General features: G+C 60.5%; 47 protein-coding genes (2 of these 47 running past the window's edge). 40 read left to right on the forward strand and 7 right to left on the reverse strand.

Annotation, left to right across the window (positions count from 1 at the left end):
- A protein-coding gene (gene mnmC, locus WCE05_RS03590) for a bifunctional tRNA (5-methylaminomethyl-2-thiouridine)(34)-methyltransferase MnmD/FAD-dependent 5-carboxymethylaminomethyl-2-thiouridine(34) oxidoreductase MnmC (RefSeq protein ID WP_253167946.1) crosses the window boundary here: on the reverse strand, nucleotides 1-1,340 show its 5' portion. Its footprint begins 646 nt before the window's first position; only the first 1,340 of its 1,986 coding nucleotides appear in the window; its start codon is at nucleotides 1,338-1,340; its stop codon lies off the left edge, out of view.
- A gap of 214 nt (nucleotides 1,341-1,554) precedes the next feature.
- Between mnmC and pap the strand changes: the two genes are divergently transcribed.
- Together pap and WCE05_RS03600 are read left to right on the forward strand one after the other, a co-directional pair.
- A complete protein-coding gene (gene pap, locus WCE05_RS03595; RefSeq protein WP_225788238.1) occupies nucleotides 1,555-3,042 on the forward strand; it encodes a polyphosphate:AMP phosphotransferase in 1,488 nt (495 codons plus the stop codon).
- Between the two features lie 156 nt (nucleotides 3,043-3,198).
- Entirely contained in the window at nucleotides 3,199-4,161 is a 963-nt protein-coding gene (locus WCE05_RS03600) for a DMT family transporter (RefSeq protein ID WP_225788237.1), read from the forward strand.
- A gap of 120 nt (nucleotides 4,162-4,281) precedes the next feature.
- On the opposite strand, the gene WCE05_RS03605 is transcribed toward WCE05_RS03600, so the two are convergent.
- Nucleotides 4,282-5,676: a class II fumarate hydratase gene (locus WCE05_RS03605; protein ID WP_225788236.1), complete on the reverse strand. Its 1,395-nt coding sequence runs from the start codon at nucleotides 5,674-5,676 to the stop codon at nucleotides 4,282-4,284.
- Between the two features lie 157 nt (nucleotides 5,677-5,833).
- On the opposite strand from WCE05_RS03605, the gene WCE05_RS03610 reads away from it, so the two are divergent.
- The 7 genes from WCE05_RS03610 to WCE05_RS03640 all read left to right on the forward strand — a co-directional run bounded on the left by WCE05_RS03610 (nucleotide 5,834) and on the right by WCE05_RS03640 (nucleotide 13,767).
- A complete protein-coding gene (locus tag WCE05_RS03610) occupies nucleotides 5,834-6,355 on the forward strand; it encodes a DUF2059 domain-containing protein (protein WP_225788235.1) in 522 nt (173 codons plus the stop codon).
- Nucleotides 6,356-6,366: 11 nt separating this feature from the next.
- Nucleotides 6,367-6,663, forward strand: a complete 297-nt coding sequence (locus WCE05_RS03615) for a BolA family protein (RefSeq protein WP_368815448.1) — start codon at nucleotides 6,367-6,369, stop codon at nucleotides 6,661-6,663.
- A gap of 210 nt (nucleotides 6,664-6,873) precedes the next feature.
- Nucleotides 6,874-7,806: a rhodanese-related sulfurtransferase gene (locus tag WCE05_RS03620; protein WP_225788233.1), complete on the forward strand. Its 933-nt coding sequence runs from the start codon at nucleotides 6,874-6,876 to the stop codon at nucleotides 7,804-7,806.
- 3 nt (nucleotides 7,807-7,809) lie between these two features.
- On the forward strand, nucleotides 7,810-8,442 hold the full coding sequence (locus tag WCE05_RS03625; RefSeq protein ID WP_225788232.1) for a DsbA family protein: 633 nt from the start codon (nucleotides 7,810-7,812) through the stop codon (nucleotides 8,440-8,442).
- Nucleotides 8,435-10,267, forward strand: a complete 1,833-nt coding sequence (locus WCE05_RS03630) for an ABC transporter ATP-binding protein (RefSeq protein ID WP_253081789.1) — start codon at nucleotides 8,435-8,437, stop codon at nucleotides 10,265-10,267. Before WCE05_RS03625 ends, WCE05_RS03630 begins: the two co-directional genes overlap by 8 nt.
- 212 nt (nucleotides 10,268-10,479) lie before the next feature.
- Nucleotides 10,480-12,936 carry an EAL domain-containing protein gene (locus WCE05_RS03635; protein ID WP_225788230.1) on the forward strand — a complete coding sequence of 819 codons (2,457 nt, stop codon included), beginning with the start codon at nucleotides 10,480-10,482 and terminating at the stop codon, nucleotides 12,934-12,936.
- A gap of 42 nt (nucleotides 12,937-12,978) precedes the next feature.
- Nucleotides 12,979-13,767 (forward strand): TenA family transcriptional regulator, encoded by a 789-nt coding sequence (locus tag WCE05_RS03640; RefSeq protein ID WP_225788229.1) that lies wholly within the window; start codon nucleotides 12,979-12,981, stop codon nucleotides 13,765-13,767.
- Between the two features lie 36 nt (nucleotides 13,768-13,803).
- On the opposite strand, the gene WCE05_RS03645 is transcribed toward WCE05_RS03640, so the two are convergent.
- From WCE05_RS03645 to WCE05_RS03660, 4 genes are all read right to left on the reverse strand, one after another.
- Entirely contained in the window at nucleotides 13,804-14,544 is a 741-nt protein-coding gene (locus WCE05_RS03645) for a YciK family oxidoreductase (RefSeq protein WP_225788228.1), read from the reverse strand.
- Nucleotides 14,545-14,652: 108 nt separating this feature from the next.
- Nucleotides 14,653-15,324 carry an N-acetylmuramic acid 6-phosphate phosphatase MupP gene (gene mupP, locus WCE05_RS03650; RefSeq protein WP_225788227.1) on the reverse strand — a complete coding sequence of 224 codons (672 nt, stop codon included), beginning with the start codon at nucleotides 15,322-15,324 and terminating at the stop codon, nucleotides 14,653-14,655.
- 2 nt (nucleotides 15,325-15,326) lie between these two features.
- Nucleotides 15,327-16,025: a bifunctional 2-polyprenyl-6-hydroxyphenol methylase/3-demethylubiquinol 3-O-methyltransferase UbiG gene (gene ubiG, locus WCE05_RS03655; protein WP_225788226.1), complete on the reverse strand. Its 699-nt coding sequence runs from the start codon at nucleotides 16,023-16,025 to the stop codon at nucleotides 15,327-15,329.
- Between the two features lie 62 nt (nucleotides 16,026-16,087).
- Entirely contained in the window at nucleotides 16,088-17,410 is a 1,323-nt protein-coding gene (locus WCE05_RS03660) for a TRZ/ATZ family hydrolase (protein ID WP_253168329.1), read from the reverse strand.
- Nucleotides 17,411-17,516: 106 nt separating this feature from the next.
- On the opposite strand from WCE05_RS03660, the gene mtnA reads away from it, so the two are divergent.
- The 29 genes from mtnA (at nucleotide 17,517) to WCE05_RS03805 (ending at nucleotide 53,772) form a co-directional block, all read left to right on the forward strand.
- Nucleotides 17,517-18,593 carry an S-methyl-5-thioribose-1-phosphate isomerase gene (gene mtnA, locus WCE05_RS03665; protein WP_253081301.1) on the forward strand — a complete coding sequence of 359 codons (1,077 nt, stop codon included), beginning with the start codon at nucleotides 17,517-17,519 and terminating at the stop codon, nucleotides 18,591-18,593.
- A 238-nt stretch (nucleotides 18,594-18,831) separates the two neighbouring features.
- Nucleotides 18,832-21,600, forward strand: a complete 2,769-nt coding sequence (gyrA, locus tag WCE05_RS03670; RefSeq protein WP_253091272.1) for a DNA gyrase subunit A — start codon at nucleotides 18,832-18,834, stop codon at nucleotides 21,598-21,600.
- Between the two features lie 207 nt (nucleotides 21,601-21,807).
- Nucleotides 21,808-22,893, forward strand: a complete 1,086-nt coding sequence (serC, locus tag WCE05_RS03675) for a 3-phosphoserine/phosphohydroxythreonine transaminase (RefSeq protein WP_225788222.1) — start codon at nucleotides 21,808-21,810, stop codon at nucleotides 22,891-22,893.
- Nucleotides 22,893-23,987 carry a prephenate dehydratase gene (pheA, locus tag WCE05_RS03680; RefSeq protein ID WP_253081300.1) on the forward strand — a complete coding sequence of 365 codons (1,095 nt, stop codon included), beginning with the start codon at nucleotides 22,893-22,895 and terminating at the stop codon, nucleotides 23,985-23,987. Before serC ends, pheA begins: the two co-directional genes overlap by 1 nt.
- Nucleotides 23,988-24,144: 157 nt before the next feature.
- Complete coding sequence (locus tag WCE05_RS03685) at nucleotides 24,145-26,352, forward strand: bifunctional prephenate dehydrogenase/3-phosphoshikimate 1-carboxyvinyltransferase (RefSeq protein ID WP_253091305.1); 2,208 nt, start codon at nucleotides 24,145-24,147, stop codon at nucleotides 26,350-26,352.
- Complete coding sequence (cmk, locus tag WCE05_RS03690; RefSeq protein WP_368815449.1) at nucleotides 26,349-27,035, forward strand: (d)CMP kinase; 687 nt, start codon at nucleotides 26,349-26,351, stop codon at nucleotides 27,033-27,035. Before WCE05_RS03685 ends, cmk begins: the two co-directional genes overlap by 4 nt.
- Nucleotides 27,036-27,159: 124 nt before the next feature.
- Nucleotides 27,160-28,836: a 30S ribosomal protein S1 gene (gene rpsA, locus WCE05_RS03695; RefSeq protein WP_225788218.1), complete on the forward strand. Its 1,677-nt coding sequence runs from the start codon at nucleotides 27,160-27,162 to the stop codon at nucleotides 28,834-28,836.
- A 324-nt stretch (nucleotides 28,837-29,160) separates the two neighbouring features.
- Entirely contained in the window at nucleotides 29,161-29,457 is a 297-nt protein-coding gene (gene ihfB, locus WCE05_RS03700) for an integration host factor subunit beta (protein WP_225788217.1), read from the forward strand.
- A 19-nt stretch (nucleotides 29,458-29,476) separates the two neighbouring features.
- Nucleotides 29,477-29,740, forward strand: coding sequence for a lipopolysaccharide assembly protein LapA domain-containing protein (locus tag WCE05_RS03705; RefSeq protein WP_225788216.1), 264 nt, complete (start codon nucleotides 29,477-29,479; stop codon nucleotides 29,738-29,740).
- Between the two features lie 103 nt (nucleotides 29,741-29,843).
- Nucleotides 29,844-31,283 (forward strand): MBL fold metallo-hydrolase, encoded by a 1,440-nt coding sequence (locus tag WCE05_RS03710; protein WP_368815450.1) that lies wholly within the window; start codon nucleotides 29,844-29,846, stop codon nucleotides 31,281-31,283.
- 213 nt (nucleotides 31,284-31,496) lie between these two features.
- Nucleotides 31,497-32,543: an LPS O-antigen chain length determinant protein WzzB gene (locus WCE05_RS03715; protein WP_368815451.1), complete on the forward strand. Its 1,047-nt coding sequence runs from the start codon at nucleotides 31,497-31,499 to the stop codon at nucleotides 32,541-32,543.
- Between the two features lie 153 nt (nucleotides 32,544-32,696).
- Nucleotides 32,697-32,891 (forward strand): hypothetical protein, encoded by a 195-nt coding sequence (locus WCE05_RS03720; protein WP_368815452.1) that lies wholly within the window; start codon nucleotides 32,697-32,699, stop codon nucleotides 32,889-32,891.
- A 576-nt stretch (nucleotides 32,892-33,467) separates the two neighbouring features.
- The gene (gene wecB, locus WCE05_RS03725; RefSeq protein ID WP_368815453.1) at nucleotides 33,468-34,586 is read left to right on the forward strand and encodes a non-hydrolyzing UDP-N-acetylglucosamine 2-epimerase; all 1,119 of its coding nucleotides are present in this window, start codon (nucleotides 33,468-33,470) and stop codon (nucleotides 34,584-34,586) included.
- Nucleotides 34,587-34,651: 65 nt separating this feature from the next.
- Nucleotides 34,652-35,920 (forward strand): UDP-N-acetyl-D-mannosamine dehydrogenase, encoded by a 1,269-nt coding sequence (gene wecC, locus WCE05_RS03730; RefSeq protein ID WP_368815454.1) that lies wholly within the window; start codon nucleotides 34,652-34,654, stop codon nucleotides 35,918-35,920.
- Nucleotides 35,917-37,032 carry a dTDP-glucose 4,6-dehydratase gene (gene rfbB, locus WCE05_RS03735; protein WP_368815455.1) on the forward strand — a complete coding sequence of 372 codons (1,116 nt, stop codon included), beginning with the start codon at nucleotides 35,917-35,919 and terminating at the stop codon, nucleotides 37,030-37,032. Before wecC ends, rfbB begins: the two co-directional genes overlap by 4 nt.
- Entirely contained in the window at nucleotides 37,029-37,922 is an 894-nt protein-coding gene (gene rfbD / locus WCE05_RS03740; RefSeq protein ID WP_368815456.1) for a dTDP-4-dehydrorhamnose reductase, read from the forward strand. Before rfbB ends, rfbD begins: the two co-directional genes overlap by 4 nt.
- Before the next feature lies 1 nt (nucleotide 37,923).
- The gene (gene rfbA / locus WCE05_RS03745) at nucleotides 37,924-38,805 is read left to right on the forward strand and encodes a glucose-1-phosphate thymidylyltransferase RfbA (RefSeq protein WP_368815457.1); all 882 of its coding nucleotides are present in this window, start codon (nucleotides 37,924-37,926) and stop codon (nucleotides 38,803-38,805) included.
- A complete protein-coding gene (gene rfbC / locus WCE05_RS03750; protein ID WP_368815458.1) occupies nucleotides 38,802-39,377 on the forward strand; it encodes a dTDP-4-dehydrorhamnose 3,5-epimerase in 576 nt (191 codons plus the stop codon). Before rfbA ends, rfbC begins: the two co-directional genes overlap by 4 nt.
- Nucleotides 39,378-39,412: 35 nt before the next feature.
- Nucleotides 39,413-40,675 (forward strand): oligosaccharide flippase family protein, encoded by a 1,263-nt coding sequence (locus tag WCE05_RS03755; RefSeq protein WP_368815459.1) that lies wholly within the window; start codon nucleotides 39,413-39,415, stop codon nucleotides 40,673-40,675.
- On the forward strand, nucleotides 40,668-41,987 hold the full coding sequence (locus WCE05_RS03760) for an O-antigen polymerase (protein ID WP_368815460.1): 1,320 nt from the start codon (nucleotides 40,668-40,670) through the stop codon (nucleotides 41,985-41,987). Before WCE05_RS03755 ends, WCE05_RS03760 begins: the two co-directional genes overlap by 8 nt.
- A gap of 10 nt (nucleotides 41,988-41,997) precedes the next feature.
- Complete coding sequence (locus WCE05_RS03765) at nucleotides 41,998-42,852, forward strand: glycosyltransferase family 2 protein (protein WP_368815461.1); 855 nt, start codon at nucleotides 41,998-42,000, stop codon at nucleotides 42,850-42,852.
- A 71-nt stretch (nucleotides 42,853-42,923) separates the two neighbouring features.
- Nucleotides 42,924-45,062, forward strand: coding sequence for a bi-domain-containing oxidoreductase (locus WCE05_RS03770; protein WP_368815462.1), 2,139 nt, complete (start codon nucleotides 42,924-42,926; stop codon nucleotides 45,060-45,062).
- On the forward strand, nucleotides 45,059-46,888 hold the full coding sequence (locus WCE05_RS03775; protein WP_368815463.1) for a heparinase II/III-family protein: 1,830 nt from the start codon (nucleotides 45,059-45,061) through the stop codon (nucleotides 46,886-46,888). The genes WCE05_RS03770 and WCE05_RS03775 overlap by 4 nt, the downstream gene beginning before the upstream one ends.
- Before the next feature lie 2 nt (nucleotides 46,889-46,890).
- Complete coding sequence (locus WCE05_RS03780) at nucleotides 46,891-48,105, forward strand: glycosyltransferase family 4 protein (RefSeq protein WP_368815464.1); 1,215 nt, start codon at nucleotides 46,891-46,893, stop codon at nucleotides 48,103-48,105.
- A complete protein-coding gene (locus WCE05_RS03785; RefSeq protein WP_368815465.1) occupies nucleotides 48,105-48,701 on the forward strand; it encodes a sugar transferase in 597 nt (198 codons plus the stop codon). The genes WCE05_RS03780 and WCE05_RS03785 overlap by 1 nt, the downstream gene beginning before the upstream one ends.
- Nucleotides 48,698-49,327, forward strand: coding sequence for an acetyltransferase (locus WCE05_RS03790; RefSeq protein WP_368815466.1), 630 nt, complete (start codon nucleotides 48,698-48,700; stop codon nucleotides 49,325-49,327). The genes WCE05_RS03785 and WCE05_RS03790 overlap by 4 nt, the downstream gene beginning before the upstream one ends.
- A 39-nt stretch (nucleotides 49,328-49,366) precedes the next feature.
- A complete protein-coding gene (locus tag WCE05_RS03795) occupies nucleotides 49,367-50,542 on the forward strand; it encodes a DegT/DnrJ/EryC1/StrS family aminotransferase (protein WP_368815467.1) in 1,176 nt (391 codons plus the stop codon).
- A 141-nt stretch (nucleotides 50,543-50,683) separates the two neighbouring features.
- A complete protein-coding gene (locus tag WCE05_RS03800; RefSeq protein ID WP_368815468.1) occupies nucleotides 50,684-52,681 on the forward strand; it encodes a polysaccharide biosynthesis protein in 1,998 nt (665 codons plus the stop codon).
- Nucleotides 52,682-53,436: 755 nt separating this feature from the next.
- Nucleotides 53,437-53,772, forward strand: coding sequence for a ComEA family DNA-binding protein (locus WCE05_RS03805; protein WP_368815469.1), 336 nt, complete (start codon nucleotides 53,437-53,439; stop codon nucleotides 53,770-53,772).
- 157 nt (nucleotides 53,773-53,929) lie between these two features.
- Here the strand turns inward: WCE05_RS03805 and WCE05_RS03810 are convergent, their stop codons facing one another.
- On the reverse strand, nucleotides 53,930-54,097 hold the full coding sequence (locus tag WCE05_RS03810; protein WP_368815470.1) for a DUF2897 family protein: 168 nt from the start codon (nucleotides 54,095-54,097) through the stop codon (nucleotides 53,930-53,932).
- Nucleotides 54,098-54,277: 180 nt separating this feature from the next.
- Here WCE05_RS03810 and pyrF point away from each other — a divergent pair, with 180 nt between their 5' ends.
- Together pyrF and WCE05_RS03820 are read left to right on the forward strand one after the other, a co-directional pair.
- Nucleotides 54,278-54,979, forward strand: a complete 702-nt coding sequence (gene pyrF / locus WCE05_RS03815; RefSeq protein ID WP_225788203.1) for an orotidine-5'-phosphate decarboxylase — start codon at nucleotides 54,278-54,280, stop codon at nucleotides 54,977-54,979.
- 275 nt (nucleotides 54,980-55,254) lie between these two features.
- Nucleotides 55,255-57,671: the beginning of an SDR family NAD(P)-dependent oxidoreductase gene (locus WCE05_RS03820; protein ID WP_368815471.1), read on the forward strand. It continues 5,095 nt past the right edge of the window; the window shows 2,417 of its 7,512 coding nt (coding positions 1-2,417); the start codon lies at nucleotides 55,255-55,257; its stop codon lies off the right edge, out of view.

The raw sequence follows: 57,671 nt of genomic DNA on the forward strand, positions 1-57,671 counted from the left end.
GCCAGCAGGCGCTCGCCATCCCAGGCCTGCCACAGGCCGTCGGCCTTGCGCAGCTCGATCACCTCGTGGTGCGCCAGCACGCGGATGCGTGGGTGCTGCAATTGCGCCTGGCACAGGGCCGGCGGATGCACCCAGCCGCCCTCGGGATAGAACAGCCCGCCAGCAGGCAGGGCCACGCCGGCCAGCGTTTCGGCCTGGGCCTGGTCGAGCGGCTGCAGCAGGCTGCAGTCGAAGGCCTGGGCCAGCTTGGCCTGGCGTTGCGCTTCCGGGGCGTCGAAGGCCAGTTGCAGAACGCCACAGGCGTCCCAGTCCTGGCCGCGTCGCAGGCGCTGCAGCCAGCGACGGGTATAGCCGAAACCGGCGAGGATCATCTGCGACAGGGCGGTGCCATGGGCCGAGAGCTTGAGGTACAGCACGCCCTGGGGGTTGCCGGAGGCTTCCCGGGCGGGGGCGTCGTGGCGCTCCAGCACGCTGACCTGCCAGCCGCGCGCGGCGAGGCTGGCGGCACTGGCGCTGCCGGCCAGGCCCGCACCGATGACCAGGGCCTGGCGTGCGCCGGGCATTGGCCGGGGGCGGGCATACCAAGAGGCCGGCCGCGAGGGCACGGGCTGCTCGGCGGGCCAGCCCTGGAAGTCGCCGCGCATGATCTCCCATTTCTTGCCGATGCCCGGCACCTTGTGCATGGCGAAGCCTGCGGCGATCAGGCCCCGGCGGACCCAGCCGGTGGTGGTGAAGGTGCCCAGGGTGGTGCCCGGGTGCGATAGCCGCGCCAGTTGCGCGAACAGCTCGGGCGTCCACATGTCGGGGTTTTTCGCGGGGGCGAAACCGTCGAGGAACCAGGCGTCGACCTGGGCATCGAGTTGGGGCAGTTGCTCGAGCGCATCGCCGACCAGCAATGTCAGGGTGACCCGCCCATCCGCGAAGGAGAACTGCTGGAACCCCGGATGAATCGCCACGTATTGCGCCAACAGCGGTTGCCAATAGGGCGCCAGCTCCGGCCACAGCTGCACGGCGCGTGCGAGGTCGTCATGACTGAGCGGGTACTTCTCGACACTGACGAAATGCAGGCGGGCCTCGTCAGGCGCCTGTTCGGCGAACAACTGCCAGGCGCAGAAGAAATTCATGCCGGTCCCGAAGCCTGTCTCGCCGATCACCAGGCAGGCGCCGGGCGCCAGTTCGGCGAAGCGCTGACGCAAGTGGTTCTGTTCGAGGAAGACGTGTTCGGTCTCCGCCACGCCCTCGTTCTTGGAGAAATAGACGTCGTCGTACTGCCGCGAATGAGGTCGGCCCTGGTCGTCCCAGTCGATTTGGGCGTGTTGGGGAAGGCGGGTATCTGGCATGGTCGTTTCAATTGCGGGTGATCGGGGAGCTGCAAGCTTCAAGCTGCAAGTTACGAGATGGTGCGCATGGTGGCACGGCCTACACTTTCTTGCAGCTTGCAGCTTGCAGCTTGCAGCTTGCAGCTTGCAGCTTGCAGCTTGCAGCTTGCAGCTTGCAGCTTGCAGCCCCGACTTCCGCTAGTCTTGCTTATCCATTGAAGGAGCCCAGGCAAGCATGTTCGAATCCGCCGAAATAGGCCACAGCATCGACAAGGAGGCTTTCGACGCCGAAGTGCCCGCCCTGCGCGAGGCGCTGCTCGAGGCCCAGTACGAACTCAAGCAGCAGGCGCGCTTTCCGGTGATCGTGCTGATCAACGGCGTCGAGGGCGCCGGCAAGGGCGAGACGGTCAAGCTGCTCAACGAGTGGATGGACCCCCGCCTGATCGAGGTGCGCACCTTCGACCAGCAGACCGACGAGGAACTGGCGCGGCCGCCGGCCTGGCGCTATTGGCGAGCGTTGCCGCCGAAAGGGCGCATGGGGGTATTCTTCGGCAACTGGTACAGCCAGATGCTCCAAGGCCGGGTCCATGGCCTGTTCAAGGACGCGGTGCTCGATCAAGCCATCACCGGGGCCGAGCGCCTGGAGCAGATGCTCTGCGACGAGGGCGCGCTGATCATCAAGTTCTGGTTCCACCTGTCCAAGAAACAGATGAAGGCTCGCCTCAAGGCGCTCAAGGACGACCCGTTGCACAGTTGGCGCATCAGCCCGCTGGACTGGCAGCAGTCGCAGACCTACGACCGCTTCGTGCGTTTCGGCGAGCGGGTGCTGCGCCGTACCAGCCGCGACTATGCACCCTGGCACATCATCGAAGGCGTCGACCCGTACTACCGCAGCCTGGCGGTGGGGCGCATCCTGCTGGAGAGCCTGCAGGCGGCCCTGGCCAGCGAGCCGAAGGGCAAGCACAAGGGCAACGTCGCGCCCCTGGGCCGCAGCATCGACCAGAAGAGCCTGCTCGGCGCGCTGGACCTGAGCCAGCGCCTGGACAAGCGCGACTACCAGGAGCAGTTGGTCACCGAGCAGGCGCGCCTGGCCGGTCTGCTGCGCCACAAGCAGATGCGCCGCCACGCCCTGGTGGCGGTGTTCGAGGGTAACGACGCGGCAGGCAAGGGCGGTGCGATCCGCCGCGTCGCCGCCGCGCTCGACCCGCGCCAGTACCGCATCGTGCCGGTCGCCGCGCCCACCGAGGAGGAGCGCGCCCAGCCGTACCTGTGGCGCTTCTGGCGACACATCCCGGCGCGAGGCAAGTTCACCATCTTCGACCGCTCCTGGTATGGCCGTGTACTGGTGGAGCGGGTCGAGGGCTTCTGCACCCCCGCCGACTGGATGCGCGCCTATGGCGAGATCAACGATTTCGAGGAGCAGTTGAGCAACGCCGGCGTGGTGCTGGTCAAGTTCTGGCTGGCGATCGACCCGCAGACCCAGCTGGAGCGTTTCGAGGAGCGCGAGCAGATTCCCTTCAAGCGCTACAAGATCACCGAGGAAGACTGGCGCAACCGTGACAAGTGGGATGTCTATGCCGAGGCGGTGGGCGACATGGTCGATCGCACCAGCACCGAGATCGCGCCCTGGACCTTGGTCGAGGCCAACGACAAGCGCTGGGCGCGGGTCAAGGTACTGCGCACCATCAACGAGGCGCTGGAAGCGGCATTCGACAAGAAGTAGTCGTGGTGCGCTTTCAAGCTTCAAGCTTGCAGCCCGCCTGCCATGCCTGGGGGGAATGACCTGATGAAATCTTTTCCAGGCACTTCCCGCCAGCCAATCACAGCAAACCCTTAGAATTTCAGCACCCCCACCAAAGGGCTTGAGATCGAGGACGTTATGCACATTTCTTCCGGACGCTGGGTCTATGGCCTGTTCCTGGCACTTCTGACCGCGTTGCTCTGGGGCATCCTGCCGATCAAGCTCAAGCAGGTCCTGCAGGTGATGGACCCGGTGACCGTCACCTGGTATCGCCTGCTGGTCTCCGGCAGCCTGCTGTTCGCCTGGCTGGCGGCCAACCGGCGGTTGCCGTCGTTCGGCAAGCTCGGGCCCAAGGGCAAGGGGCTGGTGGCGCTGGCTGTGTGCGGCCTGATGGGTAACTACGTGCTTTACCTGGTCGGGCTGAACCTGCTCAGCCCCGGCACCGCGCAACTGGTGGTACAGATCGGCCCGGTGCTGTTGCTGGTGGCCAGTGTGTTCGTGTTCAAGGAGCGCTTCAGCCTGGGGCAGGGCCTGGGGTTGCTGGTGCTGCTGGCGGGCTTTGGCCTGTTCTTCAACCAGCGCCTGGAAGAGCTGCTGACCTCCCTGGGCACCTACACCACCGGTGTGCTGACCATCCTCCTGGCGACCAGCATCTGGGTGTTCTACGCCCTGAGCCAGAAGCAACTGCTGACCGTCTGGCATTCCCAGCAGGTGATGATGGTGATCTACCTGTGCTGCGCCTTGCTACTGACGCCCTGGGTGCACCCGCTCGAAGCGCTGCGACTGACCCCCGTGCAGGGCTGGTTGCTGCTGGCGTGCTGCCTGAACACCCTCGTGGCCTACGGCGCGTTCGCCGAGGCCCTGGCCCATTGGGAAGCCTCGCGGGTCAGCGCGACCCTGGCCCTGACGCCGCTGGTGACCTTCGTCGCGGTGGCCGTGGCGGCCTGGGTGTGGCCGGAGTATGTGCATGCCGAAGACATCAATGCCCTGGGCTATCTCGGCGCGGTGACGGTCGTGGTCGGGTCGGCGCTGGTGGCCCTGGGGCCTTCGCTGGTGGCCGGATGGCGGGCCCGGCGGGCGCGGTTGGCTCAGGTGCACTGAGCGCGGGTCGGCACCGACGCCGGTCAGGCCTGTAATCCTGGGGCTGCTTTGCAACCCATCGCCGGCTTGCCGGCGATGGGGCGCGAAGCGGCCCTGAACGCCCGTCCAGGTGACGAAGACTCAGCCCTTGGCACCGGGGGCGAGCATGTTCTGCGGCCTTACCCACTGGTCGAACTGCTCATTGGTCAGGTACTTCAACTCCAGCGCCGCCTCGCGCAGGGTCTTGCCCTCGCTGTAGGCCTTCTTGGCGATCTCCGCGGCCTTGTCGTAGCCGATGTGCGGGTTGAGCGCGGTCACCAGCATCAGCCCTCGCTCCAGGTGCGCGGCCATCTGCTCGGCATCCGGCTCGATGCCGGCCACGCAGTGCTGCTGGAAGTTGCGGCAGCCATCGGCCAGCAGCTCGATCGACTGCAGCAGGTTGTGGATGATCACCGGCTTGAACACGTTCAACTGCAGGTGCCCCTGGCTGGCGGCGAAACCGATCGCCGCATCGTTGCCCAGCACCTGGCAGGCCAGCATGGAGAGCGCCTCGCACTGGGTCGGGTTGACCTTGCCCGGCATGATCGAGCTGCCTGGTTCGTTGGCCGGCAGGCGCACCTCGGCAAGCCCCGCGCGTGGGCCTGAACCGAGCAGACGCAGGTCGTTGGCGATCTTCATCAGGGCCACGGCCAGGGTCTTGAGGGCTCCGGCCAAGCTGGTCAGCGGCTCATGGCCGGCGAGGGCGGCGAACTTGTTCGGCGCGGTGACGAACGGCAGCCCGGACAGCGCCGCCAGCTCGGCGGCCACGGCCTCGGCGAAGCCATGCGGGGCATTCAGGCCGGTGCCCACGGCGGTCCCGCCCTGGGCCAGCTCGCAGACCGCTGGCAGGGTGGCACGGATAGCCCGCTGGGCATAGTCGAGCTGGGCGACGAAGGCCGACACCTCCTGGCCGAAGGTGATCGGCGTGGCGTCCATCATGTGCGTGCGGCCAGTCTTGACCAGGTGCTGGTGGCGCGCCGACAGCTCCGCCAGCCCCGAGGACAGTTCGGCGATCGCCGGCAGGAGTTTCTCCTGCACCGCCTGTACCGCGGCGATGTGCATGGCGGTGGGGAAGCAGTCGTTAGAGCTCTGCGAGCGATTGACGTGGTCGTTGGGGTGCACTGGCGCCTTGCCGCCACGGCCCTTGCCGGCCAGTTCGTTGGCGCGCCCGGCGATCACCTCGTTGACGTTCATGTTACTCTGGGTGCCGCTACCGGTCTGCCAGACGACGAGCGGGAACTGGTCGTCGTGCTGGCCGGCGAGCACTTCGTCGGCAGCCTGTTCGATCAGCCGGGCGATGTCGGCCGGCAGGTCGCCATTGCGGTCGTTGACCCGTGCCGCGGCTTTCTTGATCAGCGCCAGGGCATGCAGCACGGCCAGGGGCATGCGCTCCTTGCCGATGGCGAAGTTGATCAGCGAACGCTGGGTCTGCGCGCCCCAGTAGGCGTCCTCTGGAACTTCGACCGGGCCCAGGCTGTCTGTCTCGATACGGCTCATGCTGCGTTCACTCCTTTGCGGGTTCGAAACCGCAGTTTAGGCCCTGATTCGACAGAGCGGTTCCATCGCTCGTCGTGCCACTTGAGCAGGGCGCCCGCCGCGGCGCAGAATGCTCTACTCTGAGGTATCCGCCTCCCTCTCTCATGAAGGAATTGCAATGACCCGTCTCCGTGCCCTCTGCGCCGCCGTCGCCCTGGTCTGTGCCAGCGGCCAGGTCCTCGCCGCCACCGCCAGCCACAACGCCAGCGCAGAAAAATTCCTGGTCCTGGCCAATGCCGACAAGCTGGGCACCCCGGTGTACATGCAGGTCCAGCAGATGTTCGCCCAGCGTTTCGCCCAGACCAAGGCGCCGACCTCCAAGCAGGCCGTGCTGGAGAGCTACCAGGCCAAGGCCAATGCCGCCCTGGACAACGCCATCGGCTGGAGCAAGATCAAGCCCGACATGGTCAAGCTGTACACCGACACCTTCACCGAGGCCGAGCTCAAGGACCTGGTCAAGTTCTATGAGTCGCCGCTGGGCCGCAAGGTCATGCGCGAGATGCCCAAGGTCACCCAGCAGTCGGCCCAGCTGACCCAGGCCAAGCTGGAGCCGGCGGTACCGGTGGTCAACAAGCTGCTCGAGGACATGACCAAGGAACTCGACCCGAACGCCGGCAAGGCCGCGCCAGCGAAGAAGTGAGTGCGACACCCATGAGCATGCAGCAACGCATCGAGCAGCAACTGGCTGCCCTCGGCCCACGCCATCTGGAAGTGCTCGACGAGAGCCACATGCACAGCCGTGGCCAGGAAACCCACTACAAGGCGGTGATCGTCAGCGAGCAGTTCGAGGGCCTGAACAGCGTCAAGCGCCACCAGAAGGTCTACGCCACCATGGCTGAGCTGATGAGCCAGATCCACGCCCTGGCGATCCATACCTACACGCCCGAGGAGTGGGCCCAGGTCGGCGCAGCGCCGGCATCGCCGGTGTGCGCTGGCGGCAGGCACTGAATCCTTTCCGGGATTCTGGTAGACTCCCGCGTCGATTATCGGGGCCGCTGCGCGGTCCTTTCGCGACACAAAGCCGCTCCTCCAGGTACCGCGCGGTACCTGGAGGAGCGGCTTTGTGTCGCGAAAGGGGTGCACCGCGCCCTGAACCAACCCGCACCACCTGTCATCCGGTCCGCCCTTTGCGAGGGCGACCACCTGGAGAATCGTTTCATGACCCAAGCTATCGTCGTGGCGGCGCTGTACAAGTTCGTCACCCTGGAAGACTACGTCGAACTGCGCGAGCCACTGCTCAAGACCATGCTCGACAACGGCGTCAAAGGCACCCTGCTGCTGGCCGTCGAAGGTATCAACGGTACGGTCTCGGGCACCCGCGAAGGCATCGACGCGCTGCTCGCCTGGCTGCGTAGCGACCCGCGCCTGGTGGATGTCGACCACAAGGAATCCTATTGCGACGAGCAGCCGTTCTACCGCACCAAGGTCAAGCTCAAGAAAGAGATCGTCACCCTCGGCGTGCCGGGCGTGGACCCCAATCACAAGGTCGGTACCTACGTCGAGCCGAAGGACTGGAACGCCCTGATCAGCGACCCTGAAGTGCTGCTGATCGACACCCGCAACGACTACGAAGTGGCCATCGGCACCTTCAAGGGCGCCATCGACCCGAAGACCGAGACCTTCCGTCAGTTCCCCGAGTACATCAAGGCCAACTTCGACCCCAGCAAGCACAAGAAGGTGGCGATGTTCTGCACCGGCGGCATCCGTTGCGAGAAAGCCTCCAGCTACATGCTCGGCGAAGGCTTCGAGGAGGTCTATCATCTCAAGGGTGGCATCCTGAAATACTTCGAAGAAGTGCCTCAGGAAGAAAGCCTCTGGGACGGCGACTGCTTCGTCTTCGACAACCGCGTCACGGTGCGCCATGACCTGTCCGAAGGCGACTACGACCAGTGCCATGCCTGCCGCCATCCGATCAGCGTGGAGGACCGTGCGTCCGAGCACTATTCGCCAGGCATCAGCTGTCCGCACTGCTGGGACAGCCTGAGCGAGAAGACCCGGCGCAGCGCCATCGACCGGCAGAAGCAGATCGAGCTGGCCAAGGCGCGCAACCAGCCCCACCCGATCGGTTACAACTACAAAGCCGAGGCCTGACGCATGTCCGCACGCCTGCTCTATGTGATGGACCCGATGTGCTCCTGGTGCTGGGGCTTCGCGCCGGTGGCCGAGGCGCTGATCGCCCAGGCGCGCGAGGCCGGCGTGCCGACGCGCCTGGTGCCCGGTGGTTTGCGCTCCGGCGGCAGCGCCCTGGATGCCGCGACCCGTCGCTACATCCTCGAGCATTGGCAGGCAGTGGCCGAGGCCACCGGCCAGGCGTTTCGTTTCGAGGGCGCCATGCCCGATGGCTTCGTCTACGACACCGAGCCCGCCTGCCGCGCCCTGGTCGCGGCCCGTGAACTCGACGCCGAGCGCACCTGGTCGTTGCTGGCACTGATCCAGCAGGCCTTCTACGAGCAGGGCGTGGACATCACCTGTGCCCCGCAACTGGTAGCGCTGGCCGAGCGTTGCGGCTTCGACCGCGGGCGTTTCGCCGAGGCCTTCACCCACGCCGAGACGCGCGCCGCCACCGCGGCCGACTTCAGCTGGGTGCAGGGCCTGGGTATCGCCGGCTTCCCGACCCTGCTGGCCGAGCGCAACGGCCAGCTGGCCCTGCTGACCAATGGCTACCAGCCGCTCGAGCGCTTGCAGCCCTTGCTCGGCCGCTGGCTGCAGCAGGCCGTCTGTGCTTGACCTGCCAGGGTCGTCCGACCCTGTGCCGGGGAGCGCCCCCGCCGTGGCCGATCGATTGAGCTGGGCGGAAATCCGCCGCCTGGCCCTGCATCACCGCAAAGCCCTGTGGAGCGCCAACCTGGTGGCGGTGCTCGCAGCCCTGTGCAGCGTGCCGATCCCCTTGTTGCTGCCCCTGCTGGTGGACGAAGTGCTGCTGGGGCATGGCGATGCGGCGCTGAAATGGATGAATCACCTGTTGCCGACCGGCTGGCAGGTGGCAGCCGGCTATATCGGCCTGATGCTCGTGGCCACGCTCGGGCTGCGCCTGGCCGCGCTGGCCTTCAACGTGGTCCAGGCCAAGCTGTTCGCCGGCCTGGCCAAGGACATCGTCTACCGCCTGCGCATCCGCTTGATCGAGCGGCTCAAACGCATTTCCCTCAAGGAGTACGAGAGCCTGGGCAGCGGCACGGTGACCACGCACCTGGTCACCGACCTGGACACCCTGGACAAGTTCGTCGGCGAGACCTTGAGCCGTTTCCTGGTCGCCGTGCTGACCCTGACCGGCACCGCTGCGATCCTGATCTGGATGCATTGGCAACTGGCCCTGCTGATCCTGCTGTTCAACCCGCTGGTGATCTACTTCACCGTGCAGTTGGGCAAGCGCGTCAAGCACTTGAAGAAGCTGGAGAACGACAGCACTGCGCGTTTCACCCAGGCCCTGGCCGAGACCCTCGATGCCATCCAGGAGATCCGCGCCGGCAACCGCCAGGGCTATTTCCTCGGCCGTCTTGGCCTGCGCGCCCGTGAAGTGCGCGACTATGCCGTGGCCTCGCAATGGAAGAGCGACGCCAGCGGGCGTGCCAGTGGCCTGCTGTTCCAGTTCGGCATCGATATCTTCCGGGCCGCGGCCATGCTCACGGTGCTGTTCTCCGACCTGTCCATCGGCCAGATGCTGGCGGTGTTCAGCTACCTGTGGTTCATGATCGGGCCGGTCGAACAACTGCTCAACCTGCAGTATGCCTACTACGCCGCCGGCGGCGCCCTGAGCCGGCTCAACGAACTGCTGGCGCGGGCCGACGAGCCGCGCTACCCGGCCGCCAGCGACCCGTTCGCCGGGCGCGAGACGGTCGGCATCGAGGTGCGCGACCTGCGTTTCGCCTATGCCGAAGAGCCGGTGCTGGAGCACCTGGACTTGTCCATCGCCCCGGGCGAGAAGGTGGCCATCGTCGGCGCCAGCGGTGGTGGCAAGAGCACCCTGGTGCAATTGCTGCTGGGGTTGTACAGCGCCCAGGGCGGGACCATCCGCTTCGGTGGCGCCAGCCTCCAGGAGATCGGCCTGGAGACCCTGCGCGAGAACGTCGCGGTGGTGCTGCAGCATCCGGCGCTGTTCAACGACAGCGTGCGCGCCAACCTGACCATGGGCCGCGAGTGCAGCGACGACGCCTGCTGGCAGGCGCTGCGCATCGCCCAGCTGGACGCCACCATCGCTGCGTTGCCCCAGGGGCTGGACAGCGTGGTGGGGCGTTCCGGGGTACGGCTGTCGGGCGGCCAGCGCCAGCGCCTGGCGATCGCCCGCATGGTGCTGGCCGAGCCCAAGGTGGTGATCCTCGACGAAGCCACCTCGGCCCTCGACGCCGCCACCGAATACAACCTGCACCAGGCCCTGGCGCGTTTTCTCAGCGGCCGCACCACACTGATCATCGCCCACCGCCTGTCGGCGGTGAAGCAGGCCGACCGGGTGCTGGTGTTCGATGGCGGGCACGTCGCCGAGGAGGGCGATCACCAGCAACTGATCGCCGAGGGCGGGTTGTACGCCAAGCTGTATGGGCATTTGCAGCAGAGCTGAGGTTCCTGGGGCTAGACCCTGCATGCCTGGCAGTGGGGCGCGATGCGGCCCCAAATGGACGTCGAATGTTGTGAACGGCTCGAGCGAGTTTGCCGGATCGCCCCGAATGAGCCAGCGCAGGCCAGCAAAAAGCCCTTCAAAACCGTGGCAAATCGCCTACGCTGTGCTTGTCTGGATCGACCCAGTCTGATCCGCTCTACGACAGGGACTACATGAAGGGAACTCGCACACTCGAAGCCCCCAGGTTGCTGGGCATCATCTGGCCATTCATCGCCATCGTGGTCTTCCAGGTGCTGCTCGGCAGCATCAGCCTCTATGCCTTGTCGGCGGTACGCGCCTACGTGGCCGGCGAAAGCCTGTGGTCCAAGGCGCAGAAGGACGCTATCTACTACCTCGACCGGTACGCTGACAACCGCGACGAGCGCATGTTCCAGCGCTACCGGCAGGCCATCGCCGTGCCCCAGGGCGACCATGAGCTGCGCCTGGCGCTGGATCAGGCCAGCCCCGACCTGGTGGCGGCGCGCAACGGTATCCTGCAGGGCGGCAACCATCCGGACGATGTCGATCGGATCATCTGGTTCTACCGCAACTTCCGCCACATCAGCTACATGGAAACGGCCATCGCCTACTGGGATATCGGCGACGACTACCTGCGCCAGCTGGACACCCTCGCCACGGAGATGCGTGACGGCTTCGCCCAGGGCCAGGTCCCTGCGCACCAGGTGGACGCCTGGAAGGCGCGTATCGTCGCCATCAACGAAGGCGTGACCCCAGCCTCCAAGGCATTCAGCGATGCGCTGGGAGAGGGCTCGCGGATGTTGTTGCGGGTGTTGCTGATCACTAACCTGGCCACCGCGCTGTTCCTCATCGCCCTGGCCTGGCGGCGTTCGGGCAAGTTGCTGGCCCAGCGCCAGGCCTTCGCCACGGCCTTGCAGGCAGAGCGGGAGCGGGCGCAGATCACCCTGCAATCGATCGGTGACGCGGTGATCACCACCGATGTCGAGGGCTGCATCGTCTACATGAACCCGGCCGCCGAGCAGTTGACCCACTGGCAGGCCGGCCATGCCCAGGGCCTGCCGCTGGCGGCCTTGTTCAGCCTGGTCGACGAGCAGGCCGAGCACGACAGCCGTACCCTGGTCGAGCAGGTCCTCAGCGGCAGCCTGAAAGGGGACTCGGAGCATGCCCGGCTGATCCAGCGCCTGGACGGCAGCACGGTGTCGATCAACCTGGTCGGTTCGCCGATCCTCACCGATGGCCAGGTCAGCGGTATCGTGCTGGCCCTGCACGACATGACCCAGGAGCGCCAGTACATCGCCAACCTGTCCTGGCAGGCGACCCACGATGCCCTGACCGGCCTGGCCAACCGTCGCGAGTTCGAATATCGCCTGGAGCAGGCGCTCAATGGCCTGGCGCGCCAGAGCGGGCGGCATTCGCTGATGTTTCTCGACCTGGACCAGTTCAAGCTGGTCAACGACACCTGTGGCCATGCCGCCGGCGACGAGCTGCTGCGGCATATCTGTGCGGTGTTGCAGGCTGGCCTGCGCGAGGGCGATACCCTGGCGCGGCTGGGGGGCGACGAGTTCGGCGTCCTGCTGGTGAACTGTCCGCCGGAGCATGCCGAACGCATTGCCGAACAACTGCGCCAGAGCGTACAGAGCCTGCACTTCGTCTGGAAGGGGCGGCCGTTCGTCACCACCGTGAGTATCGGCCTGGTGCATGTCACCCAGGCACCGGGCACCCTGGAGGCATCCCTGCGCGCTGCCGACATGGCCTGCTACATGGCCAAGGAGAAAGGACGCAACCGGGTCCAGGTGTACCATGCCGACGACAGCGAGCTGTCCCTGCGCTTTGGCGAGATGGCCTGGATCCAGCGCCTGCACCTGGCTCTGGAAGAAAACCGCTTCTGCCTCTATGCCCAGGAGATCGCCCCGCTCAAGGCCCTGGAGGGGCCGGGCCATGTGGAGATCCTGCTGCGCCTGCACGACGAAAGTGGCCGCACCATCCTGCCCGACAGCTTCATCCCCGCTGCCGAGCGCTATGGCTTGATGACTGCTCTGGACCGCTGGGTGGTGCGCAATGTGTTCCAGGTCATCCGCCAGTGCCTGGACGAAGGCCGGGAGGGGCCGCTGGCGATGTGCGCGATCAACCTGTCGGGGTCGAGCATCGGCGACGACAACTTCCTCGAATACCTGCAGCGGTTGTTCGGCGAGTTCGGCATACCGCCACGGCTGATCTGTTTCGAGATCACCGAAACCATCGCCATCGCCAACCTCGGCAGTGCCATTCGCTTCATCAACGAATTGAAGGGGTTGGGTTGCCGGTTCTCCCTCGACGACTTCTGCGCGGGCATGTCGTCATTCGCCTACCTGAAGCACTTGCCCGTAGACTTCCTGAAGATCGACGGCAGTTTCGTCAAGGACATGCTGGATGACCCGGTCAACCGTGCCATGGTCGAGGTCATCAATCATATCGGCCACGTCATGGGCAAGCGCACCATTGCCGAGTTCGTCGAGACGCCATTGATCGAGCAGGCGCTGCAGGAGATCGGCGTGGACTACGCCCAGGGCTACCTGATCGAGCGCCCGCAGGTGTTCACCTGCGACAGCCTGCAGCGCCAACGGATTGCCGCGAAGCCCCTGTTACACCGGGCGCCTGGGACCTTTCGCTGAAACACCTGTCCGGAAAATCACAAGGAACCTAAGGAGCTGAAAGTGATGGACGCATTCGTACGGATCGGGCCGCTGATGGACCCTGCCAGCTATCCCGACTGGGCCCAGCAACTGCTCGAGCGATGCCATGAAAGCAAGCAGCGGGTGGTGGGGCACGAGCTCTACCAGCGCCTGCGCGATGGCCGGCTAAGGCCTGCGACCCTGCGCCAGTACCTGGTCGGGGGCTGGCCGGTGGTCGAGCAGTTCTCCCTGTACATGGCCCACAACCTGACCAAGACCCGCTATGCCCGCCACCCGGGCGAGGACATGGCGCGGCGTTGGCTGATGCGCAACATCCGGGTCGAGCTCAACCATGCCGACTACTGGCTGCACTGGTGCCAAGCCCATGGCATCAGCTTGGCCGAGCTGCAGGCTCAGGAGGTGGCGCCCCAGCTCAATGCCCTCAACGACTGGTGCTGGCGGGTGTGTACCACCGAGCCCCTGGCGATCGCCATGGCTGCCACCAACTACGCCATCGAGGGGGCGACGGGGGAGTGGGCGGCGCTTGTCTGTTCGTCCGACACCTACGCCCAGGGCTTTCCCGAGGACCAGCGCAAGCGCGCCATGAAGTGGCTGAGGATGCATGCCCAGTACGACGATGCCCACCCGTGGGAGGCGCTGGAGATCATCTGCACGCTGGTGGGCGAGCGCCCGGCGCCGGCCTTGCGCGACGAACTGCGCAAGGCGATCTGCAAGAGCTATGACTGCATGTACCTGTTTCTGGAGCATTGCATGCAGTTGGAGAAACAGCGCCAGCCAGGGAGGGCGCGGCCGGCGTTGGCGGCGGGGTGAGGCCAGGGGGCCTGCCTTTGCCAAGGCCCCAATGCCCTATTGCGCGTCGAACGCCTGCCCATTCACCCCGGCGCTGTCCGGCCCCATCAGGTACAGGTAGACCGGCATGATCTCCTCGGGCAGCGGGTTGTTCTGTGGGTTCTCGCTAGGGTAGGCCTGGGCGCGCATGGCGGTGCGGGTGGCGCCTGGGTTGATGCTGTTGGCCCGTACCGGGGCGACACCTTCCAGTTCGTCGGCCAGGGTCTGCATCAGCCCTTCGGTGGCGAACTTCGATACCCCATAGGCCCCCCAGTAGGCGCGGCCCTTGCGCCCGACGCTGCTGGAGGTAAACACCACCGAGGCGTCCTCGGACTGCTTGAGCAGCGGCAGCAGCGTGCTGGTCAGCATGAAGGTGGCGTTGACGTTGATGTGCATCACGCGCATGAAGTTGTCGCCCGACAACTGCTCCAGCGGCGTGCGCGGGCCGATGATCGAAGCGTTGTTGAGCAGGCCGTCGAGGCGGCCGAACTGCTCCTCGATCATCACCGCCAGCTCGTCGTACTGGTGGGGCAGGGCGGTTTCCAGGTTGAACGGGATCACCACTGGCTGTGGGTGACCCGCGGCCTCGATCTGGTCGTAGACCTCGTTGAGGTTGGCCTCGGTCTTGCCCAGCAGCAACACGGTCGCGCCCAGGGCGGCATAGGCCCTGGCGGCTGCGGCACCGATACCGCGGCCAGCGCCGGTGACCAGGATGATCCGGCCCTTGAGCAGGTCGGGGCGGGGGGTGTAGTCGAACATGTCGGGGTCCTTGGGTTTGGAGCGGCAAGCGGCAAGCTGCAAAAAAAACAGGGTGTTGCACGGTTTGCTCTTTCTTGTAGCTTGCAGCTTGAAGCGTGCGGCTGAAGATCAGCAGCCGCAGAGCGCGCTGTCGATCACCTTGCGCAGTTCCAGCGGGTGGTCCACCACCACGTCAGCGCCCCAGTTGTTGGGGTTGTCCTGAGGATGAATATAGCCGTAGCGGACCGCCGCCGTGCGGGTGCCGGCATCGCGGCCAGACTCGATGTCGCGCAGGTCGTCGCCGACGAACAGCACGCTGGCCGGGTCCAGGTTCAGTGTCTTGCAGGCCAGGATCAGCGGCTCCGGGTCGGGCTTGCTGTTCTTCACGTGGTCCGGGCAGATCAGCAATGCCGAACGCTCGGCCAGGCCCAGGCGCTGCATGATCGGCTCGGCGAAACGCACCGGCTTGTTGGTCACCACGCCCCACAACAGGTTGCCTTTCTCGATGTCGGCCAGCAGCTCGGCCATGCCGTCGAACAGGCGGCTGTGCACCGCGCAGTCGCGCTGGTAGCGTTCGAGGAACTCCAGGCGCAGGGCCTCGAAACCTTCGTCTTCAGGGTCGATGGCGAAGGTCGCCGCGACCATCGCCCGGGCGCCGCCGGAGATCACGTCGCGGATGCGCTTGTCATCGATGGCTGGCAGGCCGCGCTCTGCCAGCATGGCCTGGCAGATGGCGATGAAGTCCGGCGCCGTGTCCAGCAGGGTGCCGTCCATGTCGAAGAGTACTGCTCGCAAACGCATGCTCATTCCTCGCGCAGGGTCTGGATCATGTAGTTGACGTCGACGTCGCCGCTGAGCTTGTAGTGCTTGGTCAGCGGGTTGTAGGTCAGGCCGATGATGTCCTTCACTTCAAGGCCGGCAGTGCGGCTCCAGGCGCCCAGCTCCGAGGGGCGGATGAACTTCTTGAAGTCGTGGGTGCCACGTGGCAGCAGCTTCATGACGTATTCGGCGCCGATGATGGCGAACAGGTAGGCCTTGGGGTTGCGGTTGATGGTCGAGAAGAACACCTGGCCACCGGGCTTGACCAGGCGTTGGCAGGCCTGGATCACCGAGGACGGATCCGGCACGTGCTCGAGCATCTCGAGGCAGGTGACCACGTCGAACTGGCCGGGCATTTCCTCGGCCAGGGCCTCGGCGGTGATCTGCCGGTATTCGACCTCCACGCCCGACTCCAGTTGGTGCAGCTGGGCTACGGCCAGCGGCGCCTCGCCCATGTCGATGCCGGTGACGGTGGCGCCACGCAGGGCCATGGCCTCGCTGAGGATGCCGCCGCCGCAGCCGACGTCCAGCACCTTCTTGCCGGCGAGGCTGGCGCGCTCGTCGATCCAGTTGACCCGCAGCGGGTTGATGTCGTGCAGCGGCTTGAATTCGCTTTCGCGGTCCCACCAGCGGTGGGCCAAGGCTTCGAACTTGGCGATTTCGGCGTGGTCGACGTTGCTCATGGAACAGTCCTCTGAATCTTCGATAAAAGTGTCACAGGGCGGCAGCCGTGGCTGCCGGCCGGTCATTCCTTGCCTGCGATGCGCGCGCCCCAGGCGCGGGCGGTGGCCGTCAGGGCCTGTTCGTCCATCCGGGTCAGGCGGCGGTCGTCGAGCAATTGCTGGCCGGCCACCCAGACGTGCCGCGCGCAGTCGCGGCCTGTTGCGTAGATCAGTTGCGAAACCGGGTCGTGTACCGGCTGCTGGGCCAGGCCCGACAGGTCGAAGGCCACCAGGTCGGCGGCCTTGCCCACCTCCAGCGAGCCGGTGACGGCCTCCAGGCCCAGGGCGCGGGCGCCGTTGAGGGTCGCCATGCGCAGCGCCCGATGGGCGTCCAGGGCCGTGGCCGAGCCCGCCACCGCCTTGGCCAGCAGGGCCGCGGTGCGGGTTTCGCCGAGCAGGTCGAGGTCGTTGTTGCTGGCCGCGCCGTCGGTGCCTACTGCCACGTTGACCCCGGCCAGCCACAGGCGTTCGACCGGGCAGAAGCCGCTGGCCAGCTTGAGGTTGGACTCGGGGCAGTGCACCACGCTGGTGTCGCTTTCTACCAGCAGGGCCAGGTCCTCGTCGCTGACCTGGGTCATGTGCACTGCCTGCAGGCGCGGGCCGAGCAGGCCGAGGCGGGCCAGGCGCGCCAGTGGACGTTCGCCACGTTCGGCCAGGGCCCGCTCGACCTCGCCGGCGGTCTCGTGGATGTGCATGTGCAGGGGCGCGTCCAGTTGGTCGGCGATGACGCGGATCTTCTCCAGGTTCTCGTCGTTGACCGTGTAGGGCGCGTGCGGCCCCAGGGCGATGCTGATGCGCGGATGGTGGCGCAGGTCGCCGAACAGCTCGATGGCCAGGTGCAGGCCCTCCTCGGGCGTGCGTGCGCCGGGGATGGGGAAGTCCAGCAAGGGCACGGCGACCTGGGCACGGATGCCGCTGCGGTGCACCCGGTCGCAGGCCTCCCGGGGGAAGAAGTACATGTCGGCGAAGCAGGTGATGCCGCCCTTGAGTTGCTCGGCGATGGCCAGGTCGGTGCCGTCGCGCACGAACGCTTCGTCGACCCAGCGGCCCTCGGCCGGCCAGATGTGCTGCTCGAGCCAGGTCATCAGCGGCAAGTCGTCGGCCAGCCCGCGCAGCAGGGTCATGGCGGCGTGACCATGGGCGTTGACCAGGCCGGGGCACAGCAGGCAGTCGGGCAGCTCGCGTACCGCGTGGGCCTGGGGTGCCCGCTCGCGGGGGCCGATCCAGGCGACCCGCCCGTCGCGCACGCCCAGCGCATGGCCCTCCAGCACCACACCGGCCGGTTCCACGGGCACCAGCCATTGTGGAACGAGCAGCAGGTCGAGGGGGGAGGGGGCTGTGGGCATGCGTGGTACCTGGGCGATTCGGCGGAACGCGCAGTATACCCGAGCGTCTGCGGCCGAGGCTCGCTATAATCGTCCGCTTTTTATGTCCAGACGTTGGGGAGAGGCGATGCGTGAGCAACTTTTGGCGGCGGAGAAGGTGACCGGCATCCGCTGGCACGACGGCGCCTTGCACCTGCTCGACCAGCGCTTGCTGCCGTCCCGGGAATGCTGGCTGACCTGCACCGATGTCGCGGCGGTCGCCGAGGCGATCCGCGGCATGGCGGTGCGTGGCGCCCCGGCCATCGGCATCAGTGCCGCCTACGGCCTGGTCCTGGCCTTGCGCCAGCGCCTGGCCGAGGGCGACGACTGGGAGCAGGCGCTGGAAGAGGACTTCCTCTGCCTGGCCGAGGCGCGGCCGACCGCTGCCAACCTGTTCTGGGCCCTCAACCGCATGCGCGAACGCCTGCAGCGCCTGCGTGCCGAGGAAGACGCGCTGGCAGCCCTGGAGGCCGAGGCGATGGCCATCCACGAGAGCGACCGCGAAGCCAACCTGACCATGGCCCAGCATGGCATCGAGCTGATCCGCCGGCACCAGGGCAACGAACAGGCCTTGCTGACCCACGGCAATGCCGGCGCGCTGGCCAGCGGTGGCTTCGGCACCGCGCTGGGGGTGATCCGCGCGGCCTATCTGGAGGGCATGGTCGAGCGGGTCTACGCCAGCGAGACCCGTCCCTGGCTGCAGGGCTCGCGCCTGACCGCCTGGGAGCTGGCTCGCGAGGGCATTCCCGCGACGCTGTTCGCCGACGCGGCGATGGCCCACCTGATGAAGACCAAGGGCATCACCTGGGTGGTGGTGGGGGCCGACTGCATCGCCGCCAATGGCGACGTGGCCAGCAAGATCGGCACCTACCAGCTAGCGGTGAGCGCCATGCACCATGGCGTGCGCTTCATGGTGGTGGCGCCGAGCACCAGCATCGATCTGAACCTGGCCACGGGCGACGACATCCCGCTGGAGGAGCGCGATGCCGATGAGTTGCTGGACGTGGCCGGCAATCGGGTGGCGGCCGAGGCCGAGGTGTTCAATCCGGTGTTCGATGTGACTCCGGCGGACCTGGTCGATGTGATCGTGACCGAGAAAGGTGTGGTCGAGCGGCCAGACACCGCGAAGCTGGCGCAACTGATGTGCCGCAAGCGGTTGCACTGAGCGGCGGGTTTCCAGCTTGCCGCTGGAGGCTTCGAGCATGTCGCTCGATCTCTGCCTTTGTGATACCATCCGACAGTTTCCAGGGCCGCCCAATGCAGCGGCTCTCATTGCGCAGATCCATGGCTCAACTCATTGATTTGTCGTAAGTCGTCGCACCACTGTGCGCTGCGGCGGCGAGCTTCGTTCGTCCTCCGAGGGAAACGACGAAGTTTCACCAGAAAAAGGAATCAGGCTTCTCATGGGCGAACTGGCCAAAGAAATCCTCCCGGTCAATATCGAAGACGAACTGAGACAGTCTTACCTCGACTACGCGATGAGCGTGATTGTCGGGCGAGCGCTGCCCGATGCGCGTGATGGCTTGAAGCCCGTGCATCGCCGCGTGCTGTACGCGATGAGCGAACTGGGCAACGACTGGAACAAGCCGTACAAGAAGTCCGCCCGTGTGGTCGGTGACGTCATCGGTAAATACCACCCCCACGGCGACAACGCGGTCTACGACACCATCGTGCGCATGGCCCAGCCGTTCTCGCTGCGCTACCTGCTGGTCGACGGTCAGGGCAACTTCGGTTCGGTGGACGGCGACAACGCCGCAGCCATGCGATACACCGAAGTACGCATGACCAAGCTGGCCCACGAACTGCTGGCCGACCTGCACAAGGAAACCGTCGACTGGGTGCCCAACTACGACGGCACCGAGCAGATCCCGGCGGTCATGCCGACCAAGATCCCCAACCTGCTGGTCAACGGCTCCAGCGGTATCGCCGTGGGCATGGCGACCAACATCCCGCCGCACAACCTCGGCGAGGTCATCGATGGCTGCCTGGCGCTGATCGACAACCCCGAGGTCACCGTCGACGAGCTGATGCAGTTCATCCCCGGCCCTGACTTCCCCACTGCCGGCCTGATCAACGGCCGCGCCGGCATCATCGAGGCCTATCGCACCGGCCGTGGCCGTATCTACATGCGTGCCCGCTCCGAGGTCGAGGACATCGACAAGGCCGGCGGCCGCCAGCAGCTCGTCATCACCGAGCTGCCCTACCAGTTGAACAAGGCACGGCTGATCGAGAAGATCGCCGAGCTGGTGAAAGAGAAGAAGATCGAAGGCATCACCGAGCTGCGCGACGAGTCCGACAAGGAAGGCATGCGCATCGTCATCGAGCTGCGCCGTGGCGAGGTGCCGGAGGTGGTGCTCAACAACCTCTACGCCCAGACCCAACTGCAGAGCGTGTTCGGCATCAACATCGTCGCCCTGATCGACGGTCGCCCGCGCCTACTCAACCTCAAGGACCTGCTCGAGGCGTTCGTCCGTCACCGCCGCGAAGTGGTGACCCGCCGCACCGTGTTCGAGTTGCGCAAGGCTCGCGAGCGCGGCCACATCCTCGAAGGCCAGGCGGTGGCGCTGTCCAACATCGACCCGGTGATCGCCCTGATCAAGGCCTCGCCGACCCCGTCCGAGGCCAAGGAGGCCCTGGTCAGCACCGCCTGGGAATCCAGCGCCGTGCAGGTGATGGTCGAGCGCGCCGGTGCCGAGGCCTGCCGCCCGGAAGACCTTCCGGAGCAGTACGGCCTGCGCGACGGCAAGTACTACCTGTCGCCGGAGCAGGCCCAGGCGATCCTCGACCTGCGTCTGCATCGCCTGACCGGCCTGGAGCACGAGAAGCTGCTGGCCGAGTACCAGGAGATCCTCGAACAGATCGGCGAACTGATCCGCATCCTCAGCAGCGCCGAGCGCCTGATGGAAGTGATCCGCGAGGAACTGGAAGCGATCCGTGCCGAATACGGCGACGTGCGCCGCACCGAGATCCTCAACGCCAGCCACGACCTCAGCTACGGCGACATGATCCCGGAAGAAGAGCGCGTGGTGACCATCTCCCACGGCGGCTATGCCAAGACCCAGCCGCTGTCCGCTTACCAGGCCCAGCGCCGTGGCGGCAAAGGCAAGTCGGCCACCGGCGTGAAGGACGAGGACTACATCGAGCACCTGCTGGTGGCCAACAGCCACGCGACCCTGCTGCTGTTCTCCAGCAAGGGCAAGGTGTATTGGCTCAAGACCTACGAAATCCCCGAAGCGTCCCGCGCCGCCCGCGGCCGCCCACTGGTCAACCTGCTGCCGCTGGAGGAGGGTGAGCGCATCACCGCCATGCTGCAGGTCGACCTGGAGGCCCTGCAGCAGAGCGCCGATGCCGAGGAAGACCTGGACGACGCCGACGACAGCGTGATCGAAGGCGAACTGGTCGAGGCCGAGGATAACGACGAGGAAGACGGCGATACCCCGGAATGGGCCGCCGAGCCGACCGGCGCCTACATCTTCATGGCCACCGCCTCCGGTACCGTGAAGAAGACCCCGCTGGTGCAGTTCGCCCGTCCGCGCTCCAGCGGCCTGATCGCCCTGAAGCTCAAGGAAGGCGACACCCTGATCGCCGCGGCCATCACCGACGGTGCCAAGGAAGTCATGATGTTCTCCGACGCCGGCAAGGTGATCCGCTTCGCCGAGAGCGCGGTCCGCGAGATGGGCCGTAACGCCCGCGGCGTGCGCGGCATGCGCTTGGGCAAGGGCCAGCAGGTGATCTCCATGCTCATCCCCGAGTCCGGCGCGCAGATCCTCACCGCCTCCGAGCGCGGCTTCGGCAAGCGCACGCCGTTGTCCAAGTTCCCGCGTCGCGGCCGTGGTGGTCAGGGCGTGATCGCCATGGGTACCAAGGGGCGCAACGGCAACCTGATCGGCGCCATCCAGGTGCAGGAAGGCGAGGAGATCATGCTGATCTCCGACCAGGGCACCCTGGTGCGTACCCGTGTCGGCGAGGTCTCCAGCCTGGGCCGCAACACCCAGGGCGTGACCCTGATCAAGCTGGCCACCGACGAGACCCTGGTGGGCGTGGAGCGTATCCAGGAGCCGTCCGAGGACGATTTCGATGACGTCATCGAAGCGGACGAGGAGGGCGTCGAAGTCGACGTGCCTGAGACGGCGGACGACAATGCGGGGGCCGAAGAGGCGCCGCAGGAGTAATGCTACACCCGGACGGGGCGACCAAGGTCGCCCCGTTTGACTGATAACAGCTGGTAAAGCCTGGCCCTGTGGGGGGCGGGCTTGCCCGCGAAGCAGACGCTGCGGTGTAGGGCGCCGGCCTTGCCGGTGTTCGCGGGCAAGCCCGCTCCCACAGGGTCGCTGCTAACCCATGTAATGGTTTTTGTTCTGTTTAGAGCGAGAGTGGATGTGAGCAAACGAGCCTTTAACTTCTGCGCAGGCCCTGCTGCGCTTCCCGACGCTGTCCTGCAGCGTGCCCAGGCCGAGATGCTGGACTGGCGTGGCAAGGGCTTGTCGGTGATGGAAATGAGCCATCGCAGCGACGACTATGTGGCCATCGCCGAGAAGGCCGAGCAGGACCTGCGCGACCTGCTGTCCATCCCCTCCAACTACAAGGTGCTGTTCCTCCAGGGCGGTGCCAGCCAGCAGTTCGCCGAGATCCCGCTGAACCTGCTGCCGGAAAGCGGCACGGCTGACTACATCGAGACGGGCATCTGGTCGAAGAAGGCCATCGACGAGGCGCGCCGTTTCGGCAACATCAACGTCGCCGCCAGCGCCAAGCCCTACGATTTCCTGGCTATCCCAGGCCAGAATGAGTGGAACCTGACCAAGGGCGCTGCCTACGTTCACTATGCGTCCAACGAGACCATCGGCGGCTTGCAGTTCGACTGGGTGCCCGAGACCGGTGATGTGCCCCTGGTGGTCGACATGTCCTCCGACATCCTCTCGCGCCCGATCGACGTCTCTCAGTACGGCCTGATCTACGCGGGTGCACAGAAAAACATCGGCCCCAGCGGCCTGGTGGTGGTGATCGTCCGCGAGGACCTGCTCGGCCATGCCCGCAGCAGCTGCCCGACCATGCTCGACTACAAGGTCGCCGCCGACAACGGCTCGATGTACAACACCCCGGCCACCTATTCCTGGTACCTCTCGGGCCTGGTGTTCGAATGGCTCAAGGAGCAGGGTGGCGTCGAGGCCATGGAGCAGCGCAACCGCGCCAAGAAAGATCGCCTGTACGGTTTCATCGACGACAGCGCGTTCTACAGCAACCCGATCAGCAGCAATGCCCGCTCCTGGATGAACGTGCCGTTCCGCCTGGCCGACGAGCGCCTGGACAAGGCCTTCCTGGCCGGCGCCGATGCCCGCGGCCTGCTCAACCTCAAGGGCCACCGTTCGGTCGGCGGCATGCGCGCCTCGATCTACAACGCCCTGGGCCTGGAGGCGGTGGACGCCCTGGTGGCCTACATGGCTGAATTCGAGAAGGAGCACGGCTGATGTCCGACCAGGAGCTCAAGGCCCTGCGCGTGCGCATCGACAGCCTCGACGAGAAGATCCTCGAGCTGATCAGCGAACGCGCCCGTTGCGCCCAGGAAGTGGCCAAGGTCAAGACCGCCTCCCTGGCCGAAGGCGAGAAACCGGTGTTCTACCGCCCCGAGCGCGAGGCCGCGGTACTCAAGCGCGTGATGGAGCGCAACAAGGGGCCGCTGGACAACGAAGAGATGGCGCGGTTGTTCCGCGAGATCATGTCCTCGTGCCTGGCCCTGGAAGAGCCGCTCAAGGTCGCCTACCTGGGCCCAGAAGGGACCTTCACCCAGGCCGCGGCCATGAAACACTTCGGCCATGCCGTGATCAGCAGGCCGATGGCGGCCATCGACGAAGTGTTCCGCGAAGTGGCGGCCGGTGCCGTGAACTTTGGCGTGGTACCGGTGGAGAACTCCACCGAGGGTGCGGTCAGCCACACCCTGGACAGCTTCCTCGAGCACGACATGGTGATCTGTGGCGAGGTCGAGCTGCGCATCCACCATCACCTGCTGGTGGGCGAGAACACCAAGACCGACAGCATCACCCGCATCTACTCCCACGCCCAGTCCCTGGCCCAGTGCCGCAAGTGGCTGGATGCCCACTACCCGAACGTCGAGCGGGTGGCGGTGTCCAGCAACGCCGAGGCGGCCAAGCGGGTCAAGGGCGAGTGGAACTCTGCGGCGATCGCCGGCGACATGGCAGCCAACCTCTATGGCCTGACCCGTTTGGCCGAGAAAATCGAGGATCGCCCGGATAACTCCACGCGCTTCCTCATGATCGGCAACCAGGAAGTGCCACCGACCGGCGACGACAAGACTTCGATCATCGTCTCCATGAGCAACAAGCCAGGTGCGTTGCACGAGCTGCTGGTGCCGTTCCACGAGAACGGCATCGACCTGACCCGCATCGAGACCCGTCCTTCGCGCAGTGGCAAGTGGACCTACGTGTTCTTCATCGACTTCGTCGGCCACCACCGCGACCCGCTGATCAAGGCGGTGCTGGAGCAGATCAGCCAGGAGGCCGTGGCGCTGAAGGTACTGGGGTCCTATCCGAAGGCGGTACTCTGATCGAGATTTCGGGGTCGCTGCGCAAACGCGGTACTTGTGGGAGCGGCCTTGCGTCGCGATGGGCTGCGCAGCAGCCCCCTGCGGTCTCACTGACTGGCATAGTTTCTGAACAGGGTTCGCACACGTGGTTGATGTGGTAGCAAACAAACCGGGGCCGATCATCGGTCGCCTGGTGGTCGTAGGCCTGGGCCTGATCGGCGGTTCCTTCGCCAAGGGCCTGCGTGAAAGCGGCCTGTGCCGCGAGGTGGTCGGCGTCGACCTGGACGCCCCGTCGCGCAAGCAGGCCGTGGCCCTGGGCGTGGTCGACCGCTGCGAAGAAGACCTCGCCGCAGCCTGCGTCGGCGCCGACGTGATCCAGTTGGCCGTGCCCATCCTGGCCATGGAGAAAGTGCTCGCCCGCCTCGCCGACCTGGACCTGGGCGATGCCGTCATCACCGACGTCGGCAGTGCCAAGGGCAATGTGGTGCGCGCGGCCCGTGCGGCCTTCGCCGAGCGCCTGCCGCGCTTCGTCCCCGGCCACCCGATCGCCGGCTCCGAACAGAGCGGGGTGGAGGCCTCCAATGCCGCGCTGTTCCGTCGCCACAAGGTGATCCTCACGCCACTGGCCGAGACCGACCCCGCCGCGCTGGCGCTGGTCGACCGCCTGTGGCGCGCGCTGGAGGCGGATGTGGAGCACATGCCGGTGGAGCGCCACGACGAGGTCCTGGCCGCCACCAGCCACCTGCCGCACCTGCTGGCCTTCGGCCTGGTCGACTCCCTGGCCAAGCGCAATGAAAACCTGGATATCTTCCGGTACGCTGCGGGGGGCTTCCGCGATTTCACGAGAATCGCCGGCAGCGACCCGATCATGTGGCACGACATCTTTCTCGCCAATCGCGAGGCCGTCCTGCGCACCCTGGATACATTTCGCAGCGACCTCGACGCCTTGCGCGACGCGGTCGATGCAGGGGACGGGCACCAACTGCTGGGTGTGTTCACCCGCGCCCGGGTCGCCCGCGAGCATTTCAGTAAAATCCTGGCCCGCCGGGCCTATGTGGACGCTATGAACGCCAACGATCTGATTTTCCTGGCCCAACCTGGTGGCCGCCTGTCCGGACGGATCCGCGTACCGGGCGACAAATCCATATCCCACCGCTCGATCATGCTTGGCTCGCTGGCCGAAGGCACCACCGAGGTCGAAGGTTTCCTCGAAGGCGAGGATGCCCTGGCGACCCTGCAGGCCTTCCGCGACATGGGGGTGGTCATCGAAGGCCCGCACCATGGCAAGGTGACCATCCATGGTGTCGGCCTGCATGGCCTGAAACCGCCACCCGGGCCGATCTACCTGGGTAATTCCGGCACCTCGATGCGCTTGCTGTCTGGCCTGCTGGCCGCCCAGCCGTTCGACGTGACCATGACGGGCGACGCTTCGCTGTCCAAGCGCCCGATGAACCGTGTGGCCAACCCGCTGCGCGAGATGGGTGCCGTGGTCGAGACCGGCCCCGAGGGCCGTCCGCCGCTGACCATCCGTGGCGGTCACACGCTCAAGGCGCTGAACTACACCCTGCCGATGGCCAGTGCCCAGGTCAAATCCTGCCTGCTGCTGGCCGGCCTGTACGCCGAAGGCACCACCACCGTCACCGAGCCGGCGCCGACCCGCGACCACACCGAGCGCATGTTGCGCGGCTTCGGCTATGCCGTGGAGTCCAACGGCCCGGTCGCCTCGCTGCAATCCGGCGGCAAGCTCACCGCGACCCGTATCGAAGTGCCGGCCGACATCTCCTCGGCAGCCTTCTTCCTGGTGGCGGCGTCCATCGCCGAGGGTTCGGAGTTGGTGCTCGAACACGTCGGCATCAACCCGACCCGCACCGGCGTGATCGACATCCTGCGCCTGATGGGCGGTGACATCACCCTGGAGAACCAGCGTGAAGTCGGCGGCGAGCCGGTGGCCGACCTGCGCGTGCGTGGGGCGAAGCTCAAGGGGATCGAGATCCCGGAAAACCTGGTGCCGCTGGCCATCGACGAGTTCCCGGTGCTGTTCGTCGCCGCGGCCTGTGCCGAAGGCCGTACCGTGCTGCGGGGCGCCGAGGAACTGCGGGTCAAGGAGTCCGACCGTATCCAGGTCATGGCCGACGGCCTGGTCACCCTGGGCGTGAAGTGCCAACCGACCCCGGACGGCATCATCATCGACGGCGGCCCGATCGGGGGGGGCGAAGTGCATGGCCACGGCGACCACCGTATCGCCATGGCCTTCAGCGTGGCATCGCTGCGTGCCACGGCGCCGATCCGCATCCATGACTGCGCCAATGTCGCCACCTCCTTCCCGAACTTCCTGGCGCTGTGCGCTGAAGTCGGCATCCGTGTTGCAGAAGAGGGCAAGTCGTGAGTTCGCAAGCACCGGTCATCACCATCGACGGGCCAAGCGGCTCGGGCAAGGGCACCGTGGCTGGCCTGCTGGCCCGCGAGTTGGGCTGGAAGCTGCTGGACTCCGGCGCCCTCTACCGCCTGCTGGCCTTCAACGCCACCAACCACGGCGTCGACCTGACCAACGAGGAACTGCTCAAGGCCTTGGCCGCCCATCTGGATGTGCAGTTCATCGCCGCGGAACCGGGTAAGCTGCAACAGATCATCCTCGAAGGCGAGGATGTCAGCAATGTCATCCGCACCGAGACGGTCGGCGCCGGCGCCTCGATGGTCGCCTCGCTGCCAGCGGTGCGCGAAGCGTTGCTGCAACGCCAGCGTGCCTTCCGCGAAGCCCCCGGGCTGATCGCCGATGGCCGCGACATGGGCACCGTGGTGTTCCCGGACGCGCCCTTGAAGGTCTTCCTCACCGCCAGTGCGGAGGAACGTGCTCGACGCCGTTATTTGCAGTTGAAGGCGAAGGGCGATGATGTTAGTCTGGCGAGTCTGCTAGATGAGATTCGTGCGCGCGACGAGCGCGACACCCAGCGTGCGGTAGCCCCGCTGAAACCAGCGGCCGATGCCATCCAGCTGGACTCCACCGAGTTGTCCATCGAGCAGGTGTTGCAACGCATCAGGAGCGAGCTCGCCCAGCGCGATCTGCTCTGATAGCCAGGAAGGCAGGCAGGGTCACCAGTCAACGTCCTGCCGGTCTTCCTTTACATGAACGAAACCCACATTGTCTGGAATGTGGCGATGGGCGTCTGTTTCGCCCGAATCTACAGGAATTAAAATGAGCGAAAGCTTTGCAGAACTCTTTGAAGAAAGCCTGAAAACCCTCAATCTGCAGCCGGGCGCGATCATCACCGGTATCGTTGTCGACATCGACGGCGACTGGGTTACCGTTCACGCTGGCCTGAAGTCCGAGGGCGTCATCCCGCTCGAGCAGTTCATCAACGAAGCTGGCGAGCTGACCATCAAGGTCGGTGACGAAGTTCACGTTGCGCTGGACGCGGTCGAAGACGGCTTTGGCGAAACCAAGCTGTCCCGTGAAAAAGCCAAGCGCGCCGAGTGCTGGATTGTTCTGGAAGCAGCTTTCGCCGCCGAAGAAGTGGTCAAGGGCGTTATCAACGGTAAGGTTAAGGGCGGCTTCACTGTCGACGTTAACGGCATCCGTGCGTTCCTGCCAGGCTCCCTGGTCGATGTCCGCCCTGTGCGCGACACCACCCACCTGGAAGGCAAAGAGCTGGAATTCAAGGTCATCAAGCTGGACCAGAAGCGCAACAACGTTGTCGTTTCCCGTCGCAGCGTGCTGGAAGCCGAGAACAGCGCCGAACGCGAAGCCCTGCTGGAAACCCTGCAGGAAGGCCAACAGGTCAAGGGTATCGTCAAGAACCTCACCGACTACGGTGCCTTCGTGGACCTGGGTGGTATCGACGGCCTGCTGCACATCACCGACATGGCTTGGAAGCGCATCAAGCACCCGTCGGAAATCGTCAATGTTGGCGATGAAGTCGACGTTCGCGTCCTGAAGTTCGACCGTGAGCGCAACCGCGTTTCCCTGGGTCTGAAGCAGATGGGCGAAGATCCATGGGTCGCCATCACCTCGCGCTACCCAGAAGGTACCCGCGTACAGGCTCGCGTCACCAACCTGACCGACTACGGCTGCTTCGCCGAGCTGGAAGAAGGCGTCGAAGGTCTGGTACACGTTTCCGAAATGGACTGGACCAACAAGAACATCCACCCGTCGAAAGTCGTTCAGGTTGGCGACGAAGTGGAAGTCATGGTTCTGGACATCGACGAAGAGCGTCGTCGTATCTCCCTGGGCATCAAGCAGTGCAAGTCCAACCCATGGGAAGACTTCTCCAGCCAGTTCAACAAAGGTGACAAGATCACCGGTACCATCAAGTCGATCACCGACTTCGGTATCTTCATTGGCCTGGAAGGCGGCATCGACGGCCTGGTTCACCTGTCCGACATCTCCTGGAACGAGTCCGGCGAAGAAGCCGTACGTCGCTTCAAGAAGGGCGACGAGCTGGAAACCGTCATCCTGTCGGTCGATCCAGAGCGCGAGCGCATCTCCCTGGGTATCAAGCAACTGGAAGACGATCCGTTCTCCAACTTCGTTGCTCTGAACGACAAGGGCGCTATCGTCAAGGGTACCGTCAAGGAAGTTGACGCCAAGGGCGCCATCGTCACCCTGGCCGACGACATCGAGGCTACTCTGAAGGCTTCCGAAATCAGCCGTGACCGCGTCGAAGACGCCCGTAACGTGCTGAAGGAAGGCGACGAGATCGAAGCCAAGATCATCAGCGTCGACCGCAAGTCCCGCGTCATCAGCCTGTCCATCAAGTCGAAGGACGACGCTGAAGAGCGCGAAGCCATCCAGAGCCTGAAAAACGCTCCGGAAGCGGCTGCCGACACCACCATGGCTGCGCTGCTGCGCGAAGCGATGGCCAAGCAGAACTAAGTTCTGTTTGATCGGTAAAAGAGGGCGACCTTCGGGGTCGCCCTTTTTTTTTGAGCTTTGTTGCGGGGTGGATAAGGGCGTCGTGGGTTTTGGTCGGCAAATCGAGCGCCGCCCGCGCGATCTTGCAGGCACCATGCGCCTTAAGGTGTGCCCCCCCTCGGCCCCAACCCAATCCCTGCCAAGCCCATCCAGTTCAAGACATATTTCACTTCGTTCAATCTTGAATTTTTTTATTAAGTCAAGAACCACCCTGTTCAAATCTGCCGTACCGTGCTACAAACTGGTTAAGCAATGATCTAGCTGCTTGATAACGAAGGGAAAAATATGACGAAGTCGGAGCTGATCGAACGTATTGTCACCCATCAGGGGCTGCTCTCGTCCAAGGACGTGGAGTTGGCCATCAAGACCATGCTTGAGCAGATGTCACAATGCCTGGCCACTGGCGATCGCATCGAGATCCGTGGTTTTGGCAGCTTTTCCCTGCACTACCGGGCGCCACGGGTAGGTCGCAACCCCAAGACCGGCCAGTCGGTGAACCTCGAAGGCAAGTACGTGCCACACTTCAAGCCAGGCAAGGAACTGCGCGACCGGGTCAACGAAGAAGACCAGGTCCCGCACTGATCGAAAAAGGAACAGCCTGATGCGTAACCTCAAGCGCGCCATCGCGGCGTTGTTCGTGCTGCTGTTGGCGGCAGTGGTCCTGTTCTTCGTTCTGGAGAACCAGCAAACGGTATCCCTGATGCTGTTCGGCTGGTCGGCGCCGGCCGTGCCGGTGGCGATCCTGGTGCTGGCAGCATTGGTCGTCGGCCTGGCCGTTGGCCCGTTGCTGGGGGCTTATGGCGTATTGCGCAGCAAGCGCAAGATCCGAGCTGCTGCGCGCGAGGCGGCGCTGTCTCGTAGTTAAAGGGCTTTTCCTATGCTGTTTTGAGAATCCTCTGACGTAAGTGCAGGCAGAGGCATGGAGTAATAGGGCGCTTCACTTCTCGCACCCGAAAGGCATCAGCAGCATGGCATATCCCGCCCTTGCGCATCATGGCGGCACCCGGGGTGTCACCGGTTCCTGCCACCAGTTGCACCTCGACAGCACTACCAGTCTCCTGATCGACTGCGGCCTGGAACAAGGTGCCGAAGCCAGCCCCGAGGGTGAGTTTTCATCCCTAGGCTTCGCTATCGAAGGCATTCAGGCCCTGGTCATCACCCATGTCCACCTCGATCATGTGGGCCGGGTCCCCGCGTTGCTCGCCGCCGGTTACCGCGGCCCGATCCTCTGCAGCGAACCCTCGGCGGTGCTTCTGCCGCTGATTCTCGAAGACGCCTACAAGCTCGGCATCAGCAGCGAACCCACCCACGTGGCCCGTTACCTCGAGTTGTTGAATGGCCTCATCGAGCCCGTGCCGTTCGAACAGTGGTACCGCGTCGTCGACCGTGAGGGGCTGCAGTGCCGTATACGCCTGCAGCGTGCCGGCCACCTGCTCGGCTCGGCCTATGTGGAGTGCGATGTGCGTTACACGCAAGGTGAGCCAAGTACCCGTGTGGTCTTCTCCGGCGACCTCGGCGCCCCCTGCAATCCTTTGCTGCGCCCCCTGCAGCCTCCGGAGCGCGCCGACCTGTTGGTGCTGGAAAGCACCTACGGCGATCGTCTGCATCCCGACCGTAGCGAACGCCAGCAGCGCCTGGAGGCCGCCATCGATCGCGCCCTGGCCGACCAGGGTACCATTCTCATCCCTGCGTTCAGCCTTGGCCGTACTCAGGAGCTGCTGTACGAGATCGAAGACATCCTTCATCGCAAGGCCTTGCTGGCTAGCCCGACCGAGAAGGCTGACGGCGATCCTCTGGACTGGTCCCAACTCCCCATCATCCTCGACTCGCCCCTGGCTCAACGGGTGACTCGGGCATATAGGGCGCTGCACCAGTACTGGAATGACGAAGCCAGGCAGCGGCTGGGGGAGGGGCGTGATCCTCTCGGGTTCGGTCAGTTGATCTGTGTCGACACGCATGCCAGGCATCAGCAGGTCGTCAATTACCTCAAGAGCACGGGGCGGCCTGCTATCGTTATTGCTGGTAATGGCATGTGTTCTGGTGGGCGAATCGTCAATTACCTCAAGGCCATGCTGGGGGATCCACGGCATGAGGTGATGTTCGTTGGGTATCAGGCCAGAGGGACGCCTGGGGCTTTCATTCAGGCCAGCCAGAAGGCTGGAGGCGTGGTGGGGGTTGACCTGGATGGACGAATGCTTGAGATTCGTGCGAAGGTCATGACGCTGGAGGGGTATTCGGGGCATGCCGACCAGGAAGGCTTGGTGCGGTTTGCTCTAGGGCAAGGCAATGCGGTGAAAAAGGTTGTACTTGTGCATGGTGAGGGGAAGGCGAAGCAGGCGCTGGCCCAGGCGTTGCGGCGGTGCTTCTCGAGGCTGGGATTGGAGCTGGAGATCAGCATACCGGGATGACCGCTTGGCGGAGGGCTGGGGGTTGGTCGGGAAGCGGGGAACTTCCTCGGTTGAGTTGCCTCTACTATTGATTAATGCTTAGGCATAAGGCACAACGAGCAGGTTGGCAAAATGACGCTACGCTTCACTAAGGCCCTATATTTCCGACAGACGGACGGTTGATGGGGCCGCCGGAGCATGCGGATAGACGTGAACCAAGGAAAAACACAGTAGATGCGCGATAATCGTGAACGCCTGAGAAGTGGTGATGAAATTAGTCTATTCGAACTGATCCAAGGAGCTTGGCGACAAAAGGTCTGGATGATAGCCGCAGCAGTACCGGTATTTCTCGTAGGGGTGGTTTACGTGATGGTGGCAAAGCCGGTTTACGAGGCGAAGCTGTATGTGCAACCCCCCAGTCAAACAGACATCGCTCAGTTGAATTACGGTCGAGGAAGTGAAGTCGGGCTTGGTGTTTGGACGGTCAAGGATGTCTATGAGGTTTATCTGAGGGCCCTGCAGTCGGAAGCGTTACGGAATAAGTTTTTCCGTACAGTATATCTGCCTAGTCTGCCGGAGAACGAGCGCGGCGGTTCGTGGGATTTATTGTATAGAGAATATGCAAAGGCGTTAAATGTAGCAGTTGCTGCGAAGGACTCCCCAAGCCGCTATGTAATCACTGTCAATGTTGAAGACCCTCAACGGGCTGCCAGTTGGGCTGTTCGCTATGCTGAGATGGCTGCGGATGTCGCGAAGCCAGAAGTGCTGAAAATTAACCAAAGTGAGATGCAGGTCAAAGCCGACAATATTGAGCAACAGATCGCTGGAGATAGGGCAAGCGCACGCAAGGAACGAGAAGACCAAATCGCCAGGCTGAAGGAGGCTCTGGTAGTAGCAAAAGCCATCGGGCTGAAAAAACCCCCATTGATCTCGGGAGCACTATCAACTGAAGTGTCTGCGGTCATGGAGGGTAGTTTGAGCTACATGCGTGGTAGTGATGCCTTGGAAAAAGAGATCGCCAACCTTGAGTCGCGTGCATCAGACGACCCCTTCATTGAGAACTTGAGGAGGAAGCAGCAAGCGTTAGAGCTGTATCGTAATCTGAAAGTGGGTGCTGAGGTTGTCTCCGTGTACCGACAGGACGGTGCTGTCGAGCAGCCGGTGACACCTGTCAAGCCGAAGAAGATGTTGGTGCTGATTCTTACCGCGCTTTTCGCTACTGTTTTTGGGGTGTTTGCTGGTGTTGCGCGCAGTCAATGGTTGCGTATGCGTGAGGGCTAGCTGGGGCTGCTGCCTGAATGATGAGCATGGCTAGGCCTTTTGCTAGGGGCGGGAAGTGCGAGAATGGACAGAGATTGTACTGCTGGGTGAATGGCCAGTTAAAAGGTAATAAAGCTCCTGTCTCGATCTATCTCTAACTGACAGGCTCGTGACGTGAGCAACTTATCTCACGCTTCCCACCCTGCACCTCAGGAAGCGTTTGATTTGTTTTGCCTTGCCAAGGATTATACCCATTTGGGCGAAGCGCCAGAGCGGACTTTCTCCAATCTTAATGAGTTATTTGAAATTAAGCAGCTGGATCCGAAGCCATTATATTTAATTTCTGCGTTTGCTGGCTTGAAGATGTGACATGAGAATGGTATCGATGGGGGCTCATTGTCTTAATGATCCTTTCTCATATGCAATTATTTGTGAACGGGCTCGGCTAGCTCGACGCCTGAAAATTATTATTGCAAACCAGATTCGAGAAGTTGATGCGAGGCTTGGCTTGGCGGTTTATGAGTGTGAGAACGATAAAGATACACATATCCAAAAAATATGCAATAAACCTAGTGAAGCTTCAAGATGAGCTCGCAGCGCTGCGAGCGGAGCTGAAGCGAGAGGCTCGTTTGGTGTACTTTAATGAATCCATTGTGATCACTCGAGGTCTAGGGTTGAAGAAGTCCGCCAGCCCTACATCGGTATCTAATGTGAATCGGAAGTGGCGTATTGCTACTATGGCTGCACATGAGCAATGTGAGCCATGAGGATGGGCTGGCTCAGAAGGGAGAGCAGTTAAGCGAGTTACGTTCTGGCGTGAGGGGTACAAAAACCGGTAATACTGCTGCTCTAGAGGCTGGAAAAAGGTATAAAGGGCTTTGAATCGCTCACACGGTTTCGTAATCGCATTTGATGCTGACATAAGTCAGTTTGGAGCTTGTAGTCTTGAAAACATTATGTGTGTTTGGTACCCGCCCCGAAGCCATAAAAATGGCGCCTTTGGCACTCGCGCTTGCGGCTGATTCTCGTTTCGATGCGAGGGTTTGTGTTACCGGTCAGCATCGAGAAATGCTTGATCAGGTGCTGGGGCTTTTTGGCATCGAGCCACATTTTGACCTCAATATTATGAAGTCCGGACAGGATTTAACGGATGTAACCGTTGCTATCTTGCAAGGCATGAAAGAGGTCTTTCGACATTTTCGTCCAGATATTGTGTTGGTTCATGGTGATACAGCAACGACCTTTGCTACGACGTTGGCTGCATATTATCAACAAATTCCTGTTGCCCACGTCGAAGCTGGATTACGGACAGGAAATCTCTACTCACCTTGGCCAGAAGAAGCGAATCGTAAGCTAACTGGTGCACTTGCTAAATTGCATTTCGCTCCTACAGAAACGTCGAGTGCGAATTTACTTCGAGAGGGTGTAGACGTCTCCGGGATTGTAGTTACCGGAAATACGGTAATTGATGCCTTGTTGGATGTAGTCGATCGTCTGAAAACTGATGATGACTTAAGAGCGACCGCGGCGGCTCCGACAGCATTCCTAGATGCCGAGAGGAAAGTGATTTTAGTGACTGGCCACCGCCGAGAGAGCTTCGGCGAAGGTTTTGAGCGTATTTGTCAAGCACTTTCCGTCGTTGCCAAGCAACACCCTGATGTTGAAATCGTGTATCCAGTGCATCTGAATCCGAACGTCCGTGAGCCTGTGAATCGGTTGCTGAGTGGCATCAAGAACGTACATCTGATCGAACCACTTGACTATTTGCCATTTGTGTATTTGATGAGCCGCTCTTATATCATCCTCACAGATTCCGGTGGTATCCAGGAGGAAGCGCCTTCACTCGGCAAGCCGGTATTGGTCATGCGGGACACCACTGAGCGACCGGAGGCTGTAGAGGCTGGTACCGTGCAACTCGTCGGTACCAAAGTGGACCAGATCGTGAGCGCCCTTAGTCGCTTGCTTGATGACGAGCAAGCATACCGTGCGATGAGCTACGCCCATAACCCTTATGGGGACGGCGCTGCCAGTCAGCGCATAATTGAGGCGCTTCTCAAAATTTAAAGAATGATCATCGCAAGTCGAAGCGATAATTGGATCAGCGGAACACTTGAATTGTAAGGATTGACATGGCATTCGAAACTATTTCGGTTATTGGTCTCGGGTATATTGGACTGCCAACCGCTGCGGTATTCGCTTCGCGGAAAAAGCAGGTGATCGGCGTCGATGTGAACGCGAAAGCCGTTGAAACGATCAATCAGGGAAACATTCATATCGTAGAACCTGATCTCGACATGGTGGTTCATGCTGCGGTCACCAATGGTTACCTGCGCGCCACTTCCGTACCCGAGCCAGCTGATGCGTTTCTAATTGCTGTTCCCACTCCGTTCAAGGCGGATTACGAGCCAGACCTGAGCTATATCGAGTCCGCTTGTAAAGCCATTGCTCCTGTACTCAAGACGGGGGATTTGGTTATTCTGGAGTCGACTTCCCCTGTCGGAGCTACTGAACAGATGTCGGCTTGGTTGGCCGAAGCTCGTGCGGATCTGACTTTCCCTCAAACCCATGGGGAAGACTCTGATATTCGCATTGCACATTGTCCGGAGCGCGTATTGCCTGGTCATGTACTCCGTGAGCTGGTGCAGAATGATCGTGTTATTGGTGGAATGACACCTAAATGCTCTACCGCTGCGGCTTCGCTCTATCAAATTTTTGTAGAGGGCGAGTGTGTAATTACTAACGCGCGTACTGCGGAAATGTGCAAGCTGACTGAAAATAGCTTCCGTGATACGAATATTGCGTTTGCCAATGAACTTTCCATTATTTGCGATGAGTTGGGAATCAATGTTTGGGAGCTTATTCGCCTCGCCAATCGGCACCCCCGTGTTAATATTCTTCAGCCGGGCCCTGGGGTCGGCGGACATTGTATCGCTGTCGATCCCTGGTTCATCGTTAGTAAGACACCTGAGCTGGCTCGGCTGATCCGTACTGCGCGAGAAGTCAACGATAGCAAACCGTTCTGGGTGCTCGATAAGGCAAAGCTGGCGGTTGCCGAGTACCTGCAGGCCAACGCTGACAAAACCGCTAAAGACGTCACGATTGCGTGCCTGGGACTGGCATTCAAGCCTGATATCGATGACCTCCGGGAGAGCCCTGCGGTTTCAATTGTCCAGCATATCCAGGGGGCACACCCTGGCAAGGTTTTGGCAGTGGAGCCCAATATCACCGCATTACCATCCAGCTTGGCTACCGGGCTCGAGTTGGTCGATATTCAGACTGCATTGCAGCAAGCCAATATCCTGATTCTTCTGGTAGATCATAAACAATTCAAGAATATCAAGCACGATCGTATCGATGCCCTCAAGGTGGTGGATACGCGAGGAGTGTGGTCGGCATGAAAATCCTTGTGACTGGCGGTGCAGGGTTTATCGGCTCTGCGGTGATTCGGCATATCATCGATCACACTGAACACAGTGTCTGCAACGTAGACAAGCTGACCTATGCCGGTAATCTGGAATCTTTGGCGAGCGTCAGTGACAACGAGCGGTACTGCTTCCGGCGCGTCGATATTTGTAACCGCGCTGCTTTGGCAGAGGTTTTTCATGAGTTTCGACCCGACGTGCTAATGCATCTTGCTGCGGAGTCACACGTTGATCGCTCTATCGATGGGCCTGCGGCATTCATTGAGACCAATATAGTCGGCACGTACAACCTGTTGGAAGTCGCGCGTGAGTACTGGAATAAATTAGGTGAGCCCAATAAATCAACGTTCCGTTTTCATCATATCTCCACCGATGAGGTCTATGGTGACTTGCACGATACGTCTTCGTTGTTTACCGAGGCGACGCCTTACGCACCGAGTTCCCCTTACTCGGCAAGTAAGGCTAGTTCCGATCATTTGGTACGTGCCTGGAAGCGAACTTACGGTTTGCCCACGCTGATTACCAACTGTTCCAATAATTATGGCCCGTACCACTTCCCAGAAAAGCTGATCCCGTTGATTATTCTCAATGCCCTTCAGGGTAAGCCGTTGCCTGTTTACGGTAAGGGTGATCAGGTTCGGGACTGGTTGTATGTTGAAGACCATGCCCGTGCGCTTTACCAAGTACTTACGTGTGGCCAGGTAGGCGAGACCTACAATGTCGGTGGCCACAACGAAAAGAAGAATATTGACGTTGTCAAGACGCTCTGTTCTATCCTTGATGAGTTGAAGCCTCTGGCTAGCAATACGGCGGCTTGTGCGGCGATGCGTGCGTCTGGCCTTGAGGGGAAGGCCTATGAAGAATTGATTTCGTATGTGAAGGACCGACCTGGTCATGATCAGCGTTATGCAATCGATGCCTCGAAAATCGAGCGTGAGCTTGGCTGGAAACCTGATGAGACATTCGAGTCAGGTATACGCAAAACGGTCCAATGGTACCTGGACAACCCTTCATGGGTGGAGCGCATCAAGAGCGGTGCTTATCAGTCTTGGCTCGACAAGCAATACGGCGATGGTTCGCAAGCATGAAGATCTTACTGTTGGGTCAGGATGGTCAGGTCGGCTGGGAACTGAAGCGCTCATTGCAGTGCCTGGGTGAAATTGTTGCGCTTGGTAGACAAGGGCAGGGCGCCTTGATAGGGGATCTTGCTGATTTGTCAGGGTTGCAGCGGACGCTGGAAGTGGTCAAGCCGGATTTTATCGTTAACGCCGCGGCCTATACCGCAGTGGATAAAGCAGAAGCCGACCAGGCGCTTGCATTTCGTATCAATGCCGAAGCTGTAGGCATCTTGGCTGATTACGCTGCTAGCAGCGGCTGCTGGCTCATCCATTACTCTACCGATTACGTATTTTCGGGCGGGGGGCGTGCGCCGTGGGCAGAGCAAGACACGGTATCACCACTGAACGTTTATGGGCGTAGCAAACTGGAGGGCGAGCGTGCCATCCAGCGTAGTGGCTGCAGTCACCTTATTTTCCGTACCAGTTGGGTGTATGGCACGCGTGGGAACAATTTTGCCAAGGTGATGTTACGTTTGGCATCTGAAAGGCAGAAGCTCCAGGTAGTGAGCGACCAGGTAGGCGCTCCCACAGGGGCGGAGCTGATTGCGGATGTCACCGCTCATGCACTCAAGGCCGCGGCGACCGGTGCTATCGATGGTGGCATTTATCATCTCGCGGCTGGTGGGGAAGTGAGTTGGCATGGATATGCCTGCCACGTGATCGAAACTGCGCGTGCACTGGGTATGCAACTGCGCGTAGAGACGGTTGAAGAAATCCCGAGTCGTGCCTACCCAACGCCTGCTCAGCGGCCACTTAATTCACGTATGGATACAAGTCGGGTGCAGGCCGCACTCAGGATAAGGCTACCCGTGTGGCAAGAGGGTGTTGATCGCATGCTGACAGAGATACAGGGTTTATAACATGAGTCGTAAAGGTATTATTCTCGCTGGTGGCTCGGGCACTCGGTTGCACCCGATCACTTTGGGTGTGTCGAAGCAATTGTTGCCTATCTACGATAAGCCCATGATTTATTACCCGCTGTCGATATTGATGCTGGCGGGGATACGGGAAGTTCTTATCATTTCCACGCCCACGGATCTTCCTAATTTTCGCAACCTTCTGGGTGATGGGCGTCAGTTTGGTATTTCTCTGAGTTATGCAGAGCAGCCTTCCCCAGATGGGCTTGCGCAGGCATTCATTATTGGTCAGGAATTTATCGGTGATGATGACTGCTGCCTGATTCTGGGCGACAACATTTTCTATGGTCAGCACTTTTCCGAGCATCTAAAAAAAGCCGGAGCGCGTAAGCATGGTGCCACTGTGTTCGGATACCATGTCTCGGGCCCGGAGCGCTTTGGCGTCGTTGAATTTAATACGGCTGGCCAAGCCATAAGCATCGAGGAGAAGCCGAGTGCGCCTAAATCGAACTACGCGGTGACCGGCTTGTACTTCTACGATAATCGTGTGGTGGAGGTTGCCAAGTCCATCAAGCCATCCGCCAGGGGGGAGCTGGAAATCACTGATATCAATCGTTTCTACCTTGAGGACCGCAGTTTGAGCGTCGAGATGCTTGGGCGCGGGTTTGCATGGCTGGACACAGGCACCCATGCCTCCTTGCTCGAAGCAGGTCAGTTCGTCCATACCATCGAGCAACGCCAAGGCCTGAAAGTGGCCTGCTTGGAGGAGATTGCCTTCAATCAAGGGTGGATCGACCAGTCCGAATTGGCGGAACAAGCTGCACGGCTGAAAAAAACGGACTACGGTCAATATCTGGCTTCTCTGATAGAGGGGCGCCACGCGTGAAACTTACCCAAACCGCGATTCCAGACGTCGTAGTAATCGAGCCTAGAGTATTCGAGGACGAGCGAGGTTGCTTCTTCGAAAGTTATAACGATCGCACGTTCCACTCTGCGCTTACTGAACTCGGGCTAGAAACACCTCGGCCATTCGTGCAAGACAATCATTCTTCTTCAAGCCGCGGTGTATTGAGAGGACTGCATTTTCAGGCCGCGCCTTACGCACAAGGGAAGCTGGTTCGTGTGGTAAAAGGTGCAGCGTTCGACGTTGCCGTTGACATTCGGCCGGACTCAAGCACTTATGGAGAATGGGTAGGCGTAGAGTTGAGCGCAGCAAACAAGAAAATGCTCTGGATTCCCGAGGGTTTCGCCCACGGGTTCGTAGCATTAGAGGATGATACACATTTTCTGTACAAGACCACTGATTACTACAACAAGGAAGCTGAGGGTTCGCTGATATGGAGTGACCCTACGCTTGCTATCGACTGGCCTATCGAACTGCGCGGTGAACTAATTATCTCTGAGAAAGACGCCGACGCTATGCCTTTTGACAAACTGCACGCAAGGCTTGTGCGTTAGGCTAAATAGGCGATAGTTAAAGTGAAAGAATGCTGATGAGATTTAAGTCCAATGCAGTGAATGCCTTGTCTCTTGTGGCGATTCAAGGGGCTAATGCATTGTTCCCATTGTTTGTATTCCCCTATTTACTAGTGGTGTTAGGGAAAGATGCGTTTGCCAGCCTTGTCGTTGCCGAGGCCGTGGCTTTTTATGTGCTGACGATATGTCTCTACAGTTTCGACACCAGCGGAGTGCAGGCGATCATCGAGTCTAGGAAGCATGGACGCCCGGAGAACGAAGCAGCGTGCTTTTTCAATATGCTTGGCGCGCGATTGGTGCTGTTCTTCGTCTCAGCTATCATGTTGATCAGCGGTAGTGCTTTAGTGCCTGGAGCGAAAACGGAACTTTTAGCGATCTGGTTGATATTTGTTTTGGGGATGATATTGCAGAGCAATTTTTATTTTCAAGCGATCGAGCGAAATTTCGCATTAGCAGTCAGCATTACTACCTCGAGGTTCGCGGCTGTAGGCGCTATATACTTACTGGTACACGATGCCGCTGATTTGGTTGTCGCATGTGTGATTTTAGCTGGGAGTTTCCTGGCTTCTGGCGTTGTGGCAATTATTATTGTCATGCGTCATTTCGGAATTTCGTCGCTGCGCTTTATTAGTCGACGCGAGATTGCTTTGAATCTTGTTGAGGGGCGCCATTTATTTTTTGGCAATCTCTCGGTGACGCTCTTCCGTGGTGCGAATGTGTTGATTTTGTCAGCGCTTTCAGACGCGGCGGCTGTGGCTGCTTATGCGCTTTCAGAAAAAATAATCAAGAGCATTCAGGCGCTGGCACGTCCCTTGAATCAGGTTTTTGCTCCCAAGGCGGTCAAGGCTTGGTCATTGCTCGATGAAAAAGAAAAGAGACCAGAAATGGCGCGCTCGTTGATATGGCGGAGCACCCGTCTGCAGCTCCTGATGATGCTGGTTTTATTGCCACTTACAGTGGGTGCGATATGGGCTGGTCATGAGTTTGGTTTTCTGCCTGGGTTCGAGGGTGAGACGGTCTTGCTCATTGCGCTGATGGCTCCGGCGGTCATGTTTGGTGTTGCGAATGCAATGTTCGGGGCGGTAGGGCTGAACTTACTCAATGCCCAGGCATATTTTGCGTCTGCCGTGTTCCTTGTTGGTGCATGCATATTCGTGCTGTCGCTTGTGTTGTCGCATGTATTCAACGCCTTTGGTGCAGCCTCTGCATTCGTGTTGGCAGAGCTGTTCCTGTTAATCGCATTTCTCAGGAAATATAAAGGGAAGACTGATCGTGGATGAATTCTGGTTTTTCAAAGTGGTAAACCTATTCATCGCGTCTCTTTTCCTGGTCGGCGCATGGTGCTCACGTAAAGGGGTGGGCGTGTGGCTCAACCCGGCTTCAATTTTGTTCCTGTTTTGGTTTCTTTATACGGCCCTCCCACTCCTGGCGGCTTTTGAAGCGCCTGTTAACCCCTTGGCCTTGATTTATATATTGACGTTCTGCTTGGCATTCTCATTATCAGGGCTAGTGTTTTCATGGTCGAAAGCGTTCGCCTTGAATGATCTTAAACTCAATGCTCAGTTCTATTTTGATGGTGGGTTGTATTCGCTGGTATTTTACCTTATGGCGGTATTTTCAGCCATCATGATTTTCATTGGCGTGCTCCAGCAGGGTATCTCTATTGATCAGGTGATCGAGAATCCAATATCGGCTGGAGGGGTATATGCTGGAAAACGTTACTCCGGCGAAATTGTTTCTAGTGTATATGCTCAGCTTGGGCTTCAAGCTAGCTACTGTACAGCGATTCTCGGGGGGCTGATATACGGTGCCCGTTCACACGGACGCTCCAGGAAGCTAGTGTTGGTTTTTTCATTTGTCCCGGCCTTGCTGGTTATGGCAATGCAAAGTGCGAAAGGATTATTTTTCTTTTCTATATTTTTGTTCTTGGGTGGTATCCTGGTTACTCGTATTTATAATAAAAATTATACGCTTATTGATGCGAAAGGTTTTCGTAGTTTGTTTGTGTGCGGGCTGTTGGTGCTGCCAGTGGTTATCGCCTCTTTCCTGTCGCGTGGGATTTACCAGCTTGATGATCTGGGGCAGGTTTTAAACAGGCTTCGGTTTTACTTGGTGACCTACTCTTCAGTGCACTTGCCGGCATTTTCGGATTGGTTTTCCGAGCGTTTTTTAGGGGAGTCGCTCATGAACTACAAGCATGACTACCTGACGGGAGGGTTTTATACGTTTATGTCGTTCTTTCAGTTGGCAGGTGATAATCGAGAACTGCCAATGGGTATATATGATGAGTATTATACTTATGGCGACTATGTCAAGGGGAATCTTTTTACGATATTTCGTGGTTTGATTAATGATTTTGGTTTGGTGGGGAGCGTGCTCTTTGGTTTTGCTCTTGGCTTGTTGTGTAATATGTTCTACTGGCACTTATTGTGTAAGCGCGAAAGTGCGTTTGCCGTTGTGTTCTTTATTTTTTTTGTGGCGTTCACTTATCAAACCTATATTGTTAGTTCCTTGACCTGGCTGACTCTGCCATTCGTGTTTCTTATTCAGTGGCTTATGCTGTCCTGTTTGATAAAATCCAAGATTCGCTAATGAGAAAAAGATGAAAATCTGTATCGTGCCCGTTTGCTACAATGCCTATGACGACACTTTACGCTTCCTTGAGTCAGTGGAGAAAGCGTTTCTGGTGTGCCCGGGTCTTGAGTTGGATGTGATACTGGCAGACAATTCGACGATTGTTTCGCCTGAGATGATGTCCGAGCAGCAGTTTTCGTTCACCTACCGCTATCTGAAGAATGATAATGTAGGCTACTTCCCAGCTTTCAATCGTGCGCTTTCCAGCTTGACCCAACCCATGACTGCCTTCGACTATGTCATGGTGTGTAATGTTGATCTGGTCGTGGCTGATGACTTTTTCGTCACACTGGCGGCACATATGCCATCTTCGTGTACAGGCCTGATTGCGCCGGGGATTTATTCCGATAAAGATGGACGTGATTTGAACCCCAAAATCATGCACCGGCCCTCATTAGAGAAATTTAAATTCATGCGGACCGTCTGTTCAAGTGCAGTACTGTTCAAATGGTACTCTGGTTTGGCGCGCATGCGTGAAAAAGTGCGCTCACGATCGCAAAAGCGTCGGACAACACCAGCGCAGGCCCAGAAGTCCTCGGTCACCCAGAAAATGTATGGCGCTCATGGATCCTTCATGATTTTCACGAAAAATTTCTTCCAGCAAAAGGCGAGTGTCGACTACCCAAGATTTTTGTTTGGTGAAGAAGTCTTCGTGGCTGAGCAATTGCGCATGCATAAATTGGAAATCGAGCATGTTCCAAACGTGCGTATATTCGATAAAGAACATGCGTCGACGTCGCAAGTTAATTTCAAATTTATCTGCGGTGAGCATAAGAAGTCGTATGAATATCTTATCTCGAACTTCTTCACGGGTAAGGACTAGCCATTGCTGAGTCGCCTAAGTTCTTGGCGTCTATCGTTTGAATTAAACCGATTTTTGCATTTGAGGTTGCTATGAAGCAGATTCTTCAAGATATGGCCAAAGGCGGCACCAGCGTTACGCTAGCGCCTGCGCCTCAGGTTTCGCGGGAACATGTGATCATCAACAGCAGTGTGTCGCTGATTTCGGCGGGAACGGAGCGAATGCTGGTCGGTTTCGGCAAAGCCTCCTACCTTGAGAAGGCGCGCCAGCAGCCCGAAAAAGTTCGTATGGTGCTGGAAAAGGTCAAGACCGATGGCCTTATGACAACTATTGAGGCGGTGCGGTCCAAGCTGTCGCAACCTCTTCCGCTGGGTTACTGCAATGTCGGCGTGGTCGCTGAAGTCGGCGCAGGCGTCGAAGGGTTGAAGGTCGGTGACCGGGTTGTGTCCAATGGCCCGCATGCCGACGTGGTCAAGGTGCCGAAAAATCTTTGCGCGCGTATCCCGGATACCGTGGATGACGAGTCCGCTGCGTTCGTGGTTGTCGCCAGCATTGGTCTTCAAGGCATCCGTCTAGCCCAACCGAGTTTGGGCGAAGCCTTCGTGGTAACGGGGGTCGGCTTGATCGGCTTGCTGACTGTCCAGTTATTGCGCGCGCAGGGTTGTCGTGTGCTTGCGATCGACTTCGATGACAGCAAACTCGAGATTGCTCGTCAATATGGCGCAGAGGTATGTAACCCAGGCAAGGGAGAAGATCCGATCGCTGCCGGCATGGCTTTTAGCCGTGGGCAAGGGGTTGATGGCGTCATCATCACCGCGTCGACAAAATCCTCCGACCCGGTGACGCAGGCGGCTCGTATGTGCCGTAAGCGTGGGCGTATCGTCTTGGTGGGAGTTACAGGCCTTGAACTCAACCGTGCCGATTTCTACGAGAAGGAGCTGAGCTTCCAGGTGTCCTGCTCTTACGGGCCTGGCCGCTATGATCCAAACTACGAAGAAAAGGGCCAGGATTATCCGCTCGGGTTTGTACGCTGGACCCAGCAGAGAAACTTCGAAGCCGTGCTCGACATGTTGGCGAGTGGGCAGTTGAACGTCAAAGCGCTGGTGACTCATCGTTTTGCATTCGAGGATGCTGCAGATGCCTATGCAGCGTTGACCGAAGACAAATCTGGCCTTGGCATGCTGCTGCAATACACATCCGCTGTTGCAGAGCGGGCAATCCGCCAGGTTCCTCTATCGGCTCCGGTCGCCTTGAACCCGCAGAAACCTGTGGTGGGCTTTATTGGTGCGGGTAACTACGCTTCGCGGGTTTTGATCCCGGCTTTCAAGGCAGCCGGTGCGCAGTTCCATACCATCGTCACTTCCGGCGGCATCAATAGTGTCGTCCATGGTGAAAAGGCAGGTTTTGTTCAAGCCTCCACCGACCTGCAGGCCATGCTGCAAGACCCAGCCATTAACACAGTTGCTATCGTGACTCGCCATGATAGCCATGCGCGGTTTGTATCCCAGGCACTGCAGGCGGGCAAGCATGTTTTCGTAGAAAAACCTCTGGCCATCACACTACCGGAATTGGAGGAGGTCAAAGCCGCTTACGACGGTGCCCATCAAGGGGGGCAGGGCCCACAGCTGATGGTTGGCTTCAACCGCCGCTTTGCCCCGCAAGTGCAGAAGATGAAGAGTTTGCTTGCCCCGGTTAGGGAGCCGAAAGCGTTGATCATGACCATGAACGCGGGCTCCATCCCCAGCGACCACTGGACCCAGGATATCGCGGTCGGCGGCGGGCGGATCATCGGCGAGGCCTGTCACTTCATCGACCTGATGCGCTTCCTGGTAGGCAGCCCGATTGTGTCCATCCAGGCCCGAAGAATGGGCGATTCGCCAGCAGTGGCTGTATCCGAAGACAAGGCTTCGATCATTCTAGGCTTTGAAGATGGCTCGTTCGGTACCATCCACTACCTGGCAAACGGCGCGGCGAGCTTCCCCAAGGAGAGGATCGAAGTGTTCGCAGCCGGGCGTCTGTTGCAACTGGACAACTTCCGCAAGCTCAAGGGTTATGGCTGGCCAGGTTTCAAGAAGCTTAACCTCTGGAAGCAGAACAAGGGCCAGTCCGAATGCGCTGCAGCGTTCCTCGCAGCGATAGACCAGGGCAAGGCGGCGCCTATTCCAAGTGAGGAAATCTTCGAAGTGGCTCGCGTCAGTATCGAAGTTGCGCAGTTGCTGCGTGCACAATGAGCCTGTTCATCGTGAAGGCTAGGACTGCGTTGGCACTCGGTCCCGGCAACTTGTACCGGGCATTGGGCTACCGGTTGGGCGTGAAGACCGGGTTCAACCCTGTGCGGCGGCTGAGCGCGCAGAGCCCTTCGGGGCCGTTTTTCGCCCAGCCTTCGCGCCAGATACAAGAGTTGCCGGACGCCGGGCAATGGACCAGCGAGGTTCGTTATTTCGGTTTTTGGCCCGTCGCTGTGGGAGAGACTCCGCCGGATTGGCACCTGAATCCTTTGACGGGCGTGCGTGTACCTGACCCTGAAAGGGAGTGGTGGCGCATCGCGGACTTCGATGGGGCCGTGGGTGACATCAAATGCATCTGGGAGGCCTCTCGTTTCGATTGGGCCTTGGCTTTTGCTCAGCGCGCTTGTAATGGCGACGATGCGGCCATCGCACGGTTGAACCAATGGTTGACGCACTGGTGCCAGCAAAACGCGCCTTACCGTGGTCCGAACTGGAAATGCGGTCAGGAGGCTTCCATCCGCCTGCTGCACCTGGCCATGAGCGCGGTCATACTTGATCAGTATCATCAACCGATGCCGGATTTGGTGGCGCTGGTTAACCTGCACCTCAAGCGTATCGAGCCGACCATCAGTTACGCGATGGCCCAGGACAACAACCACGGCACGTCAGAGGCCGCCGCGCTGTACATTGGTGGTAGCTGGTTGATGAGAAATGGCCACCCTGAGGGGGAGCGCTACTACCGGGCGGGGCGACGCTGGTTGGAGAACCGGGCTTGTCGGCTGATCGAGCGTGATGGCAGTTTCAGTCAATATTCGGTCAATTATCACCGGGTGATGCTGGATACCTTCTCGATGGTCGAGGTCTGGCGGCGCAAGTTAGATTTGCCGGCGCTTTCCCAGAGCTTCCAGGCCAAGGCTCGCGCGGCGGCGAGCTGGTTGTACACTTTTGTCGACGAGTCGACGGGTGATGCTCCAAACATCGGGGCAAACGATGGCGCTCGCCTGCTGCCTCTGACCGATACCGACTACCGTGACTTCCGTCCTTCGGTACAGTTGGCCATGGCATTGTTCCTCTGTCAGCGCGCCTACCGGGAGATTGGCGCTTGGGATTTACCGCTGCAATGGCTGGGCTTGCCGGCTCCGGTGGCGGTTGCCGAACGTCTAGGCAGCCAGCAGTTCGACCAGGGTGGGTATGTCGTGTTGCGTGAGGGGAGCAGTAAAGCGGTGCTGCGCTATCCGCGTTTCCGTTTCCGCCCGGGGCAGGCCGATGCCTTGCACCTGGACCTATGGCACGATGGGCACAACCTGTTGCGCGATGCTGGTAGCTTCAGCTACAACGTTGACGCCGAGTGGTTGAACTATTTCCCAGGCACTGCCAGCCACAACACTGTCGAGTTCGATGAGCGGGACCAGATGCCACGGCTCAGTCGCTTCTTGTTCGGTGATTGGCTACGCACCCGCAACCTTGAACCGCTGGCCCGTGGCGACGGAGTCGTCACCTGCGCTGCGGGTTATCGGGATGGCAAGGGCGCCACCCATAATCGCCATGTCACCCTCGGCGCCAGTTCCCTGCATGTACGCGATGAGATCGCTGGTTTCACTGGCAAGGCAATCCTGCGCTGGCGTCTGCGCCCAGGGGACTGGGTGCTGGACGGCAACGGGGTGAGTAATGGCACACAGCGGCTATCGGTTGCGGCCAATGTCGCTATCGTACGTTGCGAGCTGGTGGAGGGGTGGGAGTCCCGTTACTACCTTGAGAAAACGCGTTTACCAGTGCTTGAAGTCGAAGTGGCGGCAGCTGGGGTCTTGATTACGGAGTATCACTGGTAACTATGAGAGTTCTCTATTTCCATCAGCATTTTTCGACCCCCAAAGGCGCCACGGGTATCCGCTCGTACGAAATGGCGCGGCGCCTGATCAGCCAGGGCCACCAAGTGACCATGGTCTGCGGCAGCTATGGCGGCGGCAACACCGGATTGACCGGGCCGTTTCTGTCCGGGAAGCGCGAAGGCAAAGTTGAGGATATCGATGTCATCGAGTTCGACTTGGCCTACTCCAACAGCGACGGTTTCCTCAAGCGAGCGGTGAGCTTTATAAAGTTCGCGCTACGCAGCATAGGCGTGGCGTTGACTGCCAAGTATGACCTGGTTTTCGCCACGACCACCCCGCTTACCGCAGGTATTCCAGGGATTTTCGCACGTTGGCTGCGCAATAAGCCTTTTGTCTTCGAGGTGCGCGACCTGTGGCCCGAACTGCCCAAGGCCATGGGGGTGATCACCAACCCAGCAGTGCTTTGGGGCATGTCGATGCTGGAGTGGGCCAGCTATCGCTCTGCCCACCGGCTAATCGGCCTGTCCCCCGGCATCGTCGAAGGTATCGTTTCTCGCGGTGTCGCACCGTCGAAGGTGGCGATGATTCCCAACGGTTGCGACTTGGACATTTTTGATGCTCCAGCCCAGCCGTGGCGTCCGGAGGGGGTGGGCCACAGCCAGCTCATGGCGGTTTTCGCCGGCACCCATGGCATCGCCAACAAACTCGATGCGGTGCTCGATGCCGCAGCACGTTTGAAGGCCCGCGGGCGCGATGATATTCGCCTGGTGCTGATTGGCCAGGGAAAGCTCAAACCGGCACTGGTAAGCCGTGCCCAGGCCGAAGGGCTGGACAATGTCATATTCCATGACCCAGTGAACAAAGAGCGCCTGGCCGGGCTCATGGCTTCCGCCGACCTGGGGCTGCAGGTACTGGCCAACATACCGGCCTTCTATTTTGGCACCTCGCCGAACAAGTTCTTTGATTACATTGCCTCGGGCCTACCGGTGCTCAACAATTACCCAGGATGGCTCGCCGAGATGATCGTCAGAGAGGACTGCGGATTTGCCGTAGCTCCGGAGGACCCTGATGCCTTCGCTGATGCGTTGGAACAGGCTGCCTCCGATCGGACTGAACTCAAGGCTAAGGGTGAACGAGGGCGTCAACTGGCGGCACGCAGTTTTGATCGAAAATTGCTGGCTGGTCAGTTTGTCCAGTGGTTGGAGGGTGTGAAGTAATGTTAAAGCGTCTTTTCGACCTGACAGCCGCTACGGCCGCCTTGCTGTTGCTGTCGCCGGTCATTGCCCTGGTGGCCTGGCAGGTGCGTAGGAAGCTGGGCGCGCCGGTACTGTTTCGTCAGCAGCGTCCGGGGCGTGGTGGCAAACCCTTCGAGATGGTCAAGTTCCGCACCATGCGCGATGCTGTGGATGTTCATGGCAACGTGTTGCCGGACGCTCAGCGCATGACACCCTTCGGCAGTTTCCTGCGTGCATCCAGCCTCGATGAACTGCCAGAGCTATGGAACGTGCTCAAGGGCGAAATGAGCCTGGTCGGGCCACGTCCGTTGCTGATGGAATACCTGCCGCTGTATTCGCCTGAACAGTATCGTCGTCATGAAGTGCGCCCTGGCGTGACTGGATGGGCGCAGATCAACGGCAGGAATGCATTGAGCTGGGAAGACAAGTTCAAGCTCGACGTCTGGTACGTGGAGAACCGCAGCTTCTGGCTGGATCTGAAGATTCTCTTCCTCACGGTGAAGAAAGTCGTGAAGAAAGACGGTATCAGCGGTGCTGGCGAAGCGACCATGAGCAAGTTCACTGGTAATCGTCCATGAACCGTTTGGCTATTCTCGGTGCGAGTGGGCATGGCAAGGTGCTCGCTGATATCGCTGAGTTGTGCGGGTGGCGGGAGGTCGTGTTCTACGACGATGCCTGGCCGGCACGGCAACTGAACGGCCATTGGCCTATCCTCGGTGACAGCGCCGCACTGCTTGGGCAGCTATCGAGTGTCGACGGCGTGATCGTTGGCATTGGCAATAACAAGATGCGCCAGGACAAGCAGCAACAGCTGACCGCAGCCGGGGCACCAGTCGTTTCACTGGTTCATCCGCAGGCAGTCATCAGCCGCCATAGTGTGATCGGCGTGGGAAGCGTGGTGATGGCAGGCGTAGTGGTCAACATCGACTCGCGTATCGGTCTCGGGGCCATCCTGAATACAGGGTGTACTGTCGATCATGATAATCTGCTTGGCGATTTCGTTCACGTGAGCCCTGGTGCGCACTTGGCAGGTGGCGTGACCGTTGGTGACCTCAGTTGGGTTGGCATAAATGCCTGCATTCGCCAGATGATTCATGTTGGATCACGCGTGGTGATCGGTGCTGGTGCCGTTGTAGTCAAACCTGTAGCCGACGGCACCACTGCCGTGGGCGTTCCCGCACGTTCCCGTACCAGCGCGGGCTGAGCATATTGCCGGCGCTGACCGAATAATGGACTTATAGCTATGCTGAATACCGCTTTTGCTCCTTGGCCGTCCTTCACTGAAGAAGAAGCCGATGCTGTTCGTGCCGTGATTCTTTCCAACAAGGTCAACTACTGGACCGGCCAAGAGTGCCGGGAATTCGAGCGGGAATTCGCCAAGTGGGCGCAGTGCGAGCACGCCGTCGCCGTCGCCAATGGCACGGTTGCGCTCGACGTGGCACTCAAGGCGCTGGGCATCGGGGCTGGCGATGAGGTCATTGTCACCTCCCGTACCTTCCTGGCCTCGGTTTCCTCAATAGTCAATGCAGGTGCCGTACCGGTGTTCGCCGATGTCGATGGCGACTCTCAGAACATTAGCGCCGAAACTATTCGTGCCGTGCTGAGCAAGCGAACCCGTGCGGTGGTTTGCGTGCATCTGGCCGGCTGGCCGTGCGACATGGACCCTATCATGGCGCTTGCTGCGGAGCATGACCTTAAAGTCATCGAAGATTGCGCCCAGGCCCATGGCGCGCTGTACAAAGGCCGATCGGTTGGTTCCATCGGTCACGTAGGCGCTTGGTCCTTCTGTCAGGACAAGATCATGACTACGGGTGGTGAGGGCGGTATGGTCACTACCAACGATAAAGCACTGTGGTCGGCCATGTGGTCTTACAAGGACCACGGCAAGAGTTGGGAGGCGGTCTATGAGCGTCAGCATCCGCCGGGTTTCCGTTGGTTGCACGAGAGTTTCGGTACCAATTGGCGGATGTTGGAGGTGCAAGGTAGCATCGGTCGAATCCAGCTGAAACGGATGCCTCAATGGCACGAATCGCGGCTGGCCAATGCTCGCCGTATTTGGAATTGCGCTAAGGTTTTACCGGGACTCCGTGTTCCAGAAATCCCCCATGACATCGTGCATGCTTCTTATAAATGCTACGTCTTCGTACAGCCCGAGTTCCTTGCAGCAGGATGGACCCGGGACCGGATTCTTAACGAAATCAATGCGTCTGGTGTTCCTTGTTTTTCAGGCTCTTGTTCGGAGGTTTATCTTGAAAAAGCCTTCGACGGTACTGGTTGGCGCCCTGAGAAGTGCTTGCCAATGGCACGGCAGCTTGGAGAAACAAGCCTGATGTTTTTGATTCACCCAACGTTGACCGACGCCGAAATTGCCAAGACATGCGATGTGCTGAGCAAGGTCATGCATAGCGCCGTTGGGTGAAATGCTTGGCAGAGACCAGCGTATAATTGGACGTTTACTGCCTAGGTTCGACTTTTTGGGGTCGCTCCACTTGGGCAGGGTGCATGTTTGAAATGTAATAGGAAGGGATCTGGTTTGGTTCGGAGTAAGGAGAGTAAGCGGATGGCGGACAGGTTGCGTACGGGGATGCTTTCGTTACCCCGACGCTACAAGCGCGCGCTCCAAGTCTTGACAGACGTATTCCTGGTCTGGTTCGCACTGTGGCTTGCGTTTTTGGTCCGTCTTGGCATAGATGATATCTATTATCCGTTGCAAATTCATTACTGGTTGTTTTTGGCAGCCCCGGCCATAGCCATACCTATTTTTATTCGATTCGGTATGTACCGTGCGGTGATGCGGTATTTCGGCAATGATGCACTGATTGCGATCGCCAAAGCTGTTTCCTTGTCATCATTGATACTGTCATTGGTTGTTTATTGGCACAGTAATCATACTGCGACAGTTCCCCGTTCCATCGTATTCAACTATTGGTGGTTGAGCTTGGTGTTGATTGGGGGGCTACGCCTGACGATGCGTCAGTACTTTCTCGGGGACTGGTTCGCCGCCAGGCAGCATGTACCCTTTACCAATCGAGATAACGGTTTACCGAAGGTGGCGATTTATGGCGCTGGCGCGGCCGGTAACCAGTTGGTAGCGGCATTGCGGATCGGGCGCGCGATGCGGCCGGTTGCGTTTATTGACGATGACGAGAGCGTAGCGGATCGAGTGATATCTGGGCTTCAGGTGTTCCACGGTCGAGATATTCAGAAAATGATCGACATTACGGGCGCTGAAGAAATCCTGCTGGCCATCCCTTCCGCAAGCCGGGCTCGCCGCCGCGAAATATTAGGGAATCTTGAACATTTCCCGCTGCATGTGCGTAGCGTTCCTGGATTCATGGATTTGGCAAGTGGGCGTGTAAAGGTCGATGATATTCAAGAAGTGGATATCGCTGACTTGCTGGGGCGCGATGCGGTTCCTGCTCAACGCGATCTGCTCGCTCGTTGTGTTACTGGTCAGGTTGTTCTGGTGACGGGCGCTGGTGGTTCGATTGGTGCTGAGCTTTGTCGGCAAATACTGGTGCTTGAACCCAAGGCCCTCCTCCTGTTTGAACATAGTGAATTCAATCTGTACAAGATTCACGCTGAATTGGAACAGCGTATCAAACGTGAGTCCCTGCCCGTAATGTTGGTGCCCTTCCTGGGATCAATTCGCAACCAAAATCATCTGATTAATATTATGACGATGTGGTGCGTGAATACTGTCTATCACGCTGCAGCCTACAAGCATGTGCCCATGGTGGAACATAATATTGCTGAAGGTGTCCTTAATAATGTTATTGGGACATTGAACACGGCCCAGGCAGCACTGCAGGCGAACGTTGATAACTTTGTACTGATTTCAACTGACAAGGCGGTTCGCCCAACTAACGTAATGGGAAGTACCAAGCGATTGGCTGAGCTGGTTTTACAGGCCCTAAGCAAAGAAGTTGCGCCAGTGCTTTTTGGTGACTCCAGCAATATTGCCCGAGTTAACAAGACTCGCTTCACCATGGTCCGTTTCGGAAATGTGCTCGGATCCTCCGGGTCAGTCATTCCACTGTTTCATAAGCAGATTAAAGCAGGTGGGCCGCTGACCGTGACTCACCCTAAGATAACCAGATATTTCATGACAATCCCTGAGGCCGCGCAGCTTGTTATTCAGGCAGGCTCCATGGGGCAGGGGGGGGATGTGTTTGTGTTAGATATGGGTGAGCCCGTAAAGATCGCTGCGTTAGCAGAAAAAATGATTCATTTGTCGGGCCTGAGTGTCAGGTCTGAAAGTAACCCACATGGTGATATTACCATTGAGTTTACTGGTTTGCGTCCAGGCGAAAAATTGTACGAAGAGTTGTTGATTGGCGATAATGTGCTACCGACGCAACACCCAATGATCATGTCCGCAAATGAAGATTTCCTGCCTTGGGAAAAACTGACTGATCGTTTGTCGTCGCTGCTAAAAGCGGTAGAAAATGAAGACTTTACCCGTGTTCGCCAACTACTTAGAGAACTGGTGAGCGGTTACGCACCTGAAAATGAGATTGTAGATTGGGTCTACCAGCAGCGGCTTAAGGATATCTAGCCTTTTGCGCGGTGGCGAACTTAGAATAACTTCTGAGCCGAATAAAATAAGGGCTGTGCTATACCCTCTCCACTCTTATGAAACGCTGCTGTCGTGGAACTGCACGCGGGTGATGCCGTCGTAAGCTAGCGCTCCATTCCGTAGTAGGTGGAGTTTATGGATCGCTTACCATGCAGGTTACGATGCCGCCGAATTCCCAGGTGGTGCTGGAGGTCGAGATCGGTACGGCGGACGCTTCCCAGTATCGAGTGGCGGGAGCGGGCGGTCCTCTGCCGGTCAAGGCGATTACGGACCTCACCGGCAAGTTCTTGCGGATCGGACCTGTAGGGGCCGGCACGACCAAGGTGGAGCGCATGCGGTCCTGGTTTCGGGGAGCCGTGGAAATGCGTGCCTGCTCCCCCTCTCCATCATGGCGCTAGGTAGAGCCCGATAGCTGTTGTATCAGGGGTAAGAATCTCTGGTGCACTTTGTTCGAAGGCGTTGTGAGAGTTCAGGCTTCGCCGTGTGTGAATCAGCTACGGGGCAATAGGAATATGTCTAAAGGCATTTGGCTATCTGCCGTAATGCTTGAAGTTGCGCGCTGGCAATCTGAAACGCATTGGTAATGGGTGGGCTAAGTTCGCTCTGAGCTTGTCCTATTCGGTAACGATTCTGGGCGCTGGTTTTCTTTTTCGTGAGCGGGAGACCCGCTAGGGTTGATTGTGCAGCCGAAGGAAAACGGCTGCTGGAAAAACGACCAACCCAAGGAGTTCACCATGCGTAACAACGTTCTGTCGTACCTGCTGCTGCCGCTGTTCGCCAGCCTGTCCTTTTCCGTTGGCGCCGCTCCGACCGGCGCCACTGCGATGCCCGAACCGGTGCCCGTAGTCAACCAGCAGCAGGCCCAGCAGCCGCAGCGGCTGGACCTGAACAAGGCTGATGCGTTGACTCTGCAGAAGGAACTGAACGGCATAGGGAAGGCCAAGGCCGAGGCCATCGTGGCCTACCGCGAGGCGAATGGGCCGTTTGCTTCGGTGGATGAGTTGCTGGAGATCAAGGGCATTGGCAATGCGTTGCTGGAGCGTAACCGGGACAAGGTCGTGGTGGAGTAAGCGAGGGGAGGGTGAGCCTGGTGTGGTGGGGTTGCCCTCTGGATCCGGGGGCTGCTTCGCAGCCCATCGCGACACAAGACCGCTCCTACAGGGCCGCGTTCATTTTTGAACGGCGGGTTTTGTGGGAGCTGGCGTTCAAACCCTTTGCATGAGCCTTTTAGCGGTCTTGCGTATCCTTGGCATCCGCTTCGGCATTGCGTTCATGCACCTTGCGCAGTTGTTCTTCGGTCAGTGGCAATTTTTTGGCCGTGTCGCGCAGCAGCAGCAGCCCGCCGACAATCGAACCGAGGGCTATGATGAGTATCAGCCAAGCATACCAGGGCATTGGTGTCTCCTTTGCTGCTGATGGGCAGCGCTTGTACGAATTTTGAGCAATCATCCGTTCCATTGGTTCAATTATAGGAGCCAGGTCGTGCCGGGCCAATTCCGTGACTTGCGGCCCCCAAAGCCCCCGCCACATCGTTTACAATGCGCGCCGTTTTCGACTTGCCAAGAGACCCTGCCCATGTCCGCCTGCCAGACGCCCTTGATCGTCGCCCTGGATTTCCCCACCCGTGAGGCCGCTCTGAAGCTGGCTGACCAGCTCGACCCGGCCCTGTGCCGGGTAAAGGTCGGCAAGGAACTGTTCACCAGCAGCGCCTCGGGGATCGTCGAGACCCTGTGCGAGAAGGGCTTCGAGGTATTCCTCGACCTCAAGTTCCACGACATCCCCAACACCACGGCGATGGCGGTGAAGGCCGCGGCCGAGATGGGGGTATGGATGGTCAACGTGCACTGCTCCGGCGGCCTGCGCATGATGGCGGCGTGCCGTGAGGAACTGGCCAAGCGCAGCGGGCCGCAGCCGTTGCTGATCGGGGTGACCGTGCTGACCAGCATGGAGCGGGAAGACCTGGCGGGCATCGGCCTGGATATCGAGCCGCAGGAGCAGGTGCTGCGCCTGGCGGCGCTGGCCGAAAAAGCCGGGATGGACGGCCTGGTCTGCTCGGCGCTGGAGGCGCCGGCGCTCAAGGCGGCGCATCCGGCGCTGCAACTGGTGACGCCGGGCATTCGCCCCAGCGGCAGTGCCCAGGATGACCAGCGACGGATCCTCACGCCACGCCAGGCACTGGATGCCGGTTCCGACTACCTGGTGATCGGCCGTCCGATCAGCCAGGCCAGCGACCCGGCCCAGGCGCTGGCGGCGGTGGTGGCTGAAATCCGCGGTTGATCCTTACCCAGGATCGGCGCCTTGCCAATGCCGGAGTGGGGGCTGCATGGGCTTTTCCCTTTGCCCCCAGATCGCTATTATCGCGTCTATACATCAGCAATTTCTCACGCCACGCGTTCAGGCCTGGTCTTGCTTTTTTCCTGTACACAGCAAGGCACTCCCCGGAGTCGAACCGCTCTGGGGCGTTGAGCCGCTTTGCCGAAAATGTGTTGGCCAGACATACCGGCTGTCCGCAGGATGGGGCGGTGCTCGGAAGCGTTTTAAAGGAATAGGTTTTGATTAAGCGTAAACAGGTAGCAATTGTCGGTTGTTCTTTCCGTTTTCCGGGCTCCACCTCCAGCACTTTCTGGCAAAACCTGATGAATGGACGCGACCTGGTGACCCAGGTCGATCCTTCGCGTTGGGACCACGCACAGTTCCTGCACCCAGACAAGGCTCACCCTGCCACGAGCTACACCTTCGCCGCTGGTACCCTGGGGGATATCAGCGCGTTCGATGCAGGCTTCTTCAATATCTCGCCGCGCGAGGCGGCGATGATGGACCCGCAGCAGCGCATGCTCCTGGAGATGTGTTGGGAAACCTTCGAGAACGCCGGGGTCAAGCCGTCCAGCCTGCGGGGCAGCAATTGCGGTGTGTACCTGGGCATCGCGGGGGTTGAGCAGGCCTATCGGCTGGTCGAGGACTTGGCATCGATCGACGGTGCCTCCGCCACTGGCAACACCATGAGCATTGCCGCCAACCGCCTGTCCTTCTTCTATGACTTGCGTGGCCCGAGCATGGCCATCGACACGGCCTGTTCGTCGTCCCTGGTAGCTTTCCACCAAGCCTGCCAGGCCATCCTCAACGGTGATATCGACCAGGCCGTGACGGGTGGAATCAGCCTGCACATGCACCCGTTCGGCTTCATGATCTTCGCCAAGGCCACCATGCTGTCGCGCGGCGGCCGCTGCCAGTCGTTCGATGAACGGGGCGATGGTTATGCGCGTGCCGAAGGCGGTGGCCTGTTCCTGCTCAAGGACTACGACCAGGCCGTGGCCGATGGCAACCCCATCCTCGCCGTGGTAGCGGCGACCGCGGTCAATACCGATGGCCGCAAGTCCAGTCTGACCCTGCCGAATTCGCAAGCCCAGGCCGCGTTGCTCGAGAGCGCTTATGCCCGGGCGGGCATCGACCCGGCGCAGCTCGACTACTTCGAAGCCCACGGCACCGGAACGGCTGTTGGCGACCCGGTGGAAACCCGTGCCATTGGCGAGACGCTCGGCCAGGCGCGTGGCGATGGCAACCCGCTGCCGATCGGCTCGGTCAAGAGCAACCTCGGCCACCTCGAGGCGGCCTCCGGTGTCGCCGGCCTGGTCAAGGCCCTGTACAGCCTGCATGCGCGTGTCGTGCCGCCCACCATCGGCATCCAGGCGCTCAACCCGAACATCGACTTTGCCGGGCTCAACCTGCAAGTGGTCAGCGAGCCCCTGGCGCTCAAGGCGCAGGGGCAACTGACCGTTGGTGTCAACTCCTTCGGCTTCGGCGGGGCCAATGCCCACGTCATCCTGCAGAGCGCCGAGCCGCAAGCGCCATCGTCTTCTGCGCCGCAGGCGCGGCCGCTGCCATTGCTGCTCAGTGCCAAGACGGCCGAGGGGCTGCGTGCCAACGCCGAGCGTTTTGCCGACTACCTGGCCGGCCACGACGATGCCTGCTACTACGACGTGGCCTACCAGGCCATGTTCCGTCGCGACGCCTTGCCCCATCGTTTGCTGCTGGTCGAGGCCGATCCGGCCAAGGCTGCCCAGGCGCTGGCCGACTACGCCCAGGATCCGAGCCTCAGCGAGCTGAGCTCGGTGCTCGAGGCCGGTGTTGGTCTGGAGCAGGCCAACGGCCCGGTCTTCGTCTACTCCGGCAACGGCTCGCAGTGGCAAGGCATGGGGCGGGCGATGCTCGACGAGCCGGTGTTCGCCGAGGCGCTGGCGGACGTCGATGCGATCTTCGAGCCGCTGGCAGGTTATTCGCTGCGCGCCGAGTTGCGCGGCGAGCATGGTGACGACCGCTACGCGCTCACCGAGATCGCCCAGCCGGCACTGTTCGCCTTGCAGGTCGCGGTAACCCGTGTGTTGGCCGCACAAGGCGTGCAGCCGGTAGCCGTGGTCGGCCATAGCGTCGGCGAAGTGGCCGCCGCCTGGGCCTGTGGTGCCCTGACCCTGGAAGACGCGACCCAGGTGATCTACCACCGCAGCCGCCTGCAAGGCCTGACCCGTGGTTGCGGCCAGATGAGCGCTGTCGGCCTGAGCGGCGAAGCCACCGCAGCGCTGCTCGTCGAACTGGAGTTGGCCGAGCGCCTGGTCGTGGCCGGTGAGAACAGCGCCCGTGGCGCGACCGTCGCCGGTGATGTCGAGGCCCTGGCGGAGCTCGAGCAGGCCCTTGCCGAACGGCAGGTTTTCGTCCGCCGTCTGGGCCTGGACTACGCGTTCCACTCGCCAGCGATGAATGTCATCGAGCAGCAGGTCATCGCCGACCTGGCGCACATCCGCCCACGCAGCGCCAGACTGCCGTTCTACTCCACGGTGACTGGCGGCCAGCTCGATGGCCTGCGCCTGGACAGCCAGTACTGGTGGCAGAACATCCGCTTCCCGGTGTTGTTCCAGGGCGCGATGGACAACCTGGTGGAGCAGGGCCTGAATGTCTTCGTCGAAGTCGGCCCGCA

It is taken from the genome of Pseudomonas sp. I2 (assembly GCF_040984075.1).
GTDB classification, from domain to species: Bacteria; Pseudomonadota; Gammaproteobacteria; order Pseudomonadales; family Pseudomonadaceae; genus Aquipseudomonas; species Aquipseudomonas guariconensis_B.

What these genes read in the sequence shown, in the direction of transcription:
- pap (WP_225788238.1), top strand. Translation starts at nt 1,555, where the DNA reads ATGTTCGAATCCGCCGAAATAGGCCACAGCATCGACAAGGAGGCTTTC.
- WCE05_RS03600 (WP_225788237.1), top strand. Translation starts at nt 3,199, where the DNA reads ATGCACATTTCTTCCGGACGCTGGGTCTATGGCCTGTTCCTGGCACTT.
- WCE05_RS03605 (WP_225788236.1), bottom strand. Translation starts at nt 5,676, where the DNA reads ATGAGCCGTATCGAGACAGACAGCCTGGGCCCGGTCGAAGTTCCAGAG.
- WCE05_RS03610 (WP_225788235.1), top strand. Translation starts at nt 5,834, where the DNA reads ATGACCCGTCTCCGTGCCCTCTGCGCCGCCGTCGCCCTGGTCTGTGCC.
- WCE05_RS03615 (WP_368815448.1), top strand. Translation starts at nt 6,367, where the DNA reads ATGAGCATGCAGCAACGCATCGAGCAGCAACTGGCTGCCCTCGGCCCA.
- WCE05_RS03620 (WP_225788233.1), top strand. Translation starts at nt 6,874, where the DNA reads ATGACCCAAGCTATCGTCGTGGCGGCGCTGTACAAGTTCGTCACCCTG.
- WCE05_RS03625 (WP_225788232.1), top strand. Translation starts at nt 7,810, where the DNA reads ATGTCCGCACGCCTGCTCTATGTGATGGACCCGATGTGCTCCTGGTGC.
- WCE05_RS03635 (WP_225788230.1), top strand. Translation starts at nt 10,480, where the DNA reads ATGAAGGGAACTCGCACACTCGAAGCCCCCAGGTTGCTGGGCATCATC.
- WCE05_RS03645 (WP_225788228.1), bottom strand. Translation starts at nt 14,544, where the DNA reads ATGTTCGACTACACCCCCCGCCCCGACCTGCTCAAGGGCCGGATCATC.
- mupP (WP_225788227.1), bottom strand. Translation starts at nt 15,324, where the DNA reads ATGCGTTTGCGAGCAGTACTCTTCGACATGGACGGCACCCTGCTGGAC.
- ubiG (WP_225788226.1), bottom strand. Translation starts at nt 16,025, where the DNA reads ATGAGCAACGTCGACCACGCCGAAATCGCCAAGTTCGAAGCCTTGGCC.
- WCE05_RS03660 (WP_253168329.1), bottom strand. Translation starts at nt 17,410, where the DNA reads ATGCCCACAGCCCCCTCCCCCCTCGACCTGCTGCTCGTTCCACAATGG.
- mtnA (WP_253081301.1), top strand. Translation starts at nt 17,517, where the DNA reads ATGCGTGAGCAACTTTTGGCGGCGGAGAAGGTGACCGGCATCCGCTGG.
- gyrA (WP_253091272.1), top strand. Translation starts at nt 18,832, where the DNA reads ATGGGCGAACTGGCCAAAGAAATCCTCCCGGTCAATATCGAAGACGAA.
- pheA (WP_253081300.1), top strand. Translation starts at nt 22,893, where the DNA reads ATGTCCGACCAGGAGCTCAAGGCCCTGCGCGTGCGCATCGACAGCCTC.
- rpsA (WP_225788218.1), top strand. Translation starts at nt 27,160, where the DNA reads ATGAGCGAAAGCTTTGCAGAACTCTTTGAAGAAAGCCTGAAAACCCTC.
- ihfB (WP_225788217.1), top strand. Translation starts at nt 29,161, where the DNA reads ATGACGAAGTCGGAGCTGATCGAACGTATTGTCACCCATCAGGGGCTG.
- WCE05_RS03705 (WP_225788216.1), top strand. Translation starts at nt 29,477, where the DNA reads ATGCGTAACCTCAAGCGCGCCATCGCGGCGTTGTTCGTGCTGCTGTTG.
- WCE05_RS03710 (WP_368815450.1), top strand. Translation starts at nt 29,844, where the DNA reads ATGGCATATCCCGCCCTTGCGCATCATGGCGGCACCCGGGGTGTCACC.
- WCE05_RS03715 (WP_368815451.1), top strand. Translation starts at nt 31,497, where the DNA reads ATGCGCGATAATCGTGAACGCCTGAGAAGTGGTGATGAAATTAGTCTA.
- wecC (WP_368815454.1), top strand. Translation starts at nt 34,652, where the DNA reads ATGGCATTCGAAACTATTTCGGTTATTGGTCTCGGGTATATTGGACTG.
- rfbB (WP_368815455.1), top strand. Translation starts at nt 35,917, where the DNA reads ATGAAAATCCTTGTGACTGGCGGTGCAGGGTTTATCGGCTCTGCGGTG.
- rfbD (WP_368815456.1), top strand. Translation starts at nt 37,029, where the DNA reads ATGAAGATCTTACTGTTGGGTCAGGATGGTCAGGTCGGCTGGGAACTG.
- rfbA (WP_368815457.1), top strand. Translation starts at nt 37,924, where the DNA reads ATGAGTCGTAAAGGTATTATTCTCGCTGGTGGCTCGGGCACTCGGTTG.
- WCE05_RS03755 (WP_368815459.1), top strand. Translation starts at nt 39,413, where the DNA reads ATGAGATTTAAGTCCAATGCAGTGAATGCCTTGTCTCTTGTGGCGATT.
- WCE05_RS03765 (WP_368815461.1), top strand. Translation starts at nt 41,998, where the DNA reads ATGAAAATCTGTATCGTGCCCGTTTGCTACAATGCCTATGACGACACT.
- WCE05_RS03770 (WP_368815462.1), top strand. Translation starts at nt 42,924, where the DNA reads ATGAAGCAGATTCTTCAAGATATGGCCAAAGGCGGCACCAGCGTTACG.
- WCE05_RS03775 (WP_368815463.1), top strand. Translation starts at nt 45,059, where the DNA reads ATGAGCCTGTTCATCGTGAAGGCTAGGACTGCGTTGGCACTCGGTCCC.
- WCE05_RS03780 (WP_368815464.1), top strand. Translation starts at nt 46,891, where the DNA reads ATGAGAGTTCTCTATTTCCATCAGCATTTTTCGACCCCCAAAGGCGCC.
- WCE05_RS03785 (WP_368815465.1), top strand. Translation starts at nt 48,105, where the DNA reads ATGTTAAAGCGTCTTTTCGACCTGACAGCCGCTACGGCCGCCTTGCTG.
- WCE05_RS03790 (WP_368815466.1), top strand. Translation starts at nt 48,698, where the DNA reads ATGAACCGTTTGGCTATTCTCGGTGCGAGTGGGCATGGCAAGGTGCTC.
- WCE05_RS03795 (WP_368815467.1), top strand. Translation starts at nt 49,367, where the DNA reads ATGCTGAATACCGCTTTTGCTCCTTGGCCGTCCTTCACTGAAGAAGAA.
- WCE05_RS03800 (WP_368815468.1), top strand. Translation starts at nt 50,684, where the DNA reads ATGGCGGACAGGTTGCGTACGGGGATGCTTTCGTTACCCCGACGCTAC.
- WCE05_RS03805 (WP_368815469.1), top strand. Translation starts at nt 53,437, where the DNA reads ATGCGTAACAACGTTCTGTCGTACCTGCTGCTGCCGCTGTTCGCCAGC.
- WCE05_RS03810 (WP_368815470.1), bottom strand. Translation starts at nt 54,097, where the DNA reads ATGCCCTGGTATGCTTGGCTGATACTCATCATAGCCCTCGGTTCGATT.
- pyrF (WP_225788203.1), top strand. Translation starts at nt 54,278, where the DNA reads ATGTCCGCCTGCCAGACGCCCTTGATCGTCGCCCTGGATTTCCCCACC.